44 protein-coding genes and 2 pseudogenes are annotated in these 40,885 nt (G+C 70.2%); 22 read left to right on the top strand and 24 right to left on the bottom strand.

Annotated elements, in window-relative coordinates:
- Positions 1-259, bottom strand: a pseudogene (locus tag EAD98_RS03600) (hypothetical protein); the annotation flags it as partial.
- Positions 256-765: a SigE family RNA polymerase sigma factor gene (locus EAD98_RS03595; RefSeq protein WP_121652650.1), complete on the bottom strand. Its 510-nt coding sequence runs from the start codon at positions 763-765 to the stop codon at positions 256-258. The gene EAD98_RS03595 and the pseudogene EAD98_RS03600, both read right to left, overlap by 4 nt.
- Before the next feature lie 137 nt (positions 766-902).
- Between EAD98_RS03595 and EAD98_RS03590 the strand changes: the two are divergent.
- The 3 genes and pseudogenes from EAD98_RS03590 to ychF form a co-directional block, all read left to right on the top strand.
- Positions 903-1,331: pseudogene (locus EAD98_RS03590) on the top strand (hypothetical protein); the annotation flags it as partial.
- A gap of 296 nt (positions 1,332-1,627) precedes the next feature.
- Positions 1,628-2,362, top strand: a complete 735-nt coding sequence (locus tag EAD98_RS03585) for a peptidase E (RefSeq protein WP_121652649.1) — start codon at positions 1,628-1,630, stop codon at positions 2,360-2,362.
- Between the two features lie 94 nt (positions 2,363-2,456).
- Positions 2,457-3,542 (top strand): redox-regulated ATPase YchF, encoded by a 1,086-nt coding sequence (gene ychF / locus EAD98_RS03580; protein WP_121652648.1) that lies wholly within the window; start codon positions 2,457-2,459, stop codon positions 3,540-3,542.
- 197 nt (positions 3,543-3,739) lie between these two features.
- Here ychF and EAD98_RS03575 read toward each other — a convergent pair whose 3' ends face one another.
- From EAD98_RS03575 to EAD98_RS03565, 3 genes are all read right to left on the bottom strand, one after another.
- Positions 3,740-4,174, bottom strand: coding sequence for a hypothetical protein (locus EAD98_RS03575; RefSeq protein WP_121652647.1), 435 nt, complete (start codon positions 4,172-4,174; stop codon positions 3,740-3,742).
- Positions 4,175-4,884: 710 nt separating this feature from the next.
- Entirely contained in the window at positions 4,885-6,060 is a 1,176-nt protein-coding gene (locus EAD98_RS03570) for a hypothetical protein (protein ID WP_147457323.1), read from the bottom strand.
- Positions 6,061-6,679: 619 nt separating this feature from the next.
- Positions 6,680-7,585, bottom strand: coding sequence for an abortive infection family protein (locus tag EAD98_RS03565; protein WP_158609766.1), 906 nt, complete (start codon positions 7,583-7,585; stop codon positions 6,680-6,682).
- A 221-nt stretch (positions 7,586-7,806) separates the two neighbouring features.
- On the opposite strand from EAD98_RS03565, the gene EAD98_RS03560 reads away from it, so the two are divergent.
- A complete protein-coding gene (locus tag EAD98_RS03560) occupies positions 7,807-8,334 on the top strand; it encodes a restriction endonuclease (RefSeq protein ID WP_158609765.1) in 528 nt (175 codons plus the stop codon).
- A 138-nt stretch (positions 8,335-8,472) separates the two neighbouring features.
- On the opposite strand, the gene EAD98_RS03555 is transcribed toward EAD98_RS03560, so the two are convergent.
- Positions 8,473-8,808 carry a hypothetical protein gene (locus EAD98_RS03555; RefSeq protein WP_121652643.1) on the bottom strand — a complete coding sequence of 112 codons (336 nt, stop codon included), beginning with the start codon at positions 8,806-8,808 and terminating at the stop codon, positions 8,473-8,475.
- A 295-nt stretch (positions 8,809-9,103) separates the two neighbouring features.
- On the opposite strand from EAD98_RS03555, the gene EAD98_RS03550 reads away from it, so the two are divergent.
- Both EAD98_RS03550 and EAD98_RS03545 read left to right on the top strand, forming a co-directional pair.
- The gene (locus EAD98_RS03550) at positions 9,104-9,913 is read left to right on the top strand and encodes a GNAT family N-acetyltransferase (RefSeq protein WP_147457321.1); all 810 of its coding nucleotides are present in this window, start codon (positions 9,104-9,106) and stop codon (positions 9,911-9,913) included.
- 4 nt (positions 9,914-9,917) lie between these two features.
- Positions 9,918-10,670 (top strand): DUF1028 domain-containing protein, encoded by a 753-nt coding sequence (locus EAD98_RS03545; RefSeq protein ID WP_121652641.1) that lies wholly within the window; start codon positions 9,918-9,920, stop codon positions 10,668-10,670.
- Between the two features lie 221 nt (positions 10,671-10,891).
- Here EAD98_RS03545 and EAD98_RS03540 read toward each other — a convergent pair whose 3' ends face one another.
- On the bottom strand, positions 10,892-11,419 hold the full coding sequence (locus EAD98_RS03540; RefSeq protein ID WP_233583704.1) for a hypothetical protein: 528 nt from the start codon (positions 11,417-11,419) through the stop codon (positions 10,892-10,894).
- 108 nt (positions 11,420-11,527) lie between these two features.
- On the bottom strand, positions 11,528-11,794 hold the full coding sequence (locus tag EAD98_RS03535) for a helix-turn-helix domain-containing protein (RefSeq protein ID WP_089016955.1): 267 nt from the start codon (positions 11,792-11,794) through the stop codon (positions 11,528-11,530).
- Between the two features lie 103 nt (positions 11,795-11,897).
- On the opposite strand from EAD98_RS03535, the gene map reads away from it, so the two are divergent.
- Positions 11,898-12,716 carry a type I methionyl aminopeptidase gene (gene map, locus EAD98_RS03530; protein WP_121652639.1) on the top strand — a complete coding sequence of 273 codons (819 nt, stop codon included), beginning with the start codon at positions 11,898-11,900 and terminating at the stop codon, positions 12,714-12,716.
- A gap of 31 nt (positions 12,717-12,747) precedes the next feature.
- On the opposite strand, the gene EAD98_RS03525 is transcribed toward map, so the two are convergent.
- From EAD98_RS03525 to EAD98_RS03505, 6 genes are all read right to left on the bottom strand, one after another.
- Positions 12,748-13,122, bottom strand: a complete 375-nt coding sequence (locus EAD98_RS03525; protein WP_121652638.1) for a VOC family protein — start codon at positions 13,120-13,122, stop codon at positions 12,748-12,750.
- Positions 13,115-13,270, bottom strand: coding sequence for a hypothetical protein (locus EAD98_RS30860; RefSeq protein ID WP_158609764.1), 156 nt, complete (start codon positions 13,268-13,270; stop codon positions 13,115-13,117). Before EAD98_RS30860 ends, EAD98_RS03525 begins: the two co-directional genes overlap by 8 nt.
- A gap of 109 nt (positions 13,271-13,379) precedes the next feature.
- Positions 13,380-14,111 (bottom strand): class I SAM-dependent methyltransferase, encoded by a 732-nt coding sequence (locus tag EAD98_RS03520; RefSeq protein ID WP_121652637.1) that lies wholly within the window; start codon positions 14,109-14,111, stop codon positions 13,380-13,382.
- 235 nt (positions 14,112-14,346) lie between these two features.
- Positions 14,347-14,709, bottom strand: a complete 363-nt coding sequence (locus tag EAD98_RS03515; protein WP_007464929.1) for a PH domain-containing protein — start codon at positions 14,707-14,709, stop codon at positions 14,347-14,349.
- 10 nt (positions 14,710-14,719) lie between these two features.
- Entirely contained in the window at positions 14,720-15,475 is a 756-nt protein-coding gene (locus tag EAD98_RS03510; protein ID WP_121652636.1) for a class I SAM-dependent methyltransferase, read from the bottom strand.
- Complete coding sequence (locus EAD98_RS03505) at positions 15,472-16,362, bottom strand: LysR family transcriptional regulator (RefSeq protein ID WP_121652635.1); 891 nt, start codon at positions 16,360-16,362, stop codon at positions 15,472-15,474. The genes EAD98_RS03510 and EAD98_RS03505 overlap by 4 nt, the downstream gene beginning before the upstream one ends.
- Before the next feature lie 119 nt (positions 16,363-16,481).
- Here EAD98_RS03505 and EAD98_RS03500 point away from each other — a divergent pair, with 119 nt between their 5' ends.
- Together EAD98_RS03500 and EAD98_RS03495 are read left to right on the top strand one after the other, a co-directional pair.
- Complete coding sequence (locus EAD98_RS03500) at positions 16,482-16,835, top strand: DUF1801 domain-containing protein (protein ID WP_121652634.1); 354 nt, start codon at positions 16,482-16,484, stop codon at positions 16,833-16,835.
- Entirely contained in the window at positions 16,832-17,254 is a 423-nt protein-coding gene (locus EAD98_RS03495; protein ID WP_121652633.1) for a VOC family protein, read from the top strand. The genes EAD98_RS03500 and EAD98_RS03495 overlap by 4 nt, the downstream gene beginning before the upstream one ends.
- 66 nt (positions 17,255-17,320) lie before the next feature.
- Here EAD98_RS03495 and EAD98_RS03490 read toward each other — a convergent pair whose 3' ends face one another.
- Together EAD98_RS03490 and EAD98_RS03485 are read right to left on the bottom strand one after the other, a co-directional pair.
- The gene (locus tag EAD98_RS03490) at positions 17,321-17,644 is read right to left on the bottom strand and encodes a hypothetical protein (RefSeq protein WP_121652632.1); all 324 of its coding nucleotides are present in this window, start codon (positions 17,642-17,644) and stop codon (positions 17,321-17,323) included.
- Positions 17,645-17,773: 129 nt separating this feature from the next.
- Positions 17,774-18,082: a 4a-hydroxytetrahydrobiopterin dehydratase gene (locus EAD98_RS03485; RefSeq protein WP_121652631.1), complete on the bottom strand. Its 309-nt coding sequence runs from the start codon at positions 18,080-18,082 to the stop codon at positions 17,774-17,776.
- A gap of 183 nt (positions 18,083-18,265) precedes the next feature.
- Between EAD98_RS03485 and EAD98_RS03480 the strand changes: the two genes are divergently transcribed.
- Positions 18,266-18,721 carry a (deoxy)nucleoside triphosphate pyrophosphohydrolase gene (locus tag EAD98_RS03480; RefSeq protein WP_121652630.1) on the top strand — a complete coding sequence of 152 codons (456 nt, stop codon included), beginning with the start codon at positions 18,266-18,268 and terminating at the stop codon, positions 18,719-18,721.
- A 90-nt stretch (positions 18,722-18,811) separates the two neighbouring features.
- Here the strand turns inward: EAD98_RS03480 and EAD98_RS03475 are convergent, their stop codons facing one another.
- The 6 genes from EAD98_RS03475 to EAD98_RS03450 all read right to left on the bottom strand — a co-directional run bounded on the left by EAD98_RS03475 (position 18,812) and on the right by EAD98_RS03450 (position 26,360).
- The gene (locus tag EAD98_RS03475) at positions 18,812-19,879 is read right to left on the bottom strand and encodes a succinate dehydrogenase/fumarate reductase iron-sulfur subunit (protein ID WP_121652629.1); all 1,068 of its coding nucleotides are present in this window, start codon (positions 19,877-19,879) and stop codon (positions 18,812-18,814) included.
- On the bottom strand, positions 19,879-21,795 hold the full coding sequence (locus tag EAD98_RS03470) for a fumarate reductase/succinate dehydrogenase flavoprotein subunit (protein WP_121652628.1): 1,917 nt from the start codon (positions 21,793-21,795) through the stop codon (positions 19,879-19,881). The genes EAD98_RS03475 and EAD98_RS03470 overlap by 1 nt, the downstream gene beginning before the upstream one ends.
- A gap of 12 nt (positions 21,796-21,807) precedes the next feature.
- Positions 21,808-22,614 (bottom strand): hypothetical protein, encoded by an 807-nt coding sequence (locus EAD98_RS03465; protein ID WP_121652627.1) that lies wholly within the window; start codon positions 22,612-22,614, stop codon positions 21,808-21,810.
- Positions 22,615-22,876: 262 nt separating this feature from the next.
- Positions 22,877-24,283, bottom strand: a complete 1,407-nt coding sequence (locus EAD98_RS03460) for a TldD/PmbA family protein (RefSeq protein ID WP_121652626.1) — start codon at positions 24,281-24,283, stop codon at positions 22,877-22,879.
- A 58-nt stretch (positions 24,284-24,341) separates the two neighbouring features.
- Positions 24,342-25,778 (bottom strand): TldD/PmbA family protein, encoded by a 1,437-nt coding sequence (locus tag EAD98_RS03455; RefSeq protein ID WP_121652625.1) that lies wholly within the window; start codon positions 25,776-25,778, stop codon positions 24,342-24,344.
- 33 nt (positions 25,779-25,811) lie between these two features.
- Positions 25,812-26,360, bottom strand: a complete 549-nt coding sequence (locus tag EAD98_RS03450; protein WP_121652651.1) for a Uma2 family endonuclease — start codon at positions 26,358-26,360, stop codon at positions 25,812-25,814.
- A 259-nt stretch (positions 26,361-26,619) separates the two neighbouring features.
- Between EAD98_RS03450 and EAD98_RS03445 the strand changes: the two genes are divergently transcribed.
- The 6 genes from EAD98_RS03445 to EAD98_RS03420 all read left to right on the top strand — a co-directional run bounded on the left by EAD98_RS03445 (position 26,620) and on the right by EAD98_RS03420 (position 33,300).
- A complete protein-coding gene (locus tag EAD98_RS03445; RefSeq protein ID WP_199723271.1) occupies positions 26,620-27,720 on the top strand; it encodes an ABC transporter ATP-binding protein in 1,101 nt (366 codons plus the stop codon).
- The gene (locus EAD98_RS03440) at positions 27,717-28,763 is read left to right on the top strand and encodes an ABC transporter ATP-binding protein (RefSeq protein ID WP_233583703.1); all 1,047 of its coding nucleotides are present in this window, start codon (positions 27,717-27,719) and stop codon (positions 28,761-28,763) included. Before EAD98_RS03445 ends, EAD98_RS03440 begins: the two co-directional genes overlap by 4 nt.
- Positions 28,760-29,767, top strand: a complete 1,008-nt coding sequence (locus EAD98_RS03435; protein ID WP_121652623.1) for an ABC transporter permease — start codon at positions 28,760-28,762, stop codon at positions 29,765-29,767. Before EAD98_RS03440 ends, EAD98_RS03435 begins: the two co-directional genes overlap by 4 nt.
- Before the next feature lie 9 nt (positions 29,768-29,776).
- Entirely contained in the window at positions 29,777-30,763 is a 987-nt protein-coding gene (locus tag EAD98_RS03430) for an ABC transporter permease (protein ID WP_121652622.1), read from the top strand.
- A gap of 155 nt (positions 30,764-30,918) precedes the next feature.
- The gene (locus EAD98_RS03425) at positions 30,919-32,661 is read left to right on the top strand and encodes an ABC transporter substrate-binding protein (RefSeq protein ID WP_121652621.1); all 1,743 of its coding nucleotides are present in this window, start codon (positions 30,919-30,921) and stop codon (positions 32,659-32,661) included.
- 264 nt (positions 32,662-32,925) lie between these two features.
- Entirely contained in the window at positions 32,926-33,300 is a 375-nt protein-coding gene (locus EAD98_RS03420) for a YciI family protein (RefSeq protein ID WP_121652620.1), read from the top strand.
- Between the two features lie 251 nt (positions 33,301-33,551).
- Here the strand turns inward: EAD98_RS03420 and EAD98_RS03415 are convergent, their stop codons facing one another.
- Positions 33,552-35,696, bottom strand: a complete 2,145-nt coding sequence (locus tag EAD98_RS03415; RefSeq protein WP_121652619.1) for a prolyl oligopeptidase family serine peptidase — start codon at positions 35,694-35,696, stop codon at positions 33,552-33,554.
- An 86-nt stretch (positions 35,697-35,782) separates the two neighbouring features.
- On the opposite strand from EAD98_RS03415, the gene mshB reads away from it, so the two are divergent.
- The 3 genes from mshB to EAD98_RS03400 all read left to right on the top strand — a co-directional run bounded on the left by mshB (position 35,783) and on the right by EAD98_RS03400 (position 37,707).
- Positions 35,783-36,709 (top strand): N-acetyl-1-D-myo-inositol-2-amino-2-deoxy-alpha-D-glucopyranoside deacetylase, encoded by a 927-nt coding sequence (gene mshB, locus EAD98_RS03410; RefSeq protein ID WP_121652618.1) that lies wholly within the window; start codon positions 35,783-35,785, stop codon positions 36,707-36,709.
- Between the two features lie 17 nt (positions 36,710-36,726).
- Positions 36,727-37,161 (top strand): hypothetical protein, encoded by a 435-nt coding sequence (locus tag EAD98_RS03405; RefSeq protein WP_121652617.1) that lies wholly within the window; start codon positions 36,727-36,729, stop codon positions 37,159-37,161.
- Positions 37,162-37,242: 81 nt separating this feature from the next.
- Positions 37,243-37,707: a hypothetical protein gene (locus EAD98_RS03400; protein WP_121652616.1), complete on the top strand. Its 465-nt coding sequence runs from the start codon at positions 37,243-37,245 to the stop codon at positions 37,705-37,707.
- Between the two features lie 303 nt (positions 37,708-38,010).
- Here the strand turns inward: EAD98_RS03400 and EAD98_RS03395 are convergent, their stop codons facing one another.
- Positions 38,011-39,057: a GNAT family N-acetyltransferase gene (locus EAD98_RS03395; RefSeq protein ID WP_121652615.1), complete on the bottom strand. Its 1,047-nt coding sequence runs from the start codon at positions 39,055-39,057 to the stop codon at positions 38,011-38,013.
- A 79-nt stretch (positions 39,058-39,136) separates the two neighbouring features.
- On the opposite strand from EAD98_RS03395, the gene fdxA reads away from it, so the two are divergent.
- The 3 genes from fdxA to EAD98_RS03380 form a co-directional block, all read left to right on the top strand.
- A complete protein-coding gene (gene fdxA / locus EAD98_RS03390; protein WP_007464872.1) occupies positions 39,137-39,463 on the top strand; it encodes a ferredoxin in 327 nt (108 codons plus the stop codon).
- Complete coding sequence (gene dapC / locus EAD98_RS03385; protein WP_305035089.1) at positions 39,460-40,566, top strand: succinyldiaminopimelate transaminase; 1,107 nt, start codon at positions 39,460-39,462, stop codon at positions 40,564-40,566. The genes fdxA and dapC overlap by 4 nt, the downstream gene beginning before the upstream one ends.
- 16 nt (positions 40,567-40,582) lie before the next feature.
- Positions 40,583-40,885: NAD(P)-dependent oxidoreductase (locus tag EAD98_RS03380; RefSeq protein WP_158609763.1), on the top strand; the 303-nt coding region annotated here is incomplete at its 3' end.

The following is a 40,885-nucleotide window of genomic DNA, read 5'->3' as shown; positions in this document are numbered from 1 at the left end:
GGGTGGGCACGGGCGGGCTTGGCTCGACCGTCGGGTTGGGCGCGGCCGGTCGGGGCTGGTCCGAGCCGGTCGCCGCGAGGGCGAGCGGGGTGGCGATGAGGACGGCCGCGAGGGTGCCCACCGCCCCCATGGTCACCGTGGCCCGGCGCCGGTTGCGCACCCGCCGTTCCGCTCGGCTCAACTGGTCATGCACGATCGGTGCCTCCTCGGCCAGGTCGGTGAGGGTGGCGCGGATGAGGTGCTCGAAGGGATCGGTCATCGCCGTACCTCCAGCATGTCGACCTCCGGCAGCAGCTCGCGCAGCCGACTGACGGCCCGGTGGGTACGGCTGCGTACCGTGCCCACCGAACAGCCGAGAAGCTCGGCGACCCGTGCTTCGGGCAGGTCCTCGTAGTAGCGGAGGACCACCACCGTCCGCTGCGCCGGTGGCAGGTGGCGCAGTGCGGCGCGCATCGCCAACCGCACGTCCGAACCGCCGCTCGGATCCGCGCCCACCGGCTCGTCCGCCGGGTTGAGCGGCGTCTCCCGCCACCGCCGCAGTCGCCGCCACCAGCTGATCTGCTCGCGGTACATCACCACGCGCAGATACCCCTCGGGGTCGGCGTGCCGGATGGTCCCCCATCGCGGGATGGTCCGCGCCAACGCCGACTGGAACAGATCCTCGGCGGCGTTGCGATCCCCGGTCAGCAGGTACGCGACCCGCAGCAACGCCGGAGTCCGGCTGGCGACGAACTCGGCCAACCGGGCACGCTCGTCCTCGTCCACCCACCACCCCGTTTCGTTGTCACCCGTACAGACGCACCAGGTCATCCTCGCTATCCACGATCCGAGCGGCTTTTCCGCCCGAAAGTGTCGGTCGTGGCGGGTAACGTCCGGCCACCAACTCAAGAAGGGGTGCGGTGATGGCGAGCGTGGCGGGTCGGGCGGCGACATCGACACGGGACGCGTTCCCGCCGCTGCCCCGCGCGGTGGCGCAGTCCTTCTACCGACGGATGCGGGCCGTGGCGCCGGCCGCCGTCGGGGCGATCGAACGGGACCGGGCGGCCGACGTCGAGCGGGCCTTCGCCGACACGGCCTGCGGTCGGCTGGCCCGCTCGCTCGACGACGCCGGCCTGCGTGCGCTCGGCATGTGGACACACCACTGGTGCATGCGGTTCTACGACGACGACACCCGGGTCGGCCGGCGGCTGGTCCGGGAGATCGCCGTCCGGCCGGGGCTGGGCTGGACGGCCGACGAGGTGCGCTGGATGCTGCGCGAGTCGGTCTCGGCCGGCCCGGCCGCCGCCGAACGGTTCACCCTGCCCCGCGCCGCCGCCGCGCAACTGCCCCCGGAGGAACGGCCGTTCGGTGAGCTGCCCCCGGGTCACCGGCCGGAGGACGCGCCGGCCAACGACGACCGGACGGCCGGCGCGGCACCCCCCGTTGGTCCGGCCGAGGGCCAGCCTGGCGAGCCGGCGGAAGGCCCACCCAGCGAGCCGACCGCGGCGATCGCCGACGCCCTGACCCTGGTGCCCCGCCAGAGACGCGCCGGTTGAGCGGGCGTCGGCCTCGGCCTCTGGGCGGGGTGATCGACCGGCGGCCCGCTGCGGCAGGATGAAAGCCGTCCCGCACCGACGGAAGGACCCACATGCCCGCCAGCGAACCGACCATCCTCGCCACCAGCATGGGTTTCTTCCGGGGCGACCGCGGCCCCACCGACCTGCGCCCCGGCCCGGTGTTCGAGCTGGCGGCCGAGCTCGCCGAGGCCGGCCCGCAGCCGCGCATCTGCTACCTCGGGCAGGCCGTAGGGGACCAGCCCACCTCGCAGACGGCCATCTACGGCGCGTTCGCCGGCACCCGATTCCGGCTGTCGCACCTCGCCCTGTTCCCGATGCCGAACGTCGAGGACGTCCGCGCCCACCTGCTCGCCCAGGACGTGATCTGGGTCGGCGGCGGCAGCGTGGCCAACCTCGTCGCGCTGTGGCGGGTGCACGGGCTCGACGAGATCCTGCACGAGTGCTGGCAGGCCGGCGTGGTGCTGGGCGGCGTCTCCGCCGGCTCGATCTGCTGGCACGTCGGTGGCGCCACCGACAGCTTCGGCCCCCGGCTTCGCGGCTTCACCGACGGCCTGGGCTGGCTGCCGTACGGCAACGGGGTGCACTACGACAGCGAGGGCCAGCGGCGACCGCTGATGCACGAGCTGGTCGGTGACGAGACGTTGCCGACCAGCCACTGCACCGACGACGGGGTCGGGCTCGTCTACCAGGGCACCCGGCTGGTCGAGGCGGTCGCCGACCGAGAGGGCGTTTCGGCGTACGAGGTCAGCCGCGGCGCGGACGGCAGCGTCCGGGAGGCGGTCATCGCCCCGCGCCTGCTCGGCTGACAGCCGTCCGGCGTCCCGCCGGCGCGGGTCCGCCGGAGTCGAAAACCGAGCCGCCTGGACCGGCCCGTCCAGCACCGGCGTAAGCTGGCCCGTCGTGAGTCTCACCATCGGCATCGTCGGCCTGCCCAACGTCGGCAAGAGCACGCTTTTCAACGCGTTGACCAAGAACGACGTGCTGGCGGCGAACTACCCGTTCGCCACCATCGAGCCCAACGTCGGCGTGGTCGGGCTGCCCGACGAGCGGCTGGGCAAGCTGTCCGAGATCTTCTCCTCGCAGAAGGTGCTGCCGGCGCCGGTGTCGTTCGTCGACATCGCCGGCCTGGTCCGCGGCGCGTCGAAGGGGCAGGGTCGGGGCAACGCCTTCCTGGCCAACATCCGGGACGCCTCGGCGATCTGCCAGGTGGTGCGGGCCTTCTCCGACCCGAACGTGGTGCACGTCGACGGCAAGGTCTCCCCGGCCGACGACATCGAGACGATCAACACCGAGCTGATCCTCGCCGACCTGCAGACCCTGGACAAGGCGCTGCCCCGGTTGGAGAAGGAGGCCAAGCTCCGCAAGGACCGCCTGGCCGCGGTCGCCGCCGCGAAGGCGGCCATCGAGGTGCTCGACGGCGGCACCACCCTGTACTCCGGGGCCGCCGCCGCCAAGATCGAGCTGGAGCACCTGCGCGAGCTGCACCTGCTCACCACCAAGCCCTTCCTGTACGTCTTCAACGTCGACGAGGCCGAACTGGCCAACGCCGCGTTCCTCGACGAACTGCGTGCCCTCGTCGCCCCCGCCGAGGCCGTCTTCATGGACGCCAAGATCGAATCCGAGCTGGTGGACCTGCCCGAGGAGGAGGCCCGCGAGCTGCTGGAGTCGATCGGGCAGAACGAGCCCGGCCTCAACCAGCTCGTCCGGGTCGGCTTCCGCACCCTCGGGCTCCAGACGTACCTGACCGCCGGCCCCAAGGAGGCGCGGGCCTGGACCGTCCCGGTCGGCGCCACCGCGCCGGAGGCCGCGGGCGTCATCCACTCCGACTTCCAGCGTGGCTTCATCAAGGCCGAGGTGGTCTCCTACGACGATCTGGTTGCGGCCGGATCGATGGCGGCGGCCAAGGCGGCGGGCAAGGTCCGCATCGAGGGCAAGGAGTACGTCATGCAGGACGGCGACGTGGTGGAGTTCCGCTTCAACGTCTGAACCCGGCCTGTTCGCGCAGCCGGCGTGTCATCCGACATCTGATGTGCGACGCAGCTCCGCCAGGTGAGGTGGGACAGATCCAGCGAGCTAGAGGCGACAGGATGGCCGCCGACGCACGGTCCTGCTTTGCCGAACTCGCTCGCCGCTGGCTGCCGGACCAAGGTCGCGGCGGGCACTACGGAGTGGCTGCCCCGCTCCTAGCTGGGCTTGTTTCGTAGCTGCTCGTGGAGCTGGCCGGCGGTATTGACCACCGCAACGAAGTTGAACACCTCGATTTGATCGACGTCGAAACTGCCCGTGACGATCGGCGGTGGCGCGTAGGCATAGATCTGGCCGGCGTCCAGGTGAAGCCCGCGCCGGTGGTATGCCGCCATGGCGAGGGTGGCCAGGAGGTACCTGTCCTGGCCACCCTCGGTGTCCAGTTCTGCGGTTAGGTCGGCACGCGAGTTCCACCCCCGTACGAGCTGCCCTTCGAAGGTGTCGAGGAACCACCACGCCCCGTCGGCAGACTCAAGGAACACATCGCCGAACAGCGAGGTAAACCGCGGAGCCTTGCCGGCGAGATCCAGCCACGCCCATGACTCCAGCGCCCGAGCGTATTGCTGCTCACTGAACTGCTTGGTTAGTTCCACCGCAGCATTGGATCATGTTCCGCCCAGGTCGCCACCAGCCGTGACAGCAGCGCGATGGCGAGCTCGCGCAGCATCCATTTCTGCCGCGATCAGCCCGCTGAGGTGCCGCAGATCAGTTGGCGGACGCGTGTCGCGCATCAGTCGACGGAGGACAGCCGGGCTGCCGGCGATGTTGTGCAAAGTTTCTGTACGTCTTCGAGGCGGCCCTGAACGGGCCGCAAGCGCCGCCGCCTGGGCGCGCGTCCGTCGCTCCGCTGGCGCTCCGACTCTGGCCACGCAACACGCCCGGCGGCTGGCGCGGAAGCGGGAAGCCCATGGGGCCGCCGCAGAACGACAGGGAGCGTTGACCGGGTGGCAAGCCGGCAGCCGGCCGGGCCGCGCGGCCACGAGCCCGCGCGGCGTAGGGAAGCGCCCACCGGCCGCGTCGGCGAGCTGGCGGCTGGTGGCGGGGTTGCGGTTACTACGCCTCCGGCGGGGGCGCTCGGGCTCCGAGATGGTGAAGACCCGTCGGCGGGTTGCGGTCTGGAGGTGGTTGCGCGGTCATCCCGTCAGCCGGCGACCCGGGCAAGCCGAGCAGACCACCGCCTGACCCGCCAGTCTCCGTACGAGCGTCAAGGCCGTCTTGACGTGGCGGGCCAGGCGGCAGCCCGCTCCCCAAAGGGCGGGTCGACGGCAGACGGGATGGCAGGTCCTCAGGGCTGATCTTGCGATTACTGAGGCTTGAACCCCATCCTCCGCCACGCGTCCCGAATCGGTTGCAAATTATTGGAGAACATGGTGCCGCTCAAATCGATTGGGTCGCCATCGAATTCGATTCTCCTACCTACCCTGCGATATGGCGAGATGAGGTACCGCCGGTTGCCATACGCGTCTTCCGCTACCACTGACAAGGCTTCGCGGCGATCGTCTTGGAGGGCAGGAGGTACGATATACCCCTGCTCGTCATGCACAAATCCCCCCTGCCAAGTGTCACCAACCTCTACGAGCCCGTCAATGCCGCTCCGCTCAATGGCAGCCGCCAACTCGCGCATCAGAACCATCTTATCTGGCCTGTCTCTTGCTTCCAGAGCTTCAGTGGCGACTTGCCTGTTGCCCTTGTAGAGAAGCACGTACCAGCCATGCCAACGATCTTTTGCCAGAATCCTTCTGGCGTTGCTCATGCACCAGTCGGCCATGCTGATAACCGAGTCCCAACCTTCCGGCGGCGAATCGGTCGAACCATACTTCCTCATGGATTTATTGAGCTGTTTGGCATTAGGGGAGAACGAGTATCTGTTGCCACCAACATCGGTAGCCCCGTTTGACAGCCTGAACCGACGGACTGCGTATTCGGTAGGGACCATGCAGGGCAACCTGCCGTGAGGCAGGCGTTCAACAACAAAATATCCCCCGTCAGATGACCCGAGCGCCACCCCGTGTTCGATGCCCAGCTTCTCGTGCAGGTCGTCCAGCATCACGGCCATGAAGCCATATGCTTCGGCACACGCATCGGCCAACTCTCGATCAGGCAGCGCCTTATCGACCCACCTGCGCGTCAGTTCGATGTAGCCCTCCCTGACGAAGAAGTCTGGCAGACTCGCAAGTTCCTGCACTTGCTCCTTTGTGGAGGTGGCAGGCGGCACATTGATCGATAGCTTGAGCCTCTGTTCACTGTCTGAACCCAGGATTGTGGCTAGTTCTTCAGGCGGGTCGCCGGTCCAATAGGCTGCGATCAGAGCGGCTTTGGCTTCGGACTTCGCATCCAAATCACCCTGCTTCACCACCCGGTTGCGCGATTCGACGACCCAGCGCATAACGTGGCTCGCGCGCATCTTCTCACGCCACGGCTCATACCATGAATCGAAGCCTTCAATATTCGATTTCTCTGATTGTAAGATGAACGTCACGTTGCGCAAACTCTGAATGACAGTGTTTAGTTCTCGGCGGAAATGGCCAGGATGATGGTACTCGCGGGTGAGTGAATGCCACTGATCATGACAATCCTGCATCCGTTTGTGAGTCTTCGATATCGGGCAACCGGCACCGTTACTCGATTCGCTCGCGGCATGAAGCTCGCCAGTGATGTAACCGCTCGGGGCACGTTGCTGCCGCTTCTTCCTCTTGCTGCCTGGCCTTGGGAACCTCACATGACCAGTATCCGTGGCCTGTCCAGCCGTTAGCGCCGTCGGCTGCATGGGCCGTCGATGGGCTGTCAAGCGATGACCAATGACGACCGGCAACGACCAGCAGAGCCCGGAGAACCGCCAGGTCAGCTGGCGTTTGATGCGCCTGGCCTGGCGGGTAACGGACGATACGAGGAGCCGCATGTCTGGGCTGATCTCTAGCCCAGCGAAGTAGCCAGCTTCATGCCCGATCCGTGCCCGATCCAGCGGTCAACACGAGGCAGCAGCAGCACGTCACCTAGCCGGCGATGAACGGTCGGTAGCGGTAGCCCGGATGAAGCGACTAGCCAGCGTGTAGATCAATACGATTCCCAAGCTGAGGCTTGCCGGCTGCCCAATTTTCTCAGGTGCGCCAGGGCGCTTCGGGGTCCCCGAGCGTCTCCAACATGAGGTTGCACCAGGTGGTGGCGGCCCCAGCGGCGAGGCGAGCATGGCGCGGGCGGACCCATCCCGGGACGGAGTCACGTCCATGACCAACACCAACCTGGTTGCGCAACTCGGTGACCCCTTGGGTCAGACGAGACAATGACCCGAGGATCGTTTTCAGCGCCTTCGCTTCTTCTGTGGTGTCGGCTACGCCGGCTGCATGGAGGCGTAGTGCCTGCTGTGCCTGTGCGACTAACGCAGGGAGGTCATCCTTCGGGTTGTACTCGACACCACGTTCTCGCAGTACCAGCTTGGCGGTACTTTCGACCAGGTCCTTTGCGACGCTGACCGCCAGTCGAGGGTCGGTGTCCACGCTGGCGGCGAGGCGCTTCAGGTGCTCGGTGATGACGGCTGGATCCGTAAGGGCATTGAGAGCCGGTGCCACTACGGTGCCTGCGGGAACCTGCTCCTGCATCTGATAGAGCCGTTGAAGCAGGGGCTCGAATGCCTCGCCGACCATCTGTCGACGAGCTGCCCATGATCCGTATCCGTCGTGCGCTAGCCAGTAGCTACGAAAAGATGTGAAGTCCTGCCAAGGAACTTCGATCGCTAGGCCGAGACGCGCGCAGGTCGCCCTCAGCGCTCGCAGGGAGAGTCGCGCGTCAGCATCCGTTAATCGCTCCCCTCCGCCTGTACCGAAGGCCATGAAGTCGCTGTGCAGCAACAGGGCCAGTGCTTCGGCCACATCCACATCATTGACGGCATCGACCGGACCTCGACGAAGCTGTTCCAGCAGGTCAGTCTTGAATCGGCTATCGACCGTGGGCCAGCCGTCGAAGCCAGCGGTGGTGGTCGTCGTTTCGAAGAGGTTGTCAGGCGTCATCGATACGCTCTCCGTGGGGCAAGGGGCGACCCGGGGTTCCGATGACGATACGCGAGTTGGGGTAGCGGCACGCGCGCCCGTAAGGCACCTCCATACCTGCTCAGCCCTGAGGCGCGCAGGGGCCGGACAAAGGCCGACGAGATTGCTGGGAGGCAGGGCAGAGGCAGCCGCAGGCGATCGACGGGTCGACCTGCGGTACTGCCCAGCCCTACGATGCGGTGGTGGCATCACGGACAGGCCGGCCAACAGACAGGCTGTGGGAACGCTACGAGCAGTCGGTACACAAGCTGCTCTCGACGCTTGACCAGTCTTCGTCGGTGACCCACAACCAACGTGTGCCAGGTCGGCTTAGCGGGGTTCCACGTCAGGTCGACGTCTTGGCCTGCGGCGAGGTCGTCGGAGTTCGAGTCACTGTCGCGATCGAGTGCAAGAAACACGGCCGGGTCGTTGACGTCGGCGTCGTAGATCAGTTCGTCGGGAAGCTTCTCGACATCGGAGCGGATCGGGGCATCATCTACTCGTACTCGGGCTTCACGGTCTCTGCCGTGACCCGGGCCGTGAGTGCCTCACATCCATCCCTGATGGCGGTGGCCCTGCACACGCCGCCTCTTGTTCAGGAATGCCGTGCTCCCGGTTATCCCGCAGACCTATTAGTCGAGGAGATGCCGCCACAGTGGGTGGAAGAGCTAGACGAGGACGCGTTCGTGCGCTTCCTCGCTCTCGGAGAGTGGTCGAAGTTCTGGTCGTAGCCAGCGCTTCGGCCTGGGTGACTAACTGAGTGACGATCAGGACGGACGTGGGCGGACAACGGGGACAGTGACGGATCGCCTCGGCAGGTGAAGAGCACGGTCGTTCCAGGTCAATACGTTGGGCGGGTTGCCTGGGGGTCAAGGAGTCGACGACTCCTGCGATGCGTCGGCCGCAGTCGTGCGAAAGACCGTCGCCGGCTGGCTGGGCCGCCATCCCTCACTCAGAGCCTTGCGGATGACTGCCGCGACCTGCGATGGAAGAACGGGGATGGACGGACCACCGATCCAGTTGCTGGGGTGGTCCTGGGGCATGCTGGCTAGCAATACACTGCCGTTGCCTTCGGCTTGCTCAACGGCGACGGCGAGTGGCCGCTCACCGAGCGCCTGGGCGTAGGTGGGTCGTCCGCGCACCCGCCACCTGTAGACCACGCCGTCGACCGTGATGAGCCGAGAGCCCTTCTTGGTCAACGCCACGTCGGTCCCCTCGCTAACGGATGCCGGTGCCGGCAGCTAACCACGTCGTGCCAGCGGTCGGGGCACACAGGGGGCACAAGACGTCGTCAAACGTTGTCAGACAGCCACCAACGATGGCAGCCGTAGACGCGGTGTGAGCAGGCGCCGACCACGGTTCCCGCTGGTGGCAGGACAGCGGCTCTAAGTTCCGCTTCAACGTCTGAATCCGGGCTGTTCCCGCAGGTCAGCGTTCTGATCGATGCTGGCCAGCCGCAATCCGCCGCCCCGGAGACGATAGAGCGTGCACTCCGAAAAGGTGATCACGTATCTGGAGATGACAGGTCCGGCCCAGCTGCGGTGGGCGAAGGCTGTGGAGGGCCTGGCGTTGGCGCCGGTCGAGGACCCTGCCGGGGTCAGCCTGTCGCAGTTGCAGGAGGTACACGATCGCATCGCGGCGGCGCATCGATGGTCGAGCCTGGCATGGTCGACACGGCACTGGGTCGACTGGCTCAGCGACCCGGCGTTGCGGCACTGGTGGATCCGCGTGCGGGACGAGGTGGCCGGTTGGGGCTGCCTGCGCCGACATCCAGGGCGAGACGTGGAGCTGGATACCTTCGGTCTCAGCCCGGAGTACATCGGCCACGGATACGGCGGCTACTCCTTGTCACTGCTGACGCATGCCGCGTGGAGCCTTCAGTGGCCGGAGAACGGTGTGGAACTGGACGGCCGGACGCGGCGCGTCTGGCTCCGTACCTCGAACTGGGACCATCCGCACGCCCTGGCGAACTATCAGGCTCGCGGCTTCGTGCAGCGCTTTCGCCCGGCAGTTGCTTCGTTTCAGGTCGCTCCTCCCGGGAACGACGCTGCCATGTCCGAGCCCATGGAGGAGCGTGCGAAGAACGCGGTGCGCGACGTCCATCAGGCCGCCACCCGGCATCAGGACGACAGTCTGCACCAGGCGGCGGTGGAGATCAGCCGCATGGCTGGTGAACTGGGGCACGATCCTGGCTCGATCGAGGATTGGCGGTCCTGCCCGGTGTGCGGGGCTGAGCCGGGCGCGCTCTGCATCAGCGTGCCGGGGCACGACATGGTCGATAACGTGCATCCGGAGCGGACCAGGGAGTAGGACGGTGACCTTCTCGATCGCCGCACGGTGTCCGCGTACCGGCCAGCTCGGGGTGGGAGCCCTGACGGCCAGGCCTGCCGTCGGCAAGCTCGTCGCACACGTTTATTCGGGCCGTGGTGCGGTGGCGACCCAGGCCACCCCCAATCCGTTCCTGGCCTACGACGGCCTGCCGCTGCTCGGCGAGGGCCGCTCGCCCCAGGACGTCCTGACCGAGCTGCTGGCCCGGGACCCGGGTCGGGAGGTGCGGCAGGTGGGCATGGTCGACCGCCAGGGCCGCTCGCACGCCTTCACCGGCTCCCGTACGAAGGACTGGGCGGGGCACCGCACCGGGCCGGGTTACGCGGTGCAGGGCAACCGCCTGGTGGGTCCGGAGACCCTCGCCGAGATCGTCCGGGTGTTCGAGCACAGTGGGGAACTCGACCTGGCGGAGCGGCTCGTTCTGGCCATCGGGGCCGGCGAGGAGGCCGGCGGTGACCGGCACGGCGCGCGGTCGGCGACCGTGACGGTGATCGGTGTTCAGCCGTACCCGCTCTGGGACGTGCGGGTCGACGATTCCGGGCATCCGGCGCGGGAACTGCGCCGGCTGCACGGCGTCTTCCGGGAGGAGGTGCTGCCGACCATCCAGGGGATGCCCACCCGCGACGACCCCATGGGCGAGGCCGCCCGGCAGGCGCTCGGCGCACAGATCGGGCACGAGACACCGTCAGACGCCGGCAACCGGCTGCCATCAACGATGGCGCCCCGCGAGGCCCTGTGAGCAGGCGTCGGACGCGTTTCGGCCGGTGGCGGGAGAGCGGCTCCATGGTCCGCTCGAACGTCTGAATCCGGGCTGGACACGTCCGCTCATGTCGGTGAACGGATGACCCCGGCGATCATGGCTTCAGCGAGGGCGATCCGACGCTGACCCCTTGGGCCGTCGACAGGTCCCGACCGGCGGCGAGTGACCTCTCTGACGAGCGACAGTCGCGCGTGCGGCTGCTAATGGTTGCTTCGGCGTCCGGAGCCGCCATAGAGATGGACGCGGTTGTCGACATCGCGGTCGGGTTGGCCGCGCAGGAACCGGTCGTGTCCCACATCGCCGTTGCCGATGTGGATCAACCAGTTCTCGTAGTACCAGCTGGGGTTGCAGGCGCAGTCGGTGAACCGGAACCGGAAGTTGGCCCGATAGCGGCCGACCTGCCCGTGGGTGAGGGTGAACAGGCGGGTCGAAGTTCCGACCCGGGGAAAAGCCGCCCTGCCGGGCAGTCGCTCGACGGTGGCCGCCGAGCCGTCGAGGGTGAGCCACAGGGCGAGGCCGCGGGCGATGCTCACGTCGCCGGTCTGTACGTCGTCGTGGCGTGCGTAGTTGACGGCCTCATCGGCCAGCACGTCGTGGACCACGACGTCGCCCGTGGGCAGCGGCGTGGGGAGCGGCACCGCACGGTCGAGTCCTCGACGGGCGTCTGCCTGTGGGGCGCCGCGCCCAGCCGCGCTCCATCGCACCCGTGTCCGCTGGATGACGATCACACCTCAGACCATGGCCCACGGGCTCCACGCCGCGCCAGCCGTTATCGGCTCACTGCCGCAATCAGGTCCGCGGGCCGGGCACCCGACCGGCGTGCTGGTATGTGCGAGCTAGGACGCTTCGCGGACGCGCAGGTCGGCCAGCCACACCTCGGCCAGGTCGCTGAGCGCGACGCCGAGGACCTCGCTGAGGCAGACCACGGTGCCGAACGCGGGTGCCGGGAGCCGGCCCACCTCGATCTTGCGCAGCGTCTCCGGCGAGATGCCGGCCGCCAGGGCCACCTCGACAAGGCTGCGGCCGCCCCGCGCGACCCGAAGCGCCGCCCCGAGACGTTGCCCCGCTGCGATCTGTTCGGGTGTGAGCGGTGGGCGAACCATGTCAGCAGGATAGATCCGCCTTCTCGGCCCGGCAAAGCCAACTCGCGGGGCGCCCCGAACAGCGTGGTATAAATATACCGCTACGGAGAGGGAAGGGCTGATCGTGATCGAACTTAAATCCCCCGAGGAGATCGATCGGATGGCCGTGACCGGCCAGTTCGTCGGCGAGCTGCTGGCGGAGCTGCGCGAGGTCACCGCCGTCGGGGTCAACCTGATGGACCTGGAACACCACGCCCGCCGCCGGATCAAGGAACGCGGCGCCGAGTCCTGCTACTGGGACTACACGCCGTCGTTCGGCCGCGGTCCGTTCCGCAACGTCCTGTGCCTCTCGGTCAACGACGCCGTGCTGCACGGCCTGCCGCACAACTACGCCCTGCGCGACGGTGACCTGCTGAGCATCGACATGGCGGTCGGCATCGACGGCTGGGTAGCCGACTCCGCGCTGTCCGTCATCGTCGGCACCCCCGCCCCGGAGGACCTGAAGCTGATCGAGGCCACCGAGGTCGCGCTGGAGGCCGGGATCGACGCCGCGCGGCCGGGCAATCAACTCGGCGACATCTCCGCCGCCATCGGCGAGGTCGCCCATCGCTACGGCTACCAGGTCAACGACGAATTCGGCGGGCACGGCATCGGCCGCACCATGCACGAGGCCCCACACGTGCCCAACAGCGGCCGCCCCGGCCGGGGCATGAAACTCAAGCCTGGCCTGACGATCGCGATCGAGCCGTGGCTGTGCCGCAGCACCGACAAGATCAGATTTGACCAGGACGGGTGGACGATCCGGTCCGCGGACGGCTCGCGTTCGGCCCACTCCGAGCACACCGTCGCGATCACCCAGGCCGGCCCCCAGGTGCTGACCCGCCGCCCCGGGCACGGCACGAGGCCGGGCGACCGCAGCGGGCAGTCGGCCGCGACGTCCTGACGAGCCGGCCGGCCGGGAGTGACCCGAGACGCTACTGCTCGGCCCAGACGCCCAGCTCGTTGCCGCTGGGGTCGGTGAAGTGGAACCGTCGGCCACCGGGGAACTCGTACGGCCCGTCCACCACCTGACCGCCGGCGGCCTTCACCGCCTCCACGGACCGGTCCAGATCGGTCGAGTAGAGCAGCACGAGCGGGCCGCCCGTCCGGACCTCCTGGTCGGCGCGCAGACCGCCCACCTCCGGTGCGGAGACACCCTTTGGGCTCCGGATGCCGGCGTACCCCGGCCCGTAGTCGTTGAACTCCCAGCCGAAAGCGTCGGCGTAGAAGCGCTTGGCCCGGTCGAGCTCGGTGACTGTGAGCTCCACGTAGTCGATGGCGTTGTGTCGGTGCGGAGTCGGCTCAGACATGTCCCGCATCGTGCCCGCCGGGTACGACACGGTCCGGACGCACGTCCGCCTTCGGTGGGATCTCGCCACCGAGCAGCGCCGCGCGCAGTCGGGCGTTCTCGCGTGCGGCGCGGCGTTTCGGGCCGATGCCGGCGACGACGACGCCCAACCTCGCTTCCGCTGACGGAGATCGACCCCGGGGCCGTGGAGGTCGGGTGTCATCGACAGTGACACATCGACACCACCGGCTCCCCGGTCCCGGAGTCGACCAACCGCCGCTACGGGGCGCGGTAGACGGAGATGTGGGACGTGCTGTCCGCGTCGAACGGTCGACCCTGCCAGTCGGCGTACCGCTCGGTGAGCCGGAGCCCCGCCTGCTGCGCCATCGCGTCGATCTGGTGCGGCCAGGCGTACCGCATCGCGAAGGGCTTCAGGTGCACGCCCGCACTGTCGAAGGTGATGGTCTGCCGGATGAACCGCTGCGCCGGCCGGTCGTACCGGTGCAGCCGGATCGTCGCCGAGTCCTCGGTCACGGCGCGTACCTGCACCTGCTCGTCCCGGTCGAAGCTGCGCGGGTCGGGCACGAACGCCTCGACGACGAACGCTCCGCCGGGCGACAGCACCCGGGCGACGTTGCGGAAGCAGTCCGCCTGTCGCTCGGCGTCCACCAGGTTGAACAGCGTGTTGTAGACCAGGTACGCCAGACGGAACGGGCCCGGCACGGGTACGTCCGCCATGTCGGCGACCACGACCGGGATCTGGTCGCCGCCCGGCTTGGCCCGCATCTCGGCCAGCATCTCCTCGGACGCCTCGACGCCGTGCACGGTGAGGCCGCGCTCGGCCAGCGGCAGTGCGATCCGGCCGGTGCCGATCGCCAGTTCGAGTACCGGCCCGCCGTCGGCCAGGTTGGCCAGGAAGTCGACGGCCGGAATCGGGTCGGGGTTCGGTCCGTCGTCGTAGCCGGCGGCCCACAGCCGGCCGAAGAGGCCGGGATCGTCGAAGACCGACATCAGCGGCCTCCGGGGGTGGTCAGAAGGTCAGCGGTGCTTCCCCGCGTCGCGGATGTCGGAGCGGATCTGCTCACGAAGCCTCGATTCCTCAGGTCGGATGACGTTCGGTCGGAGGGTCTTCGTCAAGTGCGGCATGGCGGCTGCTCCCTTCGCGCGGCTGTCGGGTGAGGACACCAGAGGACGCCGGGGCCCGGCAAGGCATTTACCTCGACCGGGCCCGCGGTTGGTCGGGCGGTCAGGAGATGTGGTGCAGGATCACGTTGTGCACGTGGTGGCTCTTCTGCGCGCCACGGAACTCCACCTCGTAGGTGTGCGTGCCGACGTGGATGGCGATCGCCCCGGTGGAGAAGAACGTGCCACCCCAGGACTTGTTGCTGACCACGCTCACGCTGGTGATCTTCGAGTACGGAATGCTGGTGATCGCATGCCGCTTCCCGACGAAGGAGCGGTCCTGGATGATCACGCGTCGGTCGGTCAGCCCGATGAACCCGGTGCCGGTGCCGACAGCGTCGTAGACGGCGATGATCTGTTCACCGTCGAGGAGCCCGCTCTCGATCTGCTGGACCTGCTCCTTGCGGTCGTACGCGATGTTCGCCATGCGAACCAGGCTAGGCAACCGGCGCCAACCGGCTGGCGTGGGCGATGACCAGGAACTCGCCGTCGCCCTGGCCGACCGGTTCGCGGCGCCAACCGCCGTGGATGCGATCCACGGTGAAACCCGCCGTGCCCAGGGAGTCGCGCAGCTGCGCCTCGGTGCGGAACCGCAGCGTGGCCGAGCTGAGCAGTTCCTCGCCGTCGGCGAAGTGGTAGTGGTGGGTGAAGCTGACCGCGTCGTCGCGTACCCCGGTGGTCTCGGTCCACGCGCGGACCTCGTCGCCGTCCGGCAGCCTGATCCGCCGCGGCGAGTCCACCGGGTTCCACCGCTCCCAGCGGCGGTCCGCCGGGTCGCGGGCGTCGAAGACCAGCCGGCCGCCGGGTGCCAGCGCCCGGTGCAGGTCGGCGAGGGTACGCGCCCACTCCGCGTCGTCGACGAAGTACTGCGCCACGTGGCTGGTCAACACCGCCACGTCGAACGCCCCGTCCGGCAGCACGGCCGAGGTGCCCTCGATCCAGGTCACCTGCTGGCCGCCCGGCCTGACCCGGGCGGCGGCCAGGGACGCGCCGGCGGGGTCGACGCCGGTGACGGTGTGGCCGGCGGCGGCGAGGGCGACGGTCAGGCGGCCGGTGCCGCAGCCCAGGTCGAGGACCCGGGCGGCCGGGGTTTCGTCGACCACCGCCTGGAAGAAGTCGTCGTCCGGCCCCCACGCGCACTCGGCGTCGTAGACCTGGACCAGCCGCGGATGGCGGAACTCGCCGTGTCTCACCGGTCCGCGCTGTTCGCGTCTGTCGCGGCACGCACGAACTCCCGTACCCGGGTGGTGGTGTTGCTGGCCAGCCACACCGGACCCCGCTCGATGGGTGGCGCGTCGTGGATCGGCACGTACGTCACGTCGGGGCGTGGGTAGTAGCGGCGGGTGTGCCCGCCCACCGGCAGCACACCCCGGCCCATCGCCACGAGGGACAGCATCTCGGAGAAGGTGTTCCCGGCGGGCCCCTTCGGCACCGGCCGGCCGGACGGGGTGTGCTCCGGGGTCCGGTCCCGCTTGAATTCCACCGACGTCACCGACGGGTACTGCACCACGGGGTGGTCGGCGAGCACCTCCAGCGACACGGACCGTTCCCGGGCGAGCGGGTGGCCCGCGGCCACCGCCAGCATCCGGTCCTCGGACAGCAGCGCCGGGCCGTTGACCATCCCGTCGAACGGGTACGAGGCGATCAGTACGTCGGTCGAGCCGTCGAGCAGGCCGGCCCGGGTGTTGGACAGCTGCGCCTCGTGCACCTCCACCGTGCAGTCGGGGTGCCGCTCGGAGAACAGCGCCACCGCCCGGAGCAGCACCGGCGCCGTCCACTCGCCGAGGAACGCCACCCGCAGCGTCCCGGTGACGCCTCGGCCGGCGTCGACCGCGCGGCGGACCGCCGCGTCGATCCCGGCCACGTGTGGCGTCAGGTCGTCGGCGAGTTGCCGCCCGATCGGGGTGAGCCGGACGACCCGACTGGTCCGCGCGAACAGCGGTGCCCCGATCTGGCGCTCCAGCTTCTTGACCACGTGGCTGACCCGGCCGGTGCTGACCCGTAGTCGCTCGGCGGTCCGGCCGAAGTGCAGCTCCTCGGCGAGGGTCAGGAACGTCTCGACCTCGTACCGCTCCAGCACATCGCTCCCATCGTTGACCGGTGGTCAACGATCGTAGCCGCAACCGATCTTGGTCGGCGGTTCCCGTCGCCGGATAGTGAAGTCGGCAAGGAGAGCACGCTCGACCGAGAGGCTGCGAGATGAGCATCGACGATTACCTGGCCGGCCTGGCCGGCCCGCTCCGCGAGGTCGGGGAGAAGCTGACGCCCGTCATCGCGGACGCCCTGCCCGGGGCGACCGGCGCGATGTGGCACGGCCACCCGGTGTGGAGTCTGGGCGACCGGCCCGGTCGACGTCCGGTCTGCCTGGTCAAGGCGTACGGCTCCTACGTCACCTTCGGGCTGTGGCGAGGGCAGGAGATCGCCGACCCGTCCGGGCGACTGGTGCCCGCCGCGCGGGCCATGGCGGTGGCGAAGCTGCACGGCGTCGCGGACATCGACCCGGCCCTGTTCACCGACTGGCTGCGCGCGGCCGCCGCGCTGGAGGAGGCGTGAGCGAGCGAACCGACAGGCACAGCGCCGTACGGGTGACCGGCTTCGACCACCTGGTGCTGACCGTCACGGACGTGGAGCGGGCGCTGGACTTCTACTGCGGCCGGCTCGGGCTCGCGCCGGTACGGGTCGACGAGTGGCGCGCTGGAACCGTCCCGTTCCCGTCGGTGCGGATCAGCCCCGAGAGCATCATCGACCTCGTCCGAGGCGACCGGCAGGGCACCAACGTGGACCACTTCTGCCTGGTGGTGGCGCCGCTGGACTGGGAGCGGGTGATCGAGTCGGGCGTCTTCACGGTGCTGACCGGGCCGGTCGACCGGTTCGGCGCGCGCGGCTCGGCAACCTCGATCTACGTGCGGGACCCGGACGGCAACTCGGTGGAGCTGCGCTGGTACCCGCAGGACGCCCGCGCCGACGGATGAACCCGACCATGCGAAAGCCCCGCCCTTCCCCGTCCGAACGGGAAGTGCGGGGCTTTCCGCGGTGCGTCAGTGGTCGCTGCGCGGGTCGTGGTCGGCGCTGCGGCTGCCGGACTTGGCCAGGCCGCGGCTCACCAGGTAACCGATGGTCAGCAGGGTGATGTACCACCAGGCCTTGTCGGCGGCGAAGTAGTCGCCACCGTCGTTGGCGGCGCCGTCGCCGACGGCGTTCGAGGCGATCAGGACCCCGATGACGGCGAGCAGGTAGACCGCCAGTTCGGTGGTCTTCCAGGACGGCTTGGTCTCGTCGCCGTGCCGGTGCACGCGGCGGACGTCGTGCTGGCCGGCGTGCTCGACGTGGTCGGCGCCGCGGTTCTGGATGGGGGTGGTCATGTCAGCTCCCGAAAAGTGAAGTATCAGAGACTCAGGTTGGTTGCGGCTTGTTGTCCGCTACCGCACCGAATCGATACCCGGGTACTTTTCAGGGAAACCTCAGTATTCTCACGACTTCACACCGAGCCCTCAGGACTCGATGACCGCGCGGTAGGCGTCCTCGATGCGGGCCGCCAGCAGGACCTCGCCCTCGGTCAGCGGCTCGTCGTTACCGTGCCCGACCCGGATCTGGGTACTGTCTGACCGGCGGCTGATCTCGGGACGCAGCCGCAGTGCGTCGGCGACGACCTTCACCCGCTCGGTCAGCGCCGCGTGTTGGGTATCGTCGATCTCCAGAGTCCGTCGGATCTGCTCGCCTTCACGCGTCCAACCCGAGAGCAAGGTCAACGCGTCGGAAAGGTAGTCGTGCTTGGCCCGGCTGTTGAACAGCACGCGCATAACCGCACCCCCCAAGCGCCGTTGCCGGCTTGTGGCCAAATCGTCGCCATCCCGTGTCTTGTCGGTGCCCTCTAGTCTGTCGTCGCTCGCTAGGAGTGTCCACGCCCACACTTCCGTGTTCTGTTGGCCTAGCGGACGGCGACGGTACCCAAACCGCCGATTGATCTGGCACCCTGGACGCCCGTGCGGACCGAACGGGCTAATGGTGGCGGGCAGACCGAACGACGGGACCTGAAGGTGATCGTGGGAGCGGCGATCATCCGGGACAGGCGGGTACTCGCCTGTGCCCGCTCCGCCCCGCCCGAGGTGGCGGGGATGTGGGAGTTTCCCGGCGGAAAGGTCGAGCCGGGGGAGGCCGAGACGGACGCGCTGGTCCGGGAGTGCGCCGAGGAGCTGGCCGTACGCGTGCAGATCGGCGACCGGGTCGGCCGCGACGTGCGGATGGCGCACGGCCGCTCGGTGCTCAAGGTGTACGCCGCCCGGCTGCTGCACGACGATCAGCCGCAGGCGCTGGAGCACTCGGCGCTGCGCTGGCTCACCGCCGACGAGTTGGACTCGGTCACCTGGCTCCCGGCCGACGCTCCCATCGTCGCCGCGCTCCGCCCCCTGCTCGCGGATCCCCGGTTGCCAAGTAATTGATCATGGGGTGGGTGCACCGCATGATCAACCCTGGAAATGGGGGACGGGGGCCCCGGCAATGCCGGCCGGCCCCCGTCCTGGTGGTCGTGCTCAGTGCTTGTCGTCCTGCTCCGGGTGGGCGAAGTTGAGGTGCTCCGGAGGCAGCGGGAAGGTCACGTCGTCACCGAACGGCGACGGCGCGGCGGCCCGGTCGAAGGTGAGCTCGGTCAGCGGCAACCGGCCCCGGTCGTCGACGGCCGGCGCGGTCGGGTGCGGCACCTCCCGGTGCCAGTTGACGCCGCTCTGCGCCTGCGCCTCGGCGTGCGGGTCGTGCGAACCACCCGCGTGCGAGTGCGTCCCGCCCCGGCTCGTACTCGGCGGCGTCGCCGAGCCCTGACGGGCGGTGGTCACGCTGGTCTGGGGCGTCTCGCCCCGGCGGAAGATCTTGCTACCAAGCCACACAAGGGGATCGTACCTGCGGTCGACGACCCGTTCCTTCATGGGGATGATCCCGTTGTCAGTGATCTTGATGTGCTCGGGGCAGACCTCCGTGCAGCACTTGGTGATGTTGCAGAAGCCGAGGCCCTGTTCGGCCTGTGCGTACTCCTTGCGGTCGGTCCGGGCATCCAGCGGGTGCATGTCCAGCTCGGCCGCCCGGATGAAGTACCGCGGCCCGGAGAACGCCTGCTTGTTCTCCTCGTGATCGCGGACCACATGGCAGACGGTCTGGCACAGGAAGCACTCGATGCACTTGCGGAACTCCTGCGAGCGCTCCACGTCGACCTGCTGCATCCGGTAGTCGCCGGGGGCCACGTCGGCCGGCGGGGCGAACGCCGGCGTCTCCCGGGCCTTCTCGTAGTTGAACGAGACGTCGGTGACCAGGTCCCGGATCACCGGGAAGGTACGCAGCGGGGTGACGGTGACCGTCTCGTCCTCCGTGAAGGTGGACATCCGGGTCATGCAGCCCAGCTTCGGCATGCCGTTGATCTCCATGGAGCAGGAGCCACACTTGCCGGCCTTGCAATTCCACCGGCAGGCCAGGTCCGGCGCGTCGGTGGCCTGGAGGCGGTGGATGATGTCGAGGACGACCTCGCCCTCGTTCACCTCGACCGTGTAGTCTTGGAGGTCGCCGCCGTTCTCGTCGCCCCGCCAGATGCGGAACTGCCTCTTGGTTCCCATCAGTTGCCCGCCTCCTCAGCGAGGGCGTCGAACTCCGCGAGCTCCTCGTCGGTCAGGTACTTGGCCAGCTCCGCCCGGTCGAAGAGGCCGATCAACTCGGCCCGCATCTTCGGGAGTGGTTTGCGGGTCAACCGCACGGTGTCCCCGTCCAGCGCGCAGACCAGGTTCACCTGCCGCCACTTCGGCTCCATCGCCGGATAGTCCTCCCGGGTGTGCCCGCCGCGCGACTCCTGCCGCTCCAGCGCGGCCTTGGCGGTGCACTCCGAGACGACCAGCATGTTGCGCAGGTCCAGAGCCAGGTGCCAGCCCGGGTTGTAGCGCCGGCCACCGGCCGCGCTCACCTTGGCCACCCGCTCGCGCAGCTCGGCCAGCCGGCCCAGCGCGTCGGCCAGCTCGCCCTCCCGGCGGATGATGCCGACCAGATCCCCCATCACCGCCTGGAGATCCTGCTGGAGGACGTACGGGCTCTCGCCCGTGTCGCGCTGCAGCGGAGCCAGAGCGGTCTCCACCGCCGCCTCCACCGCGTCCACGCCCACCTTCGGCCGGGCGTCCAGCCCGTCGGCGTAGCTGGCCGCGTGCCCACCCGCGCGCTTGCCGAAGACCAGCAGGTCGGACAGCGAGTTGCCGCCCAGCCGGTTGGAGCCGTGCATACCGCCGGAGACCTCGCCGGCGGCGAAGAGCCCGCGTACGTGGCCGAAGGCGGCACCCGAATCCGGGTCCACCTCGACGCCACCCATCACGTAGTGGCAGGTCGGCCCGACCTCCATCGGCTCGGCGGTGATGTCGACGTCGGCCAGCTCCTTGAACTGGTGGTACATCGACGGCAGCCGCCGGCGGATCTCGTCGGAGGAGCGCCGGCTCGCGATGTCCAGGAAGACACCACCGGCGGGGGAGCCACGCCCGGCCTTGACCTCACTGTTGATCGCGCGGGCCACCTCGTCGCGGGGCAGCAGCTCCGGCGGACGCCGGTTGTTGTCCGGGTCGGTGTACCAGCGGTCCGCCTCCTCCTCGGTCTCCGCGTACTGCTTGCGGAAGACGTCGGGGACGTAGTCGAACATGAACCGCTTGCCGTCGGAGTTCTTCAGGACGCCACCGTCACCACGCACCGACTCGGTGACCAGGATGCCCTTCACCGAGGGCGGCCAGACCATGCCGGTCGGGTGGAACTGGAGGAACTCCATGTTGATCAGCGTCGCCCCGGCACGCAGCGCCAGCGCGTGCCCGTCCCCGGTGTACTCCCAGGAGTTCGACGTGACCTTGTAGGAGCGTCCGACGCCGCCGGTCGCCAGCACCACGGCCGGCGCCTCGAAGAGGATGAACTCCCCGGACTCCCGGTAGTAGCCGAACGCGCCGGCGATCCGGTCACCGTCGAGCAGCAGCTCGGTGATGGTGGTCTCGGAGAACACCTTGATCCGGGCGTCGTACGAGCCGAACTCCCGGTGGTCCTCCTGCTGGAGCGAGACGATCTTCTGCTGGAGGGTGCGGATCAGCTCCAGGCCGGTCCGGTCACCCACGTGCGCCAGGCGGGGGTACTCGTGGCCGCCGAAGTTGCGCTGGGAGATCTTGCCGTCCTTGGTGCGGTCGAAGAGCGCACCGTACGTCTCCAGCTCCCAGATCCGCTGCGGCGACTCCTTCGCGTGCAGCTCGGCCATCCGGAAGTTGTTGAGGAACTTCCCGCCGCGCATGGTGTCGCGGAAGTGCACCTGCCAGCTGTCCCGGCTGTTCACGTTGCCCATCGCGGCGGCGGCGCCGCCCTCGGCCATCACCGTGTGCGCCTTGCCGAAGAGCGACTTGGAGATGATCGCGGTCTTCTTGCCGGCGAGCCGGGCCTCGATCGCCGCGCGCAGACCGGCGCCGCCGGCCCCGATGACGACGACGTCGTAGTGGTGTCGTTCGATACGAGTGGTAGTGGTCATGTCAGGGGCCCTTTAGTTGATGAACCGCAGGTCGGAGAACCAACCGGCCGCCAGCGCCATGATGTAGAAGTCGGCCAGCGCCAGGGTGCCGAGGGTGATCCAGGCGAGCTGCATGTGCCGGACGTTCAGGGCCGAGACGAACGTCCAGGCCTTGTACCGCACCGGGTGCTTGGAGAAGTGCTTGAGCCGGCCGCCGATGATGTGCCGGCAGGAGTGGCAGGAGATTGTGTACGCCCAGAGCATCACCACGTTGAGCACCAGAATGATGTTGCCCAGCCCGAAGCCGAAGCCCTTCGGCGAGTGGAAGGCGAGGATCGCGTCCCAGGTGTTGATCAGCGAGATGATCACCGCGGCGTAGAAGAAGTAGCGGTGCAGGTTCTGACCGAGCAGCGGGAATCGGGTCTCACCGCCGTACTCCTTGTGCCCGTCCGGCACGGCGCAGGCCGGCGGCGACAGCCAGAACGACCGGTAGTACGCCTTGCGGTAGTAGTAGCAGGTGAGCCGGAACAGCAGCAGGAACGGCAGCGTCAGCGCGGCGTCCGGGATGATCCACCAGCCGGGCAGGAACCGGCCGAAGTGCGAGGCGCCCTCGACACACCGCTCCGTGACGCAGGGCGAGTAGAACGGGGTCAGGTAGTGGAAGTCGTCCACCCAGTACCACTTGTGCATGAAGACCCGGACCGTCGCGTACGCGACCCAGGCGCTCAGCCCGATCACGGTGATCAGCGGGGCGAACCACCAGCGGTCGGTACGCAACGTCTTCGCCGCGATGGCGGCGCGCGCCCGCGCTCCCCGCGGCCTCGTTGCCGTTGATGTCATTCGAGTCGTCTCCTCGACGGGCCCGTACGGGCGGGCTGATCTTCTCCGGTCGGCACGCGGACCGGCGAACCCGCACCCGCTGCCACGTCATGCGCACACCAACAACCACGCCGGATCGACCGGCGCAGCTAAGTGACACACGTTACGCCGATCTCTGCGAGCCGTCCGCGCAAGGGACCGTCCCGTGTGTCCGACCTGCGCAAAAGCCCTGGTACGCCGGTCAATGGCACGGTGTTGAAAAGATCACTGTCGGCCCGCCCGCTCAGCCGGAGGCACCCCCGGTGAAGTGCCAGGACGCCAGCCGCACCGGCGGCGCCGCCCACCAGACACCGTCCACCCGGTCCGGTTGACGGACCGGCCGCCCGCCCAGCCCGAGCACCGCGCCCGGCCCCAGCGCCCGCGGGTACGACTCGGTGAACCGCAGATCGCGGACCGCCCGCACGACCGTGCCGTCCTCGACCAGCCAGACGCCGTTGCGGGTCAACCCGGTGACGACGAGGCTCTTCGGGTCGAGCACGCGGGTGTACCAGAGGTCGGTGACCAGCAGCCCCCGGCGTACGCCGGCGACCAGCGCGGCGGTGTCCGCGTCGACCACGGCGCCGGCCGCCGCGCCCGTGGTGCTCCGGCCCGTCGCGCTGGCCGGACCGGCCGCCGCCCCGGCCAGGCGCAGGTTGCGGGCCATCGGCCCCCAGGTGGCGCCACCGGCGACCGCGTGCCCGGTGGACTCGGCGCCCACCTCGGCGGCGGTGCGCCGGTCGTGCGCCACCGCGCGAGTGGTGCCCGCCTCGACCAGCGTCAGCGCCCGCCGGCCGGTGCCCTCGGCGTCGAACGGCAGCCCCGACGCGCCCAGCGGATCGTCCACCAGGGTCACCGCCCGGTCGAACTGCGCCGCGCCCGGCTCGGCGAAGGACTGCCGCTCGGCGTACCGCTTGCCGTTGAAGCCGTACCAGGAGAGGTTCTGCAACAGGTCCGCCACGGCGGCCGGCTCGAACACCACCTCGTAGCGCCCCGGCGGCAGCTCGACCGGGTCGGCCGCGGCCCGAGCCTTCGCCGCGGCCTGCCCGCCCAGTTCGGCGCCGTCGATGTCGGACAGCCGGTCGGCGCAGCGCCGGGCCACCCCGTCCGCGCCGGCCTGGCGCGCGATGCCGTCCATCGCCGCCTCCACCGAGCGGCCGTGCGCGGTGTGCCCGGCCGAGTTGGCGTACGCCGACGAGCGGTGCGCCGTGCGGCAGTAACCGGCGGTGCTGAGACCGCCGGCGGCGGCCACGAACGCGCGGACCCGGTCGGCCCGCTGATCCGGCTCGGCGTGCGCCGTGGCCTCGTCGACGGGCGGAGCGAGCGGCGCGGATGTGGGTGGGACCAGCCCCGGCCAACCCGGGTCAGGCGGGCAGAGCCGTGCCGCGGCCAGGGTGCGCTCGGCCAGCGCGCGCAACCCGTCGGCGGTTACGACGCTGCCGCTGCCGGCGGCGGTCCGCCCGTCGACGTGCACCCGCAGCCGGATGCCGACGGTCGACTCGGCGACGTTCTGGTGGATGGCCGAGTTGGCGAACCGGGTCAGCGCCAGGTCGGCGCGGGTCACCACCGCCTCGGCCTGCGCGGCCGGGCCGCCGAGACGCCGGACCAACTCGACGACCTGCCCGGCCAACTCCAGCTCGGTAGGCGCGCTCACGCCGGCACTCCTTTCGTTCGCGACTGCGGGGCTCGCAAACCCGGCGCACTCCTCGCGCTCACGCTGACACCCCTACCCGGACGTTACGGAAGCGCGCCGGCGCCGCCGGATGGCCGGTGTGCCCGGTCTGGCCGGGCTGGCCCTTGCCGCAGTTGGGCGTGCCCCAGGGCACCGTCTCGCGGGAGAGCATGTCCATCGACCGCCAGAAGAGCGGGCCGATCCCGGTGTAGGTGGGATTGCGCAGCATCCGCCCCCGCCGCCCCTTCTTGATCTCCCAGCCGACCTCGCAGCCGAACTGGAAGTTGAGCCGCTTGTCGTCGATCGACCACGACCGGTTGAGGTCCATCAGCACCCCGTCGTCGGTGGCCGCGATGATCTCGTCCAGGGTGTGCGGGCCGGGTTCCAGGCCCACGTTGGTCATCCGCACCATCGGCAACCGGGCCCACCCGTCGGCGCGTACGCTGCCGCCGTAGTCGAGGCTGGCCATGGCGGCCGAGTCCCGGCCGGCGAGCACGCCCACCCACCGCCCGTCGCGGACCGCGTCCCGCTTGACCGCCGGGGAGCCCTCGTCGTCGAAGCCGAAGCTGCCCAGCGCGCCCGGGATGGTCGGGTCGATGGTGATGTTCATCAGCTCGGAGCCGTAGCGCAGCGAGCCGAGCTGAGCCAGATCCAGCCAGGACGTGCCGGCGAACGCGGCCTCCCAGCCGAGGATCCGGTCCAACTCGATGGCGTGCCCGACCGACTCGTGGATCTGCAGGGCCAACTGCTCGCCGCCGAGGATCAGATCCGTCTCGCCGGCGGGGCAGGGCGGCGCGGTGAGCAGCGCCCGGGACTCCTCGGCGATCTGCGCGGCGTGGGCGGCCAGGTCGAGCGACTCGACCAGCTCCCAGCCGGTGGTGCCGTACTGCCCGCGGTAGCTGGGCCAGGAGCGGCGCTGCGTCTCGCCGTCGCCGATGGAGGTGGCCGAGATGCCGCCGCCGCACTCGCGGATCCGCTGGTCGATCCGGTGGCCCTCGCTGGAGACGAACCACTTGGCGGTGTCCCAGATCTGGTACAGCCCCTCGGCCAGGTCGGCGCCGTGCTCGGCCATCGTGCGCGTCGCACCGACCAGCAGGTCGCCCTTGTCCGACAGGGGCACCCCGAGCGGATCGATCTGGCAGCCCGAGGACCAGCTCGCGGTGACCGCCTCGACCGGCACCAGATCGACCGGCGGGCCGGGCACCCGCGCGCTCGCCGTGGCGATCCGGGCCGCGCGTCGGCCGGCGTCGCGGGCGGCCGCGTCAGAGAGATCGGGTACGGCGTGGAAGCCCCAGCTCGCCCCGACCAGCGCCCGGACGCCGAGCCCGATGCTCTCGTCCTGGGTCAGCTCCTCCACGTCGCCGTTGCGCGCGGTCATCGACTCGTAGCGGCGGTGCATCACCCGCGCGTCGGCGTACCGGGCGCCCGCGTCGAGGGCGGCCTGTACAGCGGCGGTGGCCGCGTCGAACTCGGTCATGCGACCGACCCTAGGCCAGCCGACCGACGTCCGTCAGGGGACGAGATCCTCCGGGCGGATGAGGGCCCGCACCGGCTCGGTGAGCGCGAGTACGTCACCTGCCCTGGTCACGGACTGCTCGGTGTACTGGCTGCTCTGCCGACGGTATAGATGCAGGGTGCGGGTCTCCTGCTCCACCAGCAGGTACCACTCGATCCCTGCGGCAGCGTCGAGATGGGGCTTCAGCATCCGGTCGATAATCGCGGTGTGTGGCGCCGTGATCTCGCCGACCAGCAGGACGGCGCTGGCCGGCACGCAGTCCTCGGTGAAGTCCAACGTCGCCGCCACCACCAGGTCGGGATTGAGGATCGGCGTGGCGGCGAGCCGTAGGTTGATCACCGGGAGCAGGGTGCGATCCGCCGCTACGCACCCGGGCTCCAACACCGTTGCGAGGGCGCCGACGATCGCCTGGTGCCGGACTGTCGGCGGCGGGCCGACGAGTAGTCCCCCGTCGAGGAGTTCGATCCGGCACGCCGTGACACCGAGGGCGAGGTAATCCGACTCGGTCCAGGGCAGTCGGTGACCAAGAATTTCCGCAGGCATCACCCGCCCATTGCAGCTGAGGCCGCGCCACCGACGTCGCACGCGGCGTGTGAGCGGGGCATGAATGGCCATGGATGGCGAGGTGAGGGGTGTTCAGGGCCGATGCCGACTCGTTACGCTCGGGCCCGCTGACAGGTGCCGACTTTGTAGCTTATTTTCACCCTCGGGACTTTCCTGTAAGTTCTCTTCGTCACTGAGGGAGGCGGCCGTGGACAGCTCGGATCCGGCGCCGTCCGGGGAACCGGACGACCGTCCCACCGTGCCGGTGCAGCGCTCCGACCAGGACGCCTACCTGCGGGTGACCGACCTGCGGGTCCGGTTCGACACCGAGGACGGCGTGGTGCGCGCGGTCGACGGGGTGTCGTTCGCCGTCGAGCGGGGTCGCACCCTCGGCATCGTCGGCGAGTCCGGCTCGGGCAAGAGCGTCACCTCGCTGGCCATCCTCGGCCTGCACGACGCCAAGCGGACGACCATCACCGGCGAGATCTCCGTCGGCGGCCGGCAGTTGGTGGGCCTCGCAGACGAGGAGGTACGCCGGCTGCGCGGCCGCGACATGGCGATGATCTTCCAGGACCCGCTCTCCGCGCTGCACCCGTACTACACGGTGGGCCGGCAGATCGCCGAGGCGTACCGGGTGCATCACCCGGAGGCCAGCCGGCGAGCGGCCCGCCAGCGCGCGGTGGACATGCTGGACCGGGTCGGCATTCCGCAGCCGGCGCGCCGCTTCGACCAGTACCCGCACGAGTTCTCCGGCGGCATGCGCCAGCGGGCGATGATCGCCATGGCGCTGGTCAACGACCCGGCCCTGCTGATCGCCGACGAGCCGACCACCGCGCTGGACGTCACCGTGCAGGCGCAGATCCTGGACCTGCTCGCCGACCTCCAGGCCGAGTTCCACTCCGCGATCATCCTGATCACCCACGACCTCGGCGTGGTCGGCCAGGTCGCCGACGAGGTGCTGGTGATGTACGGCGGTCGAGCTGTGGAGCGGGGCAGCGTCGAGCAGGTGCTGCGCACGCCGCAGCACCCGTACACCTGGGGGTTGCTCTCCAGCGTGCCGTCGTTGCACGGCGACGCGGACGCGGACCTGTTGCCGATCCGGGGCAACCCGCCCAGCCTGATCAACCTGCCGCCCGGCTGCGCCTTTCACCCGCGCTGCCGGTACGCGGACCGCCCCGGCGGCCGGTCCCGCACCGAGGTGCCCGAGCTGCGCCCGGCAGGCCCAACCGGCGAAGCCGGCTCAACCGGCGAAGCCGGCTCAACCGGCGGGGCCGGCCACCTGGTCGCCTGCCACCTGACCGCCGAGGAGCGCGCCACGCTCTACGCCGAGGACATCGCATCCGTGGGGGTGGCCCGATGACCGACCAGCCGCTGCTGCGGGTACGCGGCCTGACCAAGCACTTTCCGGTACGCCAGGGGTTGCGCTCCACCGGCCTGGTGCAGGCGGTCGACGGGCTCGACTTCGACGTGCAACCCGGCGAGACGCTCGGCCTGGTGGGGGAGTCGGGCTGCGGCAAGACCACCACCGGTCGGATGCTGGTCCGGCTGCTGGAGCCGACCGCCGGCAGCATCGAGTTCGCCGGGCGGGACATCACGCACGCCGGCCGGCGCGAGCTGCGCCCGCTGCGCCAGGACCTCCAGATCATCTTCCAGGACCCGTACGCCTCCCTGAACCCCCGGCACACCGTGGGCCGCATCGTGGCCATGCCCCTGCAGGTCAACGGGATCAAGCCGCCGGGCGGGATCAAGGCCCGGGTGCAGGAGCTGCTGGAGCTGGTCGGGTTGAACCCGGAGCACTACAACCGGTACCCGCACGAGTTCTCCGGTGGCCAACGCCAGCGCATCGGCATCGCCCGGGCGCTGGCCCTGCGGCCCAAGCTGATCGTCGCCGACGAGCCGGTCTCCGCGCTGGACGTCTCGATCCAGGCGCAGGTGGTCAACCTGCTGCGGGACCTGCAACGGGACCTCGGCCTGGCGTTCGTGTTCATCGCCCACGACCTGGCCGTGGTCCGGCACTTCTGCCAGCGGGTCGCGGTGATGTACCTCGGGCGGATCGTGGAGATCGGTGACCGGGCGGACATCTACGAGCGCCCGCAGCACCCGTACACCCGGGCGCTGCTCTCGGCGATCCCGGACGTCACCCGGCTCGGCCCGGGCGGCCGGATCCGGTTGAGCGGCGACGTACCCACCCCGCTCGACCCGCCGTCGGGCTGCCGGTTCCGCACCCGCTGCTGGAAGGCGCAGGACATCTGCGCCACCCAGGAGCCGGCGCTGGTGCCGCGCGACGGCGGCAACCAGGCCACCGCGTGTCACTTCCCCGAGGCCGTGGGCGCGAGCTTGCTAGCGGAAGGGGCCCCCGCGGGGAATGCTGCCGGCGCGATCGTCGAGGAGGTGTCGCCGTGAGCCTGTCCCCGGTGGAGGGTGTGGCGCTGGCCGAGATCGAGTCCAGCGCGGACGCGGGCGGGCCCGCGGTGAAGGGTGTCGTCGGTCGTTCGCCCGGTCAGCTCGCGTGGCTCCGGCTGCGGCGCGACCGGACGGCCATGGTCAGCGGTGTGCTGCTGATCTTCTTCATGGTGCTGGGGCTGGCCGCGCCGCTGATCGAGATGGTCTACGGGATCGGCCCGCGTGAGCAGTTCCAGAACCTGCTGGACGGCTTCGGCATGCCGCTGGGCTACGCCGGTGGGGTCACCGGCGAGCACTGGTTCGGCCTGGAGCCGGGGCTGGGCCGGGACATCTTCATCCGGTTGATCTACGGGTTGCGGACGTCGCTGTTCATCGCGTTCGCCGCCGCGTTGATCACCGCGACGATCGGGGTCGTGCTCGGGGCGCTCGCCGGTTACCTCGGCGGCTGGCTCGACGCGGTGATCAACTGGATCACCGACCTGACCCTGGCCATGCCGTTCCTGATCATCGCGCTGGCCCTCACGCCCACCATCACGCTGCGCTTCTACGGCGAGCGGGGGCAGGTGTCGTCCGCCTTCGGGGTGGGCGTGCTGATCGGCGTCTTCGCCATCTTCGGCTGGACCAGCACGGCCCGACTCGTACGCGGGCAGGTGATCGCGCTGCGTGAGCGGGAGTTCGTGGAGGCGGCGAAGGCCAGCGGCGCCGGGCTGGGGCACATGCTCTTCCGGCAGTTGCTGCCGAACATCTGGGCGCCGATCCTGGTCTCCTTCTCCCTGGCGGTGCCGCAGTTCATCACCAGCGAGGCCGCGCTCTCGTTCATCGGCGTCGGCCTCAGTGACGAGACGCCGAGCTTCGGCCGGATGATCTACCGCAGTCTGGACTTCCTCCAGACCGACCCGGCGTACGTGTTTTTCCCGGGCATCACGATCTTCGCGCTGGTGTTCGCCTTCAACCTCTTCGGCGACGCGTTGCGTGACGCGCTCGACCCGAAGTCGTCCCGGTAGGGGTTTCCCATGGCGCGATTCCTGATCAAGCGACTCTTCTCGGCCACGCTGACGCTCTTCGCGGTGAGCGTGCTGACCTTCCTGATGTTCTTCGCCCTGCCGCGTGACCCGGTCACCGGCATGTGCCCGAAGAACTGCAGCCCGGAGCGGCTGGAGCGGGTCCGGACCGAGTTGGGCCTCAACGACCCGCTGATCAGCCAGTACGCCGGCTACATGAAGGGCATCGTCATGGGGCGGGACCTGGGCAGCGCCCAGGGCGGCCGGTGCGACGCGCCCTGCCTGGGCTGGTCGTACGTCACCAACGAGGCGGTCTCGGACACCATCGCCCGGGTGCTGCCGGTGACGCTGAGCATCGTGATCCCGGCGGCCATCCTCTGGCTGCTGCTCGGGGTGGGTCTGGGCATGGTCTCCGCGCTGCGCAGGGGCACCTGGCTGGACCGGCTGGCGATCGGCTTCTCGCTGACCGGCGCCTCGTTGCAGCTCTACTTCGTGGGCGCGGTGCTGCTGCTGGTGTTCGTCTACAACCTGCGGTTGCTGCCGGTGCCGAGCTACACCTCGATCTTCGACAATCCGGCGAAGTGGGCCAGTGGGCTGGTGCTGGCCTGGGTCGCGTTGGCCTTCCTCTTCTCGGCCATCTACGCCCGACTGTCCCGGGCGCAGATGCTGGAGACCCTGTCGGAGGATTTCGTCCGCACCGCACGGGCCAAGGGCCTGGCAAAACCCAAGGTGTACGGGCGACACGCGCTGCGCGCGGCGATCACGCCGGTGGTGACGATCGCCGGCCTGGACGTCGGCGGCGCGCTCGGCGGCACGGTCATCACCGAGACCACCTTCGGCATCCAGGGGCTGGGTCGCACGGCGGTGGACGCGGTGCGCTCGGGCGACCTGCCCACCATCATGGCCACCGTGCTGATCGCGGCCGTCTTCGTGGTGCTGGCGAACGTGCTGGTGGACCTGCTCTACGCGGCCATCGACCCCCGGGTCCGGCTGCGCTGAGCCGGCGGCCGACCGGCGTGTCCACCAGTCCGGTCGGCGGCGAAAGTTATCGACAACTGTTACACAATTCGTAGGTTTTCTTCTTTACGATCCTCGAGACGTCGGCGGTTCTCGCCCCGACGGACCGCACGGCACATTGATGAAGGAGGTACTTCATGCGACCACGCGTGGCGGCCGCCGTAGGCGGCGCGATCGCTCTGGTTGTGGCATTGGGTGCGTGCTCGGAGAACACGGGCGAGGGCACCACGGTGGACACCGAGCGGCAGCAGACCGGGGTCATCGCGAGCGACCCCAAGGACTCCAAGGGCCCTGCCGCCGAGGTGAGCGGGGCACAGAAGGGCGGCACGTTCACCATCATCCGGGAGTCGCCGATCTCCCACCTCGACCCGCAGCGGACGTACTCGTTCGCGGGCCTGATGGCGAACCCGCTCTTCGCCCGCTATCTGACCACCTGGAAGGACGACGGCAAGGGCGGCCTGGTTCTCGTCGGCGACCTGGCCGAGACGCCGGGCACCAACGTCAACAAGGACTGCAAGGTCTGGGAATTCAAGATCAAGGACGGGGTGAAGTTCGAGGACGGCCGCCCGATCACCTCCAAGGAGATCGCGTACGGCATCGCCCGCTCCTTCGACCCGGACCTCTCCGGCGGCCCGACCTACCTCCAGGAGTGGCTGGCCGACAGCCCGCAGTTCGACACCAAGTGGGACTTCAAGAAGAACAAGACGTCGCTGCCGCCCGGGCTGACCACGCCGGACGAGAAGACCTTGCGCTTCGAGTTCGCCAAGGCCCGCTGTGACCTGCCGTTCGCGGTCTCGCTGCCGACCACCGCGCCCCTGCCGCCGGACAAGGACACCGGCGTCGACCTGGACAAGCAGCCGTTCTCGTCCGGCCCGTACAAGATCGCCAAGAACCAGGTCGGCGTGCAGATCACCCTGGACCGCAACCCCAACTGGGACCCGAACACCGACCCGGTCCGGCACCAGTACCCGGACCAGTTCGTCTGGACCTTCGGCCCGACCGCGGACGCCGCCAACAACCGGGTGATCGCCGACAACGGCGCCGACCAGAGCGCGCTCGCCTTCAACGCCGTGCCCGCCTCGCTGGTCGCCAAGGTGGCCGGGGATGCCTCGCTGAAGTCGCGCAGCATCCTCTCGCCGACCCCGAGCGCCAACCAGCTGGTGATCAACAACCAGCGGGTCAAGGACCTCAAGATCCGGCAGGCGCTCAACTACGCCATCGACCGGGAGGGCCTGATCAAGGCGCTCGGCGGCCAGACCGTCGCCGCGCCGCTGACCACGCTGATGCCGCCGGCCACCATCGGCTACAAGGCGTACGACGCGTACCCGGCGGGGGCCAACGGCGACGTCGCCAAGGTCAAGGAACTGCTCGGCGGGCAGACGCCCGCGCTGGTCCTCGGTGTCGCCGACAACACGACCGAGCAGCAGATCGGTGCCCAGCTCAAGGCCAACCTGGAGCGGGCCGGCTTCAAGATCACGTTGCGGAACATCTCGGACGACGCGAAGCTCGACGAGATCAAGAAGAAGGACAACCCCTGGGACCTGTACATCGGTAACTGGGCGGCGGACTGGCCGAGCGGCGCCTCGATCCTGCCGGTGCTCTACGACGGCCGCACCATCAAGGCCGAGGGCAACAGCAACCAGTCCTACTTCAACGACCCGACGATCAACGCCGAGATGGACCGGATCTCGGCCCTGTCCGCGGCCGAGCAGGGTCCGGAGTGGGCCAAGCTCGACGAGCGGATCATGAAGGAGCACGCGCCGGTGGTGCCGCTCTTCGTCGACGTGGCCTACAACGTGCACGGGTCCAAGGCCGGCGGAGTCTTCATCTCCAGCGTCTTCGGCTACGCGTCGTTCGTGAACGCGCACGTCAAGCCGTAGGTAACACCGCAGGCAGGCAAGGGTCCCCTCCCGACAGCGCCGTCGGGAGGGGACCCTTGTCGTCTCCACTTAACAGTTGACGGCGCGATCCGGGCAGCGCGTATCGGCGTCCGCCGAGGTGACGGCCCGGCTCGGCCTCGCCGCGTTCCTGGCAGTGCGTGAAGTCCCGTAAAACCTCCGGTACCGCGTCGAATACGGGGCGAGCCGTTCGTAGAACAGCTGAGAGGCGGTCGCAGGAGACCGCCGGGACAAGGGAGTTATGGGATGACCCGGTACCTGATCTCGTTCAGTGAAGGCTCGATGGACCACATCCCCGACGAGGACTGGGCTGACGTGGGCAAGGCCTCGCACGCCGTCGTCCAGGACGCCTTCACCGCCGGCGTGTGGGTGTTCGGCGCCGGACTCGAACGCCAGAGGGCGAGCGTCGTGGCCACGGACGGGACCGTCACCGACGGCCCGTACCCGGAGACCAGGGAGGTCATCGGCGGGTTCTCGGTCATCGAGGTGGCCTCGCGCGAGGAGGCGCTGGAGTGGGCTGCCAAGATCGCCGTCGCCTGCCGCTGCGCGCAGGAGGTCCGGGAGCTCATGCCCGACGCCGAACAGGACGCGATGCTCCGCCAGGCCAACTGGCGAGGGTGACACCCCACATCGACTGATCCGGGTGACTGACGTTGGACGATGACGCCGCCGACGGGGCGGCCGTCGTCCAACAGATCTTGGACAGTTTCCGTCAGTCGCGAACGGAAAGTATCCAAGATTCACGAACGCGGAGTCTCCGGTGGCGGTGGCTGCCGGTCGAACACCGTGCGGCGCGCCTGATCGACCCGCCCGCGGGCCACCTCAAGACGGGCGACCGCGCCGACGCCCTGGGGTTCCGCCAACGCGACGGTTCATCCCAGATGGGTACGGAGGAAGTCCAGCTCCAGGGGGAGTAGGCGTTCGGCCGTGCCGTTCGCGGCCATGTGGGTGGCGCCGGTCAGCGGCAGCACGGCGTGCGGCCGGCCGGCGTTCAGCAGGGCCGCCGAGAGCCGGAGCGTGTGCGCGGCCACCACGTTGTCGTCGGCCAGGCCGTGCACCAGCAGCAACGGCCGGGCCTGGTCCGGGCCGGTGACCGGCTCGGCGGCCAACTCGACCAGCGAATGGTGGGCGTAGATGTCCGCCCCGTCCTCCGGCATCCCGAGGTAGCGCTCGGTGTACGCGGTGTCGTACAGCGCCCAGTCGGTCACCGGCGCGCCGGCGATCCCGCATCGGAACAGCTCCGGGTGACGCAGCACCGCCAGCCCAGCCAACCAGCCCCCGAACGACCAGCCGCGCACCCCCATCCGGCCCAGGTCGAGGTCGGGATGCTTGTCGGCGAGCGCGGTCAGCGCGTCGATCTGGTCGGTCAGGATCACGTCGGCGACCCGCCGGTGGATCGCCTTCTCGAACGACGGTGCCACTCCCGGCGTACCCCGGTTGTCGATGGTGACCACCGCGAACCCGGCGTCGGCCCACCACTGCCGCTCCAGCCACGCGGCCCTGGCCGCCACGACCTCCTGGTGCCCCGGCCCGCCGTAGATGTCCAGCAGCACGGGCAGCCGCCGGCCCGTCACGTGGTTGTCCGGGTAGAGCACCGCCGCCGGCAGCCGCCGGTCGGTCACCCGCTCCAGCAGCGGCAGCGGAGAATACGGCGGGGTGGCGGCCAACGACCGCAGCTCGGCAAGTTCCTGGTCGCCGCGGCGGACCGTCCACCGCACCCCGGCGTGGTCCAGCGAGGCGACCCCGACCGCCAGCACGTCCCCGCCGACGGCGGCGGTGTGCCAACCGGAGTCGGTGGTGAGCCGGCGGGCGTCCACCCCACCACCGATGGTGGTGCGGACCCGGAACAGGTGCCGCTCGCTCGGCTCGCCGTCGCTCGCCTCGACCAGGAGGTCGGCCGGGCCGGTGCCGGCGGGCAGCCGACCCACCACCCGCCGCACGTACAGCGACGGCGGGGTGAGCAGGGTGCCGTCGGCGAACAGGCACCGCGCGTCGTACCCGTCGTGGGCCAGTTCGCCACCGACCAGCACGCGGCCGTCCGGCAGGTGCGCCGGTGTGCCGGCGATCGGTTCCACCCAGCGCGGATCGGCCAGCTCGGCGTGCACCTGCGTCTCACCGGTCCGGGGGTCCACCGCCAGCACCAGCCCGTGCTGCTGCGAGCGGCGCAGCACGGTGATCAGCGGGCTGCCCTCGCCCCAGCTGACCCCGGTCAGGTACGGGTAGGTCTCCCGGTCCCAATGCACGTCGACCCAGCCGTCGTCCAGGTCCAACAGGTGCAGGCTGACCTCCGCGTTCGGCCCACCCGCCCGGGGGTACGCGACAGCGGTCGGTGGGCTGGACGGCTCGGCCGGATCGTGCAGGTGCCAGCGGTCCAGGCGGGACTCGTCGACCCGGGCCGCGAGCACCGAGCCGCCGTCCGGCGCCCACCAGTAACCCCGGAACCGCCCGAACTCCTCGGCCGCGATGTGCTCGGCCAACCCCCAGCTCACGCCGGCGTCCTCACCGGCCAGCAGGGTGTCGGTGCCGTCGGCGTCGATCACCCGCAGCTCACCCCGGCGGGCGCCCTCGGCCGCGTCGGTCACGTACGCCAGCCGCCGCCCGGTCGGGTCCGGCCGTGGGTCGAGCACCGGGCCGACGGTGGCCACCTCGACCACGTCGCCGTGCACCAGGTCGGCCCGGAACAGCCGGCCCGCCAGCGCGAACACCGCCACCCGGCCGGCGGCGTCCAGCGCGTACGAGCCGATGCCGGCGGCGCTGAGCCGCAGCCGCTCGCGTAGCGCGCGCTCACCGGGGGAGAGGGCCCGGGGGTCGCTGTCGGCGCCCAGCAGGGTGGCCGGGTCGGCGACCAGCCGCTCCTCGGCGGTGGCCACGTCCAGCAGCCAGAGCGCGTCCGCCGGATCCTCCGGGCCGGCGGAGCGCAGGAAGATCACTCGGGAGCCGTCCTCGGCCACGGTGACAGCACGCGGCGCGCCGTGGCTGAACCGGCGGGTGCGGGCGGCCAGCTCCGGAAAGTCCACAGCCCAAATCGTAGAGCCGTGCCCGGCGTGATGTGGCCGACCTGGGCGGACGCGTTGGCGGCTGCCGACCGGAACCGCCAGTTAGAGTGACCGTCGTGACGATCCTGCCCGACCGCCGCCTGCTGCTGGTCCACGCGCACCCCGACGACGAGTCGATCGGCACCGGCTCGACGATGGCCCACTACGCCGCCGCCGGCGCGCACGTCACGCTGGTGACCTGCACCCTCGGCGAGGAGGGCGAGATCCACGTACCGGCTCTGGCGCAGCTCGCCGCCGCCGAGGCCGACCAGCTCGGTGGGTACCGGATCGCCGAGCTGGCTGCCGCGTGCGCCGCGCTCGGCGTCACCGACCACCGCTTCCTCGGCGGCGCCGGCCGCTACCGCGACTCGGGGATGATGGGGCTCGCGACCAACGAGCACCCCCGCGCCTTCTGGCAGGCCGACCTGGACGAGGCCGCCGGGCACCTGGTGGAGATCATGCGGGAGGTACGCCCGCAGGTGTTGATCACGTACGACCCGAACGGCTTCTACGGCCACCCCGACCACATCCAGGCGCACCGGGTGGCGATGCGCGCCGTCGAGCTGGCCGCCGCCGAGGGCTGCGCCCCCGCCAAGGTCTACTGGACGGCCATGCCGCGCAGCGTGCTGGAGGCCGGCCTCACGCACTTCGCCGAATCCTCGGACAACCCGTTCGCCGGCATCGAGGACATCGCCGACCTGCCCTTCGGTACCCCCGACGACGAGATCGCCGCCCGGATCGACGCGACGGACCAGCACACCGCGAAGGAGGCCGCCATGCGGGCACACGCCACGCAGATCCCGGCCACCTCCTGGCTCTACTCGATCGCCGGCAACTTCGGGGGCGAGTTCATGGGCGTGGAGTTCTTCACGCTCGCGGTCGGCGAGAAGGGCCCGGGCGCCGGCCCGTACGGCTGGGAGGACGACCTCTTCGCCGGGCTGCCTGACGAGAGCGCCCCGGACCGGCTTTCGGTCGCCGGGGCCGGTCTCCGGTGAGCCTGCCCCCCGCCCCGATGTCGGTCTTGGAAGGCCAGGACGCCCCGCCCCCGGCGGGGCCGCCACCGCGCCTGCTGGACCTCGGTCTGCGGCTGGCCGGCGCGATCGTCGTGGTGCTGGCCGGGGTGCTGACCGGGGTGCTGGAGCTGCTGCTCTCCACGGTTCGCGTCGGCGGGCAGCTGATCGGCGTGTCGGCGCTGCTCGCCGTCGGGGCCAACATCGCGCTGAGCTGGTTCGCGCACGAGGCGGTCGGCCGCCGGTGGGCGGTGGCGCTGCCCGCGGTGCCGTGGTTCGTGCTGATGGCGGTGGCCTCGGTCCGGACCAGCGAGGGCGACCTGCTGCTGGCCGGCGACAACTGGGTCGGCCTGGCCATGATCGTGGCCGGTGCGATGACCTTCGCGGTGATGGGCTTCCGGCAGATCCTCGCCCCTTCGCCCACACTCGGCGGCTGATGACGCCACCCAGGTACGGGTGGTAGATATTCCTGCCAGGGACGAGGCCCCGCAACGGGGCGTACGGCAGGAGGTCGTGCGATGGACGGACGGTGGCGTGACGTCGGGGTGCTCGCCGGAGCGCTGTTCGCGGTCAACGTGGTCGCCCGGCTGATCATCCGGCTCTGGTTCGACGGTGACGACACCGTCGCCGACCGGGTGACGCTGGCGATGTTCGTGGTGATCGGGCTGATCCTGGTCGTGGTCGCCTTCCGCTGGGGGCGTCGTCGGCCGCTGGCCGCCTGGGCGGGCGACGTGACGGTCGCGGTGCTGGTGGCGATGGCCCTGACCGTGCTGGTCGGGCCGCTGCTCGTCGGTTACAACCCGTTCGCCGACGGGGCGGGCACGTTCTTCGCCCAGATCTGGCTCTACCTGCTCGCCAGCGGTGCCGGGGTGCTGATCGGGTACCTGGTGCTCACCGCGCTCGGGCTCGATCACCGCTCGCAGCAGCTCAAGCGGTACGCCGAGGTCAAGGCCGCCAAGCCGCGCCGGGTCGTCCGCCGCTGACCACCGCCGGCCGACCCGGGCGCGCGCCGGCCAGGCTGGGCGCGTGCCGACCAGGCCGAGCGTGTGTCGACGGGTCGTGCGTGTTGCGACGGGTCGTGCGCGTGCCGACGGGTCGTTCGCGTGCTGGGCGGGCCGTCCGCGGGTTGATCCACTCGCTTTCGCCGATATGGCGGTATCCCGGGCCGTTGGACACCCCGATATCGGCGAAGTCGAGTCGATCAAGCCGCAGGGCATCCGCCGCCGCGGTCGGTGCGCGGCGGAGGTCGGTGTGCGGTGGAGGTCGGTGTGCGGCGGCGGTCGGGGTCAGTGTGGGGCGACCCGGGTCAGGTACGTGTGGTGCGTGGTGAACCCGAGCCGCTGGTAGAGCGCGACCGCCGCCGTGTTGCGTTGCTCCACCTGGAGGAAGGCGTGCGTGGCGCCGGCCGAGCGGCCCCAGTCGGCCAGCGCCGCGATCACCGCCCGCGCCAGCCCCTGACGGCGCGCCTCGGGCAGCACCTCGACGAGGCTCAGCCCCAGCCAGCGGCCCTGGCCGGTCACCGTGCCCCGGCCGATCGCCACCAGCGTGCCGTCGGCGTACGCGTGCGCGAAGCGGACCTGGTCCACGGCGGTGAGCACGTGCCGGGCGGCGTCCGGAAGGCCGCCCTTGCGACCTGCGGCGATGGCGAGCCACGCCGCGGACGGCGCGGCCACCAGCTCCATGTCGGCTCCCGGGACCGGCTCTGCGCCGGCTCCGGAGGTCGGTTCGACGTCCGCCCCGGTGACCGGCTCGACGCCGGCTCCCGCGACGGCTGATCCGTTCCTGGCGACCGCCGTGCCCTGGGCGGGCAGGGGAAGCGGCGCGGTCTGCACGAGGGTCGGCGGGCGGCTGCCCCAGCCGCGGCTGTCCAGCTCGGCGCCGACCGGCGCGGCGAGCGGCAGCGGCGTGTTGATCAGCGCCCGTTGGCCCTGCTCGGCGTACCAGCGCTCGACCGCGTCCACCGCCGCCGGCAGCGGCCGGTCCGGGTCGCCGATCGGCAGCGCCGAGTTGGCCCGCCCGGTCCAGCCGTCGGCGGACCGCAGCAGCCAGTCGCCGAGTCGACCCCGCGTCGGTGCCGGCCAGGCCTCGTCGGCCGCCCGATCGAGCGCCACCACCGCGGCGGCGGTCGGTCGGCGGGTCGGCGGCACCCGCTTGGCCCGGTGCACCTGCGCCACCGGGACCCGCAGCTGGCCCTGCGCGGTGGCCAGCGTGAGATGAGTCTCGCTCAGCTCCACCAGCTCGCCGAGGGCATCCGAGAAGAGCGGGCGGCCTTCGCGAATCCCCACAATCCGGCGGACCACTATCCGGTGTCCCACATCCTGCTGTCGGAGCACGATCGACCCCCTCCCCGGCGAGATACTAGGCTCTAACCGTCGCGGGAGATCGCGGCGTGTCTTGCGGAGGAGAAGACCGGTGACCTACATCATCGCCGAGCCGTGCGTGGATGTGCTCGACAAGGCATGTATCGAGGAATGCCCGGTCGACTGCATTTACGAGGGCAACCGGATGCTCTACATCCACCCCGACGAGTGCGTCGACTGTGGTGCCTGTGAGCCCGTCTGCCCGGTGGAGGCGATCTTCTACGAGGACGACGTCCCGGAGCAGTGGAAGGACTACACCGGCGCCAACTACGAGTTCTTCGAGGACCTGGGCTCGCCCGGTGGCGCCTCGAAGATCGGCAAGGTGGAGAAGGACGCCACCTTCGTCGCCGCGCAGCCGCCGCGCGGCGAGGGCCACTGAACGGGCCCGCGCCGGTCTCGTCGCGGCTGCCCGAGTACACCTGGGACACCCTGGCCGCCGCGGCCACCCTGGCCGCGGCGCACCCAGAGGGCCTGATCAACCTCTCCATGGGTACGCCGGTCGACCCGGTGCCCGAGGTGATCCGGCAGGCGCTGGCCGACGCGTCCGACGCTCCCGGCTACCCGCTGACCGCCGGCACCCCGGCGTTGCGGGACGCGATCGCGGCGTGGGTCGCCCGGGCCTGTGGCGCCGGGGTCGTTGGTCTCGGCGTGCTGCCGACCATCGGCTCCAAGGAGCTGGTCGCCTGGCTGCCGACCCTGCTCGGCATCGGTCCGGGTGACGTGGTGGTGGTGCCGTCGATCGCCTATCCCACGTACGAGGCGGGGGTCCGGCTGGCCGGAGCCACCGTGGTCCGGGCCGACTCGCTCACCGCGGTCGGGCCGACCTCCCGGGTCCGGCTGGTCTGGGTCAACTCGCCCGGCAACCCGACCGGGCGTGTGCTGCCCGCGGCGCACCTGCGCAAGGTGGTCGACTGGGCCCGGGAACGCGGCGCGGTGGTGGCCAGCGACGAGTGCTACCTGCCGCTCGGCTGGTCGGCCGAACCGGTCTCGGTGCTGTCCCCGCAGGTCTGCGGCGGCAGCTACGACGGGGTGCTCGCGGTGCACTCGCTCTCCAAGCGGTCCAACCTCGCCGGCTACCGGGCCGGGTTCGTGGCCGGTGACCCGGCGCTCGTCGCCGAGTTGCTGAAGGTCCGTAAGCACGCCGGCATGATCGTGCCCGCGCCCGTGCAGGCGGCCATGGTGGCCGCCCTGCAGGATCAGCGGCACGCCGACGAGCAACGGGAGCGCTACCGGGCCCGGCGTGCGGTGCTGACTGCGGCGTTCACCGGCGCCGGCTTCACGGTCGAGCACTCGGAGGCCGGCCTCTACCTCTGGCTCACCCGTGGTGAGGACTGTTGGGAAACGGTCGACTGGCTGGCCCGACGGGGCATCCTGGTCGCGGCCGGCGTCTTCTACGGCCCCACCGCAAACCAGCACGTCCGGGTGGCGCTGACCGAGTCCGACGAGCACGTCGCCGCGGTCGCCGACCGGCTGCGGGCCTGACCCCGGGCGACCGGCCATGACCGACGGCGGGACCACCCGGTACGCCGGAGTGCGGGCGGCGGTGGTCGGCACCGGTCTGATCGGCGGCTCGGTGCTGCTGCGCCTGGCCGACGCCGGCCTGGACGTGGCCGGTTGGGATCCCGACCTGGCGACCCGTGCGCAGGCCCGAGCCCGGGGCGTGGCCGCACCCGACACGCTCGAGGAGACCGTGGCCGGCCGGGACGTGGTCTTCCTCGGCGGTCCGCTGCCCACCCTGCCCCGGACGTTGGCCCGGGTCGCCGCCGCCACCGCGTCGGGCTGTGTGCTCACGGACGTCGGC

Origin of the sequence: Micromonospora sp. CV4, assembly GCF_003667455.1 — a bacterium.
In the GTDB taxonomy this organism is placed as follows: domain Bacteria; phylum Actinomycetota; class Actinomycetes; order Mycobacteriales; family Micromonosporaceae; genus Micromonospora.
Note: the sequence above shows the minus strand (reverse complement) of the source record. Positions and strands in the feature narration are given on the sequence as shown.

Excerpts from the sequence above, each read along its gene's own strand:
- EAD98_RS03475 (WP_121652629.1), bottom strand. The coding sequence starts at position 19,879 with ATGGGAACCAAGAGGCAGTTCCGCATCTGGCGGGGCGACGAGAACGGC.
- EAD98_RS03450 (WP_121652651.1), bottom strand. The coding sequence starts at position 26,360 with ATGCCTGCGGAAATTCTTGGTCACCGACTGCCCTGGACCGAGTCGGAT.
- EAD98_RS03485 (WP_121652631.1), bottom strand. The coding sequence starts at position 18,082 with ATGCGCGTGCTGTTCAACAGCCGGGCCAAGCACGACTACCTTTCCGAC.
- EAD98_RS03490 (WP_121652632.1), bottom strand. The coding sequence starts at position 17,644 with ATGACCACCCCCATCCAGAACCGCGGCGCCGACCACGTCGAGCACGCC.
- EAD98_RS03430 (WP_121652622.1), top strand. The coding sequence starts at position 29,777 with ATGGCGCGATTCCTGATCAAGCGACTCTTCTCGGCCACGCTGACGCTC.
- EAD98_RS03525 (WP_121652638.1), bottom strand. The coding sequence starts at position 13,122 with ATGTCTGAGCCGACTCCGCACCGACACAACGCCATCGACTACGTGGAG.
- EAD98_RS03455 (WP_121652625.1), bottom strand. The coding sequence starts at position 25,778 with ATGACCGAGTTCGACGCGGCCACCGCCGCTGTACAGGCCGCCCTCGAC.
- EAD98_RS03585 (WP_121652649.1), top strand. The coding sequence starts at position 1,628 with ATGCCCGCCAGCGAACCGACCATCCTCGCCACCAGCATGGGTTTCTTC.
- EAD98_RS03440 (WP_233583703.1), top strand. The coding sequence starts at position 27,717 with ATGACCGACCAGCCGCTGCTGCGGGTACGCGGCCTGACCAAGCACTTT.
- EAD98_RS03500 (WP_121652634.1), top strand. The coding sequence starts at position 16,482 with ATGAGCATCGACGATTACCTGGCCGGCCTGGCCGGCCCGCTCCGCGAG.
- EAD98_RS03535 (WP_089016955.1), bottom strand. The coding sequence starts at position 11,794 with ATGGTTCGCCCACCGCTCACACCCGAACAGATCGCAGCGGGGCAACGT.
- EAD98_RS03465 (WP_121652627.1), bottom strand. The coding sequence starts at position 22,614 with ATGACATCAACGGCAACGAGGCCGCGGGGAGCGCGGGCGCGCGCCGCC.
- EAD98_RS03470 (WP_121652628.1), bottom strand. The coding sequence starts at position 21,795 with ATGACCACTACCACTCGTATCGAACGACACCACTACGACGTCGTCGTC.
- EAD98_RS03515 (WP_007464929.1), bottom strand. The coding sequence starts at position 14,709 with ATGGCGAACATCGCGTACGACCGCAAGGAGCAGGTCCAGCAGATCGAG.
- EAD98_RS03405 (WP_121652617.1), top strand. The coding sequence starts at position 36,727 with ATGTCGGTCTTGGAAGGCCAGGACGCCCCGCCCCCGGCGGGGCCGCCA.
- EAD98_RS03565 (WP_158609766.1), bottom strand. The coding sequence starts at position 7,585 with ATGACGCCTGACAACCTCTTCGAAACGACGACCACCACCGCTGGCTTC.
- EAD98_RS03425 (WP_121652621.1), top strand. The coding sequence starts at position 30,919 with ATGCGACCACGCGTGGCGGCCGCCGTAGGCGGCGCGATCGCTCTGGTT.
- EAD98_RS03520 (WP_121652637.1), bottom strand. The coding sequence starts at position 14,111 with ATGTCGGTCTTCGACGATCCCGGCCTCTTCGGCCGGCTGTGGGCCGCC.
- EAD98_RS03400 (WP_121652616.1), top strand. The coding sequence starts at position 37,243 with ATGGACGGACGGTGGCGTGACGTCGGGGTGCTCGCCGGAGCGCTGTTC.
- EAD98_RS03420 (WP_121652620.1), top strand. The coding sequence starts at position 32,926 with ATGACCCGGTACCTGATCTCGTTCAGTGAAGGCTCGATGGACCACATC.